Source organism: Massilia sp. MP_M2 (assembly GCF_039123635.1).
Classification (GTDB): Bacteria; Pseudomonadota; Gammaproteobacteria; order Burkholderiales; family Burkholderiaceae_D; genus Telluria.
This window is the reverse complement of the sequence record NZ_JBCHJF010000007.1, coordinates 171,348-229,018: the sequence shown is the minus strand read 5'-3', so window position 1 is coordinate 229,018 and position 57,671 is coordinate 171,348. Positions and strand designations below refer to the sequence as shown.

Sequence of the window (57,671 nt, the reverse complement as noted above, 5' to 3'; positions counted from 1 at the left end):
ATCGTGTGGGTGCAGAACGAGGTCACGCGCGTGGTTTCTTGCAGATCGATGCCCACGCGCGACTTGAACCATTGGCGGTCGGTATCGACCAGGGCGATCAATGAAATGGGTACGCCGAGCAGGCGACAGGCCAAACGCGTGATGCGGTCGAACCGTTCTTCGGGCGGGGTGTCGAGAAGGGCCAGTTCGTGCAACGCGCTGACACGTGCCTGGTCGGACTGGGGGATGCATTGCGGGGCAGGCGAGGTCGGCGCAACAAGGGGGTGTCGGTCCGTCTCGGAATGCATGGTGTGATCCTGTCAGTCGGACGCAGCCGCCGCGTCGATGTTGCTGAAAATGTGTTCGATCCGGGCACGTAGTTCAGCGAAGCGCACCGGTTTGGCAAATACCGGGATGTCATCGGGCAGACCCATCGACCGGATGGTTGCAGGATCGAGTCCACTGATAACGATGATTGCCATGTTGCCATAGCGCGGGTCGGCTCGCAGTGTACGCACCATGCGGAAACCATCCATGCCGGGCATGTTCAGGTCGCTGATCAAGAGGTCGGGCCGCTGTTCGCCGATCCGGATCAGCGCGTCGAAACCGTCGCGTGCCTTGATCAGATGGGCGCCGAGCCCCCAGCCGGAAAGTTCCAGTTCGTACAGGCGCAGCAGCGTCGCGTCATCGTCGGCCATCACGATGCGTCGGCCGGCCGGGGCCGCCCTGGCAATGGGCGATGGTGCAGGTTGACCGCCATTGATCGCGTGATTGCGCTGGGCGACCAGACGGTTCACCGAGGTCAGCAGAATCCGGCGGTGGCCTCCGGCGGTTTTCCAGGCTTGCAGCACGCCGCTTTCGACCCAGAGTTGCACGGTCCGGTGCGACACGCCAAGCAGGCTCGCGGCCTCCTTGGTCGAGCAGACTTCTGCGGAAGCGGGGTCGGTCGGCGCCAGCGCTGGGCTGCTCTTCGATATCATGTAATAGAGTTGTGCAGTTGGTTAAAAGCCTCCCGACCAGGGGGCTGATCATCCGCCCCGACCCGCGTTCTCGTCGTGAGAGCGCATCGGGAAAAGCGGGATGGAGCCACCTGGATGCGTAGCCAATACGCATAGGTAAGTCAGCAATCTATCAAAATATCACAAGTTACGATAGTGAAACGCGATAAGTAGTTTATTTATTGTAACTTGTGGTGGTGGTCGATAGTGCGTTATTGCATTTTTACCGTCACCCCCGGGCCCAGTGTCCCGGTGATCTCCCACTCGACCTTGCCGTTAACACCCACAGCGGGTTTGACGGCCACCATGCACGCCATGCTGGCTGTCAGCGTAGGTCGTGTAGCCCAGCCCCCAGCGCTAAAAACGGGATTACTCGGACGGAAGCGGCTCGACCGTTCGTCGGCCGTTGCGCGTGACTTCGCGACAGCCTGAGGACGGGCGGCCAAGGCGTTCGTGCCGGCGATGACCAGGGTCCAGAACGCCAGGGCCATCAGGATGCGCTCGGGCATTGAATTTACCGACCTACTCAAAGAAATTTATTGTTTTGAACGATTTGCCTGTTTCAAGGGAACATCGTTGAAGGGATTGAACGCCGTAGAACCGGATGGAACGCCAGTAGAGATAGGGAGACTACAGGTTGTTGTTAATGGGCAACGAAAAAGGGCAGTGTTCAAATACTCTGAATTTGCTGGATTCACTGTTTGCATGAAATGGCGCATTATTCAGTCATGCACCCATTGCGTCGTGGGGGTCCGCGATGCCCAATCCACCTACCTCAATGTGAATATATGGAAACGACCTATCTGGAATCGCCGGACGCACTGCATGATCTGCGTGCGATCTACTCGGCGCTCGACGGCGCCCAGGCCATCGTCGAGTTCGATTTGAACGGCAATATCCTGCGTGCCAATGACAACTTCCTGCGCGTGACGGGTTACAGCGAGGCCGAGCTGGTGGGGCGTCATCACTCGATGTTCTGCGAGCGCGAGTTGATCGATTCACCGGCGTATGCCCGTTTCTGGCAAGACCTGGGCCTCGGCAAGCCCGACCGCGCCGAGTACAAGCGCCTGGCCAAGGGCGGGCGCGAATTCTGGATCAACGCATCCTACAATCCGGTCAACGACGCCTCGGGGCGTGTGTCCAAGATCATCAAGTTCGCCACTGACATCACCGGCGAGAAAATCCGCGCCGCCGAGACCACCGGCCTGGTGTCGGCGATTGGCCGCGCCCAGGCCGTGGTCGAGTTCGACATGAGCGGCATCGTGATCGACGCCAACGCCAATTTCCTCGACCTGTTCGACTACGCGCTGGAAGACGTGCGTGGCGAACACCACCGCGTGTTCTGCGACGACGAATATGCCTTGAGCGCGGCCTATCGCCGCTTCTGGGGGAAGCTCAACCGCGGCGAATTCGACGCCGGCCGCTACAAGCGCCACGGCAACAACAACAAGACCGTCTGGATTCAGGCAACCTACAACCCGATCTTCGACGCCAACGGCAAGCCGGTCAAAGTCGTCAAGTTCGCCACCGACATCACCGCCCAGGTGATGCTCGAGGAAGCTGCCGTCCAGAGGGCCGAGAACGAGCGCCGCAAGGTGGGTCTGCTGCTCGAGCAGGTAGCGCGCGCCTCGGGCGGCGACCTGACCGGCACGATCGATACCAGTGGCACCGAGCCGCTCGACGAACTGGGCCGCGGCGTAATGAAGATGATCGGCGATTTGCGCAGCGTGATCGGCGACGCCGTCTCGGCCGCTGGCAAGCTCAATGCCTCGTCGCGCACGATCGCCGACCGCTCCAACACGGTGGCTGCCAGTGCCCAGGCGCTGGGCGCGACGGTCGAACAGATGAACGCCTCGGTCGATGGCCTGACCGCGTCGATCAACACGATCGCGCGCAGCACGCAGGAAGCCAACGGCCTGGCGCAGTCGACCCGCGACGAAGCCGAGATCGGCGCCAAGGCGATCGCGCGCTCGATTGAAGCGATGGCGATGATCAACCAGTCCTCCGAAGACATCGCCGAAATCGTCAAGGTCATCGGCGAGATCGCCGGCCAGACCAATATGCTTGCCTTCAACGCAGCCATCGAAGCAGCGCGCGCCGGAGAACACGGCCTGGGCTTCTCGGTCGTGGCCGACGAAGTGCGCAAACTGGCCGAGCGCTCGTCACAGGCGACCAAGGAAATCTCGAAGCTGATCAACGAGTCGGTGCGTCGCGTGGCGCAGGGCAGCGAAATTTCGCGTCAGGCCAGCGAAGCGTTCGATCGCATCACCAGCGGTGTCGGCAAGACTTCGCTGGCGATCGCCGAGATCTCCGACAGCGCCAGCGAGCAGTCGCTCACGGCCAAGGAAGTCTCGGCCGCGATCCTCTACATCGCCCAGGAAACCGAGCGCTCGGCAGGTTCGTGCGACAGCATTGCCCGTTCAACCGAGGGCCTGAACGAGCACGCCAGCCACCTGAACAACACCGTCGCTCGCTTCGTGGTCTGACGCCAGGGGAACCGCCATGGAACTGCGCGACGACCACATGACTGCGCTGATCGCCCTGGTGCGCCAGCACACGGGCATCGCCATGAACCAGCACAAGCGCGTGCTGTTGCAGGGCCGCCTGCTCCCGCGCCTGCGCGCGCTGGGCATCGCGTCGTGGGCCGGTTACATCGAGCGCCTGGCCAGCGACCGTGACGAAGTCACGTCGTTCATTGACTCGGTGACCACCAACGACACGGTGTTTTTTCGCACGCCGGCTGTGTGGGCCTGGTTGTCGCAGACGTTCCTGCCGGCCTTCGCGGCGCAGGGGCGCGCTGCGCCGCTACGCATCTGGTCGGCTGCTGCCGCCACCGGCGAAGAAGCCTATTCGCTGGCCATGAGCTGCCTCGAGTACCGGACGCAGGCCCCTGGCCTGCGCTTCGAGATCCTCGGCACCGACATCTCGCATGCGGCGCTGGCCACGGCGCGCGCCGGCGCCTACCGCGGCCGCAGCGTGGCGCGTTTCGAGGCCGATCGCCCGGCCCTGTTCCACAAGTACCTTGCGTCGCGCGGCGATGGCGTGCAGGTCGTCCCTGAGGTCGCGCAGCACGTGCGCTTCGAGCAGCACAACCTGCTGGGCCGCCCGCCACGGGCCGCTGCCTTCGACCTCGTCATGCTGCGCAATGTGCTGATCTATTTCGACGGCGAGCACCAGCAGCAGGTGCTTGCCGGCGCCCGCGCCGCGATGCGGCCCGACGCCCGCCTGGTCCTGGGTGAACAGGAATCCATCACCCGCCTGCAGACCGCGTTCACGTTCGAGCAAACCCATGTTTATCGTATTGGCGGAGAACCATCATGAGTATGCAAAGCCTGAGCCACATGTCGTACGTGTTGTCCGGCCAGATGCAGATCGGCCAGGGCGAACAGATCCTGACCGCGCTGCTCGGCTCCTGCGTCGGGATCGGGATGATCTGGCGTAAGCAGGGCCGCTGCGGCCTGGCGCACTGCTTCCTGCCCGAGGGCGTCGAGGCCGGCGAGGCATCGGCGCGCTACGTGAGCGCGGCCGTGCCGCGCCTGCTGGCGCTGATGGGCGTGCGGCGCGAGCAGTACGCCGAGGTCGATGTCGTCATCGCCGGCGGCGCCCGCATGCTGAACCTGCGTGCACTGGATGGCACGGTCGGCAGGCGCAATGTCGACGCGGCCCGCTCGCAACTGTCGCTGCGCGGTCTGCAGGTGAGGTTCCAGGACGTGGGTGGCTCGCAGGGCCGGCGTCTGTCGATCGATTGCGATCAACAGACGTTCAGCGTGGTGCGCATCGCGCGCGAAGCGCAGGCGGTGGCAGCATGAACCTGGATACTTCATTGATGACGGGAACGATGAACGACGTACACGCGGCCGTGACGGCCATCGAACGACAAACGGCGGCTGCCGCGCGCGTGCTGCGCGATGCCGCCGGCATGGAAGTGATCGGCACGTTCTTCCTGGCCGGCCAGGAGTTTGCGCTGCCGGCATCGAACGTGCGCGAGGTGGTGGGCATGCCGGCGCGGATCACGCCGATCCCGCTGTCGCCACGCTGCCTGGAGGGCATCTTCACGCTGCGCGGCGCGGCGATCCCGCTACTGAACCTGGCCCGCATCTTCGACCCGGCCGCACCTGGTGTGACGGGCGAGCAGCGCGTAGCGATCATCGACGTGGACGACATCCAGGTCGGTCTCGTGTTCGACGCCACTGGCGAAGTGCTGCGCGTGCGGCCCGAGCAGCGCGCTGGTCTGCACTGGCAGGACGGCGCGTCGCACGGCGTCATCGCCGGCACGATCACGCTGGCCGATGGCGCGCGCGTGGTGCAGTTGCTCGACGCCGATGCGCTGGTGCGGATCGATAATGTGCCCCAGGTGCGCGCCCATGCCAGCGTGGCGCGCGACGCCTGGCGCATGCGCTTCCTGCGCCAGGCGCAGGGCCGCAAGTGCATCTCGTTTACCGTCGGCGGCCTGCGCTTTGCACTGGCGATGGAAGCGATCCAGGAAATCATGCGCGTGCCGGAACTGCTGCCGTCGGTGATGGTGGGCCGCCTGTGCAAGGGCTGGCTGAACCTGCGCGGCGTGCCGGTCGGCGTGGTCGACTTCGGCGCTCTGCTCGGCTGCGGCCCCTCGCAGTCCGATCCTTCTGATGCTCGCGTGTTAGTGGTGCGCATCGGCGACGAGCAACTGGGACTGCTGGTCGATGCGGCCGACGATATCCGCCCGTACTTCGACACCGACATTCTGCCCATACCGCTGCTGGGCACTGCGCGCGGCGCCATGTACCGCGGCTGTCTGCCCAACGCCGAACTGGGCGACAGCCTGTTCCTGGACCATGACCATCTCTTCTCGGAGTCCGAAGTGAGCGACATCTGCGCCGGCCATCGCCGCCTGTATGCACAAGAAGCCAGCACCGCCTGCGCTGCCCGCAAGATCACCGGCGCGCGCCACGTGTACCTGGCGTTTTCGCTCGATACCGGCTGGGCGGCCGACATCAGCCAGGTGCGCGAGATCGTGGACTTCGACGGCGCCGTCACGCGCCCACCAGGGATGCCGGCCTGCGTGTACGGCATGATGCAGGTACGCCAGCAGATGGTGTGCGTGATCGACCTGCGCCTGTTATATGGCATGACGCCTTTGGCCACAGCGCCGGCAACCGATGCGGCGCGCCGCATCCTGGTGCTCGAGCACGACGGCGAGCGTTTCGGCCTGATCGTCGACCGCGTCGACACCATCCTGTCGCTACCGGACAGCCAGCGCCGCCCGTCGCCGCAACTGCTGCGCGCGAACGGCCCGCAAGACATGCGCCAGGACAGCGCCGAAGTGCTCGAAGTGCCCGGCATCGACGGCCACGACGACGTGCTGACGCTGTTCGACAAGGAGAAGTTCATCGTCACCTTGCGCCAGCAACTGGGCGTGCTGCATTGAGCTGTCATCGCTCCAACCGCATGGCGTGGACGGCGACGTCGGGCGCGCGGTGAGCATTGACTGCAACATCATCCGGCACGCGACCGGCACGGTGTCAGGCCAGCCGCTCCAGTACCGCCTCGAGCTGCTGCGCATCGTACGGCTTGGCCAGAATCGCGTCGGCGACGTTTGATGCGTGACTTGCCCCGCTGGCAAACGCGATGCGCGTCTGCGGCAGGTGCGCCTTGATCTTCATGGCCAGTTCGTCGCCCTGCATGCGCGGCAGGTGCAGGTCGGTCAGCACGATGTCCGGTACCCGGCCCAGCAACGCCAGCGCCGCTTCGGCGTCGGCCGCTTCCAGCACCTCGTATCCCATGAATCGCATGAGTTCGGCCGTGTTCTCGCGGATGGCGTCGTCGTCTTCCACCAGCAATACGCGCGCCTTTGCTGTCACTGGCGCCGCCACAGTGGCCGGCGCCGGCAGACTGGCCGCCAGCAGCGCATTCTTCTGCTGCTGGTTCGACAGAACATGCCGTACCTTGCGCGCCAGGTTGTCGCGCGTGTACGGCTTGCCCAGCAACTCGACGCCGGCGTCGAGCCGACCGCCGTGCACGATCGCGTTCTCGGTATAGCCCGACGTGAACAGCACCGCCACGTTCGGCAAGCGCTCGCGCGTCTTTTTGGCCAGCTCGGGACTGCGCAGCGGCCCGGGCATCACGACGTCGGTAAGCAACAGATCGATGTGGATGCCGCTGTCGACCACCGTCAGCGCGGCGCTGGCGTCGTTGGCGCGCAGCACGCGGTAACCGAGGTCGGTGAGCATGTCGACCACCGTCAGGCGGACCTGCTCGTCGTCCTCGACCACCAGCACCGTCTCGTGCCCGCCCGTGACCGGCTGCAGCAGCGGCTCGCCCGCATGGTCTTCCATCTGCAGGGTGCGGGGCAGGTAGATCTTGATCGTGGTGCCTTCAGCGACTTCGCTGTAGATCTTGACGTGGCCGCCCGATTGTTTGACCAGGCCATACACCATCGACAGGCCCAGACCCGTGCCTTTTCCTTCGGGCTTGGTCGAGAAGAACGGCTCGAACGCCTGATCGATGACGTCCTGCGGCATGCCGCTGCCGGTGTCGCTCACGGCCAGCATCACGTACTGGCCGGGCGCTACCTCGGGGTGCCCCACGCAGTAGGTGTCGTCGAGCGCCGCATTGGCCACTTCGAGCGTCAGGCGTCCGGCGCCCTCCATCGCGTCGCGCGCATTGATCGCCAGGTTCAGGATCGCGTTCTCGAGTTGCGCCGGGTCGACCTCGGTGGTCCAGAGGCCGCCCGAGATCACCATCTCGATGTCGATCTCTTCGCCCAGCGCGCGGCGCATCATGTCTTCCATATTGGCCAGCAGGCGCCCGATTTTGACCGCCTTCGGTTCGAGCGGCTGGCGCCGCGCAAACGACAGCAGGGAGCTGGCCAGCTTGGCGCCCCGTTCGACGCCGCTCATTGCGTTCTGGACGCGCTTCTGGATCTCGGGCAGGCCGTCGGCGCGGCGCGCGATCAGTTGCAGGTTGCCGCCGATGACCTGCAGCAGGTTGTTGAAGTCGTGCGCCACGCCGCCGGTCAGTTTGCCGATCGTTTCCATCTTCTGCGACTGCTGCAACGCCGCCTCAGTGCGGCGCATGACGTCCAGTTGCGCCAGGTCGGCGCTGATGTCGCGGCCCACGGCGTGCACGTACTGCAGGTCCGGCGAGGCGGTCCACGCTAGATTGCACCACGTGCCGTTCTTGCGCTGCCAGCGGTTCTCGAAGCGGTACACCTGGCCGCCCAGGCGCAGCGCCTCGATCTGCTGCGCCGTCACGGCGCGGTCGTCTGGATGCACGAGCGCGAGCATCGGCGTGCCCAGCACCTCGGCCTCGGTCCAGCCGAGGATGGTCGTGAAAGCCGGATTGACGGCGAACAGCGTGGCCTGCAGGTCGGCCACCAGCATGATGTCCTTCGACAGGCGCCACATGCGGTCGCGTTCTGCCGTGCGGCGTTCGACCCGTTCTTCCAGGCTGGCATTCGACAAGGCCAGCGCGTCTGCCGCGCGCTTCTGGTCTTCGATGTCGATGCTGCTGCCGATCCAAAGCGATGCCTCGCCCGCCTCGCCTGGTGAGCGGTGCGCGCGCACCAGGTGCCAGCGGTACTGGCCGTCGTGGCGGCGCAGGCGGATCTCGGTATCGATCGATGCGCCCGTTGCCACGCTCGACTCCCACACGGCGCGGTAGCGCGACAGGTCGTCGGGATGCACGATCGCCGTCCAGCCCTGGCCGAGCACTGCGTCGGGCGAGCCGCTGCAGCCGGCGTAGTCGCGCACCCGGTCGTTGATCCACTCGACGCTGACGTCATCATGCGCAGCCCACACGTGGTTCGGCATGGCCTGGGCGAAGGTGCGAAAGCGCGCCTCGCTCGCGCGCAGCGCGCGCTCGGCGTGCACCCGCTCGGTCACGTCGTTGCCAAGCACGAAGGTGGCAAACACGGCGCCGTTGGCATCGCGCAGCGGTTGCAGCACGAAGTCGACGAAGGTGCGGATCAGCCCATCCTGGCCAGGGTTGTTCAGCACGAGTTCGATGCTTTCGGCGCGAAACACCGTGCCATCGGCAAAGCTGCGATCGAGCTGCTCGACGATGCCGTGCGCGGCCAGCTCGGGCACAGCCTGCGCGACCGGCATGCCCAGCAGCGGGCGGTCGCCGGTCAGGATGCGGTAGGCGTCATTGGCCAGCGCGTAGCGGTGCTCGGGGCCATCGAGCAGGCAGATGAAGCCCGGCGCCTGCTCGAACATCGTGTGCAGGCGCGCGCGCTCGGCCTGGATGTGGCGTTCGGCCTTGACCTTGCTCGAGGTCTCGACCACGATCGCCATGACGCCGGCAATCACGCCGTCCCCGTCGCGGATCGGCGAATAGTCGAGGTTCATCCAGACCTGCTCGGGCGCGCTGCTCCGGTGCAGCGTGAGTTCCTGGTCGCGGTAACTCAGCGTGCCGCCGGCCAGCCCGACCCGCATTACGTGGTCGTTGAACGCCGCCACCTCGGGCCAGCCTTCGCGCACTTTTGAGCCGAGCAGCGCTGGGTGGCGTCCGCCCGCGACCACCCGGTAGGCGTCGTTGTAGATCATGTAGCCGTCCGTCCCCCACAACGTGGCGATCGGCGTCGGCGTGGCCATGATCAGGGCGACGGTCGTCTTGAGCACGGTTGGCCAGGCGTCGATCGGGCCCAGATCGGTGCTCTGCCAGGGATAAGCCAGAATCAGACGCGAGGTTTCGTCGATTTCGGGCAGGAAGGGCAGGCTGGCTGGCATCGTCGGTAAAATGCTAAAAAAGGAACGCTGGTATTTTACACTTGGACCGATGCGCAGTTCGGCATTGTTATTCGATAGCAAGATTCTGGAGCAGTTATGTGTGTGAATTACCACCCCCCGACGCCCGAGATGTTCAATGGCCGCATTGGCGCATTCAGCCAGTTGCCGCGCGACTGGCAGTGGCCTGAAGAAACGTGGAAGGATTACGACGCCCCGATCCTGTGCGCTGCACCCGGGCTGGCGCCACAGGCTCGTGTGGCGAGCTATGGCATGGTCCCGCGCCGCCACATCCCGCCTGACGTGAAACCGTTCGATACGATGAATGCGCGCGCCGAATCGCTGGTCGCGCGCCGTTCGTTCGCGTCGGCCTGGCGCCGCCTGCAACTGTGCGCGGTGCCGATGCTGTGGTTTTACGAGCCCTGCTACGAAAGCGGCCGCGCCGAACGCACGGCGATCGGCATGCGCGACAAATCATTGTTCTGGGTGGCGGGGCTGTGGCGCGAATGGCAGGAAGCCGACGGCAGCATGACCAGTGCCTTTACGCAGATCACGATCAACGCCGACACGCACCCCTTGATGCGCCGGATGCACCGGCCGGGCGACGAAAAGCGCTCGCTGGTGCTGCTGGGAGACGACGAGGTGGGCGACTGGCTGGGCAGCCGCGACCTCGATGTGGCACACAGCTTCCTGCGCCATTTTCCAGCCGAGGCGATGACGGCGTGGCCGGCGCCGCTGGCCCCCAGGCGGCCGGCTGCGCCAGCTGCGCCAGTTGCGGCGCCGGTGCCAGTCAATGGCGAGCTGTTCTGATCAGCGCAGCAGGCAGGGGCGCTTGTTGTCGAACTTCCAGTCGCGGATCAGGTACTGCATCGCCACCGCATCGTCACGTGCGCCCAGGCCCAGGTTCTTGTAGGCCCCGTGCGCGGCTTCGAGCTTGCCGGGATCGAGTTCGATGCCCAGGCCCGGGCGCGCCGGTACCTGCACCATGCCGCCCTCGATGCGTGGCGGCTCCTTGGTCAGGTGCTGGCCATCCTGCCAGATCCAGTGGGTGTCGATGGCCGTGACGCGCCCGGGCGCGGCGGCGCCCACGTGCGTGAACATCGCCAGCGAAATGTCGAAGTGGTTGTTCGAGTGCGAGCCCCAGGTCAGGCCGAACATCTCGCATAACTGCGCCACCCGCACCGAGCCCTGCATGGTCCAGAAATGCGGGTCGGCCAGCGGGATGTCGATCGACTGCAACTGGATCGCATGGGCCATCTGGCGCCAGTCGGTCGCGATCATGTTGGTGGCCGTGCGCAGGCCCGTGGCGCGGCGGAACTCGGCCATCACTTCGCGGCCCGAGTACCCGTTCTCTGCGCCGCACGGGTCTTCGGCGTAGGCCAGGATGTCGTGCTTGTCGCGGCACACGCGGATGGCGTCGGCCAGCAGCCAGCCGCCATTCGGGTCGAGCGTCACGCGCGCCTGCGGGAAGCGCTCGTGCAGCGCGATGATCGCTTCCATTTCTTCATCGGCCCCCAGCACGCCGCCCTTGAGCTTGAAGTCATTGAAGCCGTAGCGCGCGCGCGCCGCTTCGGCCAGGCGCACGATGGCCTGCGGTGTGAGCGCCTGTTCGTTGCGCAGGCGCAGCCAGGGATCGACCGCATCGGCCTCGCTGCGGTAACCCAGCGGCGTCTTGCCGCTGTCGCCCACGTAGAACAGGTAGCCCAGCATTTCGACCGCCGTGCGCTGCTGGCCTTCGCCCAGCAGCGCCGCCACCGGCACGCCCATGAACTGGCCGAGCAGGTCGAGCATCGCCGATTCGACGGCCGTGACGGCGTGAATGGTCGTGCGCAGGTCGAACGTCTGCAGGCCGCGGCCGCCAAGATCGCGGTCCGCAAACGCGCTGCGCATCGCGTTCAGCACCTTGTTGTAGTCGCCCAGCGTGGCGCCGATGACGAACGGGCCGGCATCCTCGATGGTCTGGCGGATCTTTTCGCCGCCGGGCACTTCGCCCAGGCCGGTATTGCCGGCGCTGTCGGTCAGGATCACGATGTTGCGGGTGAACCAGGGACCGTGCGCGCCGCTCAGGTTCAGGAGCATGCTGTCCTGGCCCGCGACGGGGACGACGCGCAGGCTGGTGATGACGGGGGCATTCGCCGAAGTAGTGGACATGATGGGGCTGCTCGAAAAATGGGTTGATCGGGTCTTGCGTCAGTCCAGCGTGATCTTGCCGTTGATGATCACTTCGCGCCAGCGGGCCAGTTCCTGCGCCTGGAAGGTGGCGAACTGTTCGGGCGACGAAGCCACGACCTCGAAACCCTGTTCGGTCAGTTTGGCCGCAAGCTGCGGATCGTGCAGCGCGCCCGTGATCGTCGCGTGCAGCGTAGCCTTCACATCTTTCGGTAAACCCTTCGGCGCCGCGATGCCCTGCCACGAATAGACGTCGACTTCCTTGACGCCGGCTTCGCCCAGCGTCGGCACGTTCGGCAGCACCGCCGAGCGCTTGCTGCCCGTGACCGCCAGGGCCTTGAGTTTACCGGCCTTGATGTGGCTGAGCACGACGTTGATGTTCTGGAAGGACGCGTTGGCGTGGCCACCCAGCAGGTCGGTGATCGCCGGTGCGCCGCCCTTGTACGGCACGTGCAGGCCCGAGGTGCCGGTCTTTTGCCAGAACAGCGCCGTCGTCAGGTGGTCGGAGCTGCCGGCGCCGGACGTGGCGAACGTGATCTTGTCGGGATTTTTCTTCAGGTAGGCGACGAAGTCCGCGACCGTGGTGGCTGGCACGGTGGCATTTGTCACCAGCACGTTCGGCGCCTGCACGGCCACGGTCAGCAGGTCGAAGTCCTTCGACGGATCGTAGGGCAGCGTCTTTTGCAGCAGCGGGTTGACCGAATACACGCCGATCGACGCGACCATCAGCGTGTAGCCATCGGGCGCCGCGCGCTTGACGTAGCCGCCGCCCAGCGCGCCGGTGGCGCCGGGGCGGTTGTCGACGACCCACGGCTGACCGAGTTTGGCGCTGACCTTCGGGCCGATCGCGCGCGCGATGGCATCGGTGGAGCCGCCCGCCGGGAACGGCACGACGACATTGATTGCCTTGTCAGGAAAACCTGCTGCCTGCGCGCCACCTAGCATTGCCAGTCCCATGAGCAGGGATGAAGCCTTGGTACGGATCGTCATTGTGTCTCCTCGTTGTTATCGTGTTTGACTCAGAAGCTGTGGCGCAGGCCCAGGTTGTAGGCGGTGTCGCCGCTGCCCGATTCGGTATTGTTCGCCACCGTGTAGCCGGCGCCGTTGCGGTTGTCGACGTGGCCGTAGGCCGCGTACAGGCCGCTGCGCTTGGACAGCGCGTACAGGTAGCCGATGCCCCAGGCATTGGCATCCTGATTGAAACGGGTGCGGTCGTCCTTGTGCAGGACCGATGCCAGCAGCGTGCCCCCCATGACCGGCGCCGAGATGCCGAGCAGGTAGCTGCGCCCATCAAGCGATGGTGTCGGCCGTACGCCGCCGTACGGATTGTTGGCGTTGATCAAGGGCGCGGCGTTGTCGCCCCTGTCGCTGCTGATCCCCGAATGCAGCTTGATCCAGCCGGCGTTGTACGACGCTGCGAGCAGGATGTTGCGGCCGATCGACCGATCCACTCCAGGTGCCGCGCCATTGGCGGCGACATCGGTATTCTTGTTGTTGTAGACGAGGCGCACGGCCAGCGGGCCGGCCGCGTAGCCAATCGCGCCGCCGAACTGGCGGCCTGCGGCCGCGCGGCTTTGCTCGCCCACGCTGTAGGCCAGTTCGCCATCGAAGCCATTTTTCTTTGGCGTGGCGTAGGTGATCGTGTTGCTGGTGCGGATATTGGTACCGCTGTGGGGAAACAGGCTCTTGGCGCTGCCCGCATAGCCGGTGTTGAACGGGTCGACGATCGAGACCATCGCCGTGTGATACGGCGTGTACTGGCGCCCGAGCGCCAGCGCGCCGAACTTGCCGCGCAAGCCAACGTAGGCCTGGCGATTGAAGATGGTGCCGGCAGCATCGATTTCGCCGGTGTCGATCTTGGTGCCGCCTTCCAGCGTGAAGAAGGCGGCCATGCCGTCGCCCAGTTCTTCCACGCCGCGCAGGCCGAAGCGCGATGCGGCGGCGGCGCCGCTGGTGACCTTGGTGACGCGGCCGGCCGACCCGCCATCCTCGACAACGATGGCGGCGTCCACCAGGCCATAGAACGCGACGGACGTTTGGGCATGGGCCGTGCCGGCACCCAGTAACAGGACAAGCGCTGCTGCTGTTTTCAAGACTGTCTCCTTTTTTATGTGGTCGGACCTTATGTGATCCGTACGCAGCCTTTGGCGTTGCACGCCTCGGGCTGGGGCCATCATAAAGCGGAGATCAATGCCGAATCAATCCAAAGGGTGACGCCGGCAATTCAGGAATTGAATCAATGCTGCCATCACGATGAATGGAACGATGACAGCACCCGGTCCTTGAGCAGTGCAAGGACAGGATTGTCGTTGTCGCGCCGGTAGGTGGCGACGAGGTGCACCGGGTCAGTGATCACCTTGCGCAGGACGATGCCTTCGAACTTCAGGCGCGCCGCGCCTTCCGCGATCAGGGCCGCGCCCATGCCGGCGCCGACCAGGGCCAGCATCGTGTGCACTTGGCCAATATGCTCGACGATGTCCGGTACCACGCCGGCCCTGGCGAACCGTTCGCTCAGCATCTGGTAGAACGGCCGCGCCTCGTACGGCGAGTACATGACGAACGGCTTGCCATGAACGCAGGCCAGCGTCGGGGCCTCGGGCCACAGGTGTGCGTCGCTTTCCTGGATGGCCAGCATCAGCGACTCGGTCACCATCAGGATGCTTTCCAGTTCGCTGTTGATGGTGTGGGGCCGCATCAGGCCAAGGTCAATTTCACCTGCATTCAGGGCTTCGACCTGCGCCGTGCTGACCAGCTCCTTGAGATTGAGGGCGACCTCGGGACAGGCCAGGCGGATACCGCGCACGACGGCCGGCAGCAGGCTGTAGCCCGACGCGGCGCTAAAGCCGATGGTCAGCGAACCCTGTTCGCCGCTGGCGGTGCGGCGCGCCTTGACTGCGGCTTCCTGCGCCAGGCGCAGGATGCGCGTCGCTTCGGGCAGGAAGGCTTTGCCGGCCGCGGTCAAGGTGACGGAGCGACTGGTACGCTCGAGCAGGGCCACGCCCACGCTGTGTTCGAGCAGCCGCACCTGGCGGCTCAGTGGCGGCTGCGTCATGTTCAGGCGCTCGGCCGCGCGGCTGAAGTGCAGTTCCTCGGCGACCGCGACGAAGCAGCGCAGCTGGCTGATTTCAAACAAGGGTTACCTCTTCACCAGAATACGGCGGGTCGCCGGGCGATTAGTGTAACCGGTGAAGGATGGATCAAGCCCCCGGGTTACAAGCCGATGTACTGGCGGTAAAAACGGCTGCCCAGGCGCGTGAGCACTTCGTAGCCGATCGTCCCGGCCTGCGCCGCCACGTCGTCCACCGTCTGCTGCGCGCACAGCAGGTCGACGCTCTGGCCCGGCGCAATGCGCTCTTCCTGCACGCCGGTCACGTCGAGCGTGATGCTGTCCATCGACACGGTGCCGACAAACGGCACGGCAACGCCGTCGACATAGGCGTATGAGCGGCCGCTCAGCGCGCGCAGCCAGCCGTCGGCGTAACCGATGGCGATGGTCGCGATGCGGCGCGGGCCGGGCGCCACGTAGCGTGCGCCGTAGCCGACGATGTCGCCCGCGTCGATGCTGCGCAGCTGCACCACGCGCGCAGCGAGCGACACCGCCTGCGCCAGCGGATTGACGCCCCCCGGCTGCGGGTGGATGCCGTACAGCGCCGCGCCCGGGCGCAGCAGCTCGTGATGGAAGGCCGGGCCGAGGAACACGCCCGATGAATTGGCCAGGCTGGCCGGCACGCCAGGAAACAGTGCGCGCACGGCATCGAAACGCTGGCACTGGCGCGCATTGAGCGGATGCTGCGCTTCGTCGGCGCAGGCCAGGTGGCTCATGATCAGTTGCGGGCGCACGCCGTCCAGCCAGGCAGGGTCCTGGCGCAGGCGCTCGACATCCGCGCCCGCCAGGCCCATGCGCGCCATGCCCGTATCGAACTGCAGCGCGGCCGGCAGCACGCGGCCAGTTTCCCGCGCCAGCGCGCGCCACTCGTCGAGCTGGCCCGGATCGTTCAGCACCGGCACCAGGTCGTGCGCCAGGCAGTCACGCGCGGCGCCCGGCATCACGCCGTGCATCACATAGATGGTGGCCTCAGGCGGGACCATCGTCCGCAGGCGCATGCCTTCGTCCAGGTGCGCGGTGAAGAACGTGCGGCAGCCCTCGGCCACCAGTGCGGCGGCCACCGGCGCCATGCCCAGGCCATACGCATCGGCCTTGAGCACGGCGCCGCATTCAGCGCTTCGTTGAACGCCGGCGCCGAGGGTGCGCAGATGGCGGTAATTGGCCCGCACCGCGTGCAGGTCGACGGTCAGGTACGCGCCGGCGCGCGCTGCGGACGGCATCGCTTACGTCCGCGCCAGTTCGGCACCAGCGGAGACGTCGCGTGCACCGGCGTAGCGGAATACGGCCAGGTCGTCGGCGCGGATCGCCGGCGTCTTGCCGCCAACCAGGTCGGCGATGACGGTCGCCGAACCGGCCGCCATCGTCCAGCCCAGCGTGCCGTGGCCGGTGTTGAGAAACAGGTTGCGAAGCCGCGTGGCGCCGACGATCGGCGTGCTGTCCGGGGTCATCGGGCGCAGGCCGGTCCAGAAACTGGCCTGGGCGGTGTCGCCCGCGCCGGGGAACAGGTCGTTGACCACCAGTTCGAGCGTTTCGCGGCGGCGCGGATTGAGCTCGAGGTTAAATCCCGATAGCTCGGCCATGCCGCCCACGCGGATGCGGTCGTCAAAGCGCGTCACGGCGATCTTGTAGGTTTCGTCGAGGATCGTCGAGACGGGCGCGCGTGCCGCGTCGACGATCGGCACCGTCAGCGAGTATCCCTTCATCGGATACACCGGGACCGGGAACCAGCGCTGCAACAGGGCGCGCGTGTGGCTGCCGGTGGCCAGCACGTACTGCTCGGCGGTAAACACGCCCTTGTCGGTGACGATGCCGGCGATCTCGCCACCGGCTTCTTCCAGGCGACGCACCGTGGTGTCGAATTCGAAGCGCACACCCAGGTCGCGCGCCATGGCGGTCAGGCGGGTCGTAAACAGCTGGCAGTCGCCCGTTTCGTCGTTCGGCAGGCGCAGGCCGCCCACCAGCTTGTGGGCCACATTGGCCAGCGCCGGTTCGGCCGTGGCCAGCTGCGCACCTTGCAGTACTTCGTACGCCACGCCGGCGTCGCGCAGCACCTCGATGTCCTTGGCGGCGCTGTCGAACTGCTGCTGCGTGCGAAACAGCTGCACGGTACCTTGCTGGCGGCCTTCGTAGGCAATGCCGGTGTCGCGCCGCAGCTGGCGCATGCAATCGCGGCTGTATTCGGCCAGGCGCACCATGCGCTCCTTGTTGACGGCGTAGCGCGCCGGGTCGCAGTTGCGGTACATTTCCCACATCCACTGCAGCTGGAACAGCGAGCCGTCGGGCTTGATCGACAGCGGCGCGTGGCGCTGGAACAGCCACTTGGCGGCCTTGAGCGGAATCCCGGGCGCGGCCCACGGCGAAGCGTAGCCGGGCGAGATCTGGCCGGCATTGGCGAAACTGGTTTCGAGGGCGGGACCCGGCTGGCGATCGATCACGGTGACCTCATGCCCGGCCAGGGCCAGGTAATACGCGGTGGTGACGCCGACCACGCCGCTGCCCAATACGATGACACGCATAATTTCCTCGAAAAGAATCAGGATTTGGTAAAGCTTGCCATCGTAACGCTAGAAGCCTGATAATTGTTTCTGTTAATACGGCAGTTTTCAGCAAAAATTACGGAGTTTGCCCATGCGCGTACAAAAGGCCTCGAATCGCATCCTCGACCGCATCGACCTGCACATCCTGGCGGTGCTGCAGCAGGATGCGCGGATCGTCATGAAAGACCTGGCCGAGCAGGTAGGACTGTCGCTCACGCCCTGCATCGAGCGCGTCAAGCGCATGGAGCGCGACGGCGTGATCATGGGCTACTACGCGCGCGTCAATCCGCAGGCCCTGGGCATGCAGATCCTGGTATTTGTCGAGATCAACCTGCACCAGAAGTCGGACACGGCCTTCGAGCGCTTCCGGCGCGCGATGCTGGCCATTCCCGAGGTGCTCGAATGCCACCTGGTGTCGGGCGACTTCGACTATTTGATCAAGGCGCGCATCCCCGAGATGTCCGAATACCGGCGCCTCTTGGGCGAGATCCTGCACGTGGCCGATGCGGGCCAGTCCAAGAGCTATGTGGTGATGGAAGAACTGAAAGAAACGCTGGCGCTGTCGATTCCGCGCTAGCGCGCTCCCCTGTGCTACCCAACAGGCGACGCACTATACTGGTCGGACCATCCAACCACCCATGGAGTGCCCGTGAACACCCTGACGACTTTGCTCGGCATCCGCCATCCGATCATCCAGGCGCCGATGGCCGGCTTCGGTACGCCGCAGTTGGCGGCAGCCGTGACCGGCGCTGGTGGTCTGGGCTCGCTCGCGCTGGGCGCCGGTACGGCGGCGCAGGCCGAGAGCGCGATCACGGCGCTGCAGGCACTCACGAGCGGTCCGTTCAACGTCAATCTGTTCACGCACGCGCCGGCGCAGCCCGACGCCGCGCGCGAGGCGCGCTGGCTCGATCACCTGGCGCCGCACTTCGCGCGCACGGGCCAGGCGCCGCCGGGCACGCTGCGCGAAATCTACCGCAGCTTCCTGGCCGACCCCGACATGCTCGACGTGCTGGTGCGCACGCGCCCGGCCGTGGTCAGCTTTCATTTCGGCGTGCCGACAGCGCAGCAGATCGCCGCGCTGCACGGCGCCGGCTGCGTGCTGATGGCAACCGCCACCAACCCGGCCGAGGCGCGCGCCATCGAGGCAGCCGGCATCGACATCGTTGTCGCGCAAGGCTACGAGGCGGGCGGGCATCGGGGCGTCTTCGATCCGGCGCTGCCCGACCCGGCCCTCGGCACGTTCGCGCTGGTGCGCCGGCTGGCAAAGGCGGTGCGTATCCCCGTGGTCGCGGCCGGTGGCATCATGGACGGGCAGGGGATCGGCGCCAGCCTGCGCCTGGGCGCGAGTGGCGTGCAGATGGGGACGGCCTTCCTGGCCTGTCCGGAAGCGCAGACGTCAAAGCATTATCGCGCGCTGTTGACGCAACCCGACCTTGGCACGGCGGTCACCGCGACGATTTCGGGCCGACCGGCGCGCGGCATCATCAATCCATTCTTCAGCACGATCGGTGCGCCCGGGCATCCGCCGGTTCCCGACTATCCGATCGCCTACGACGCCGCCAAGGCGCTGCATGCCGCTGCCAGCAGCCAGGGCATCGACGACTATTCGGTCAACTGGGCCGGGCAGGCGTATGCGCTGGCGCGCCCGATGCCGGCAGCGCAGCTCGTGGCGCTGCTGGTCGAAGAAATGGGCGCTGCGCACGAAGCATAAGATGGCGCGCAAGCCCGACCTGCCGCTGCACGAGGTGCGCCGCTTCATGGAGCCGGGACCGGTAGTGCTGGTCACGTCGGCCCATGCGGGCGAGCTCGACGTGATGGTGATGGGCTGGCACACGTTGATGGAATTTTCGCCGTCGCTGATCGGCTGCGTGATCTCGTCCGCGAACCACAGTCATGGCCTGAAGTGATAGCGGCGCGCGCGGCGGCGCGGCCGCGGCATCCTGAGACGCTGCATTACAAGGGCGATGGCACGTTCATGGTGGCGGGCAATGTGATCCGGCGTCAGCGTGACGGTTTGACGTAGTTGCGGCGCTTCAACGCCCCCGCGAGGTGACTGCCCTGGCGACCCGCAGGCAGGCTGGGGATCGTTGCCAGCGCGAGGTCGGTGCAGAGGCGATGCAGTGACAGCAGGTCAAGCAGCGCCGCGACCAGCCGCCGGCCAATTGTGATGTCGCCGTCTTCGACCAGTGGCAAGGCACGGTGCAGCGCTGCCAGGATGACGGCGTTGTCAGCCAGATGCTCGTGCAGGCGCTGATAGCCGAGCAATTCCATCATCGCTTCTTCATGCCGGAATCCCGCTTCGACAAGGGCTACCAGCACGGGAAATTCGCGCACGAAGCTGGCGTTCGGCATGCCGGACGGATCAAGCGCGCCCGCCAGGCGCGCGCACAGGCGGCGCCGCGCATGGCGCAAGGCGGCGCCGATGGCACCCGCCGCACCGCCCGGAAAATGGCGAAAGGCCATGGTGTGAGCAGTGTGAGCTCAGCAAGCGCTCAGTGAGCGCTCAGTGAGCAATCAGCAGCGGCACCGGCGCGCTGCCGAGCAGGTCGCGCGTCACGCCACCCAGGAACCATTCGCGGTAGCGGCTGTGGCCAAAGGCGCCGGTAACCAGCAGGCCTGCGTGGACCTCGCGCGCCATGCCGATCAGCGCGTCGCTTTCCCGTGCACGGGTATGGGCGACGGCCACATTGACCGTCACGCCGTGACGCGCGAGGTACAGCGCCATATCCGCACCCGGTTCTTCGCCGTGCAGGTCGGACTGGTGTTCTGGGTTGATCAACCCGAGCGTGACGTTGGCGGCGCGCGTGAGCAGGGGCAGGGCAGCGCTGATGGCGCGCTGGGCCGGCATCGAGCCATCCCACCCAACCAGCACGTTGCCGGGAATTGGCGCGCCGGCGTAAGCGGGGGGCACCACCAGGACCGGGCGTGTGCCACCCAGCGCCAGGGACTGCGGCAAGCCGTGCTCGGTGCCAAAACGGTCGTTGGCGTCGGCCTGGCTGACGACGATCAGGTCGGCATAGCGCGACTGCAGCAGCAGACCGTCGAGCGTGCTGCCTTCGAACAGGCGCGCTTCGGTGCCAACGATGCCGAGGCGCTGCGCCTGTTCGATAAACGCGTCAAGGCGGGTGCGGACGTCGTCGCGCAGCGCCTCGAACGCGCGGTCGGACAACGGCGCGGCCATGCCGCCATTGAGCACCGCGTAGCTGGCCAGCGAGATGCCGGTAGCGCCGGCGCCGACCAGATGGGCGCCGTGCATCTCGGCCAGCACGGCCGCCGCGCGTAACCGGTTGGCCTGACCCGCACTGCCGTCGATCTGCACGAGGATGGTCTTGAACATGGTTGACTCCGTTCGTATGGGACGTGCAACGAGGCACGACGAGAAAATCATACGCCCGGCGCGCGCCCATGTCAGGCGCGCGTTTGATGCACGTCAAGCAGTCAGCACAGCGGCCAGCACCATGATCAGGCCGGCCAGTGACACGAGCCACACCAGCGAGCGCAGGTACGGAATCCCGGCCGCATACAGCGGGATGTAGACGATGCGCGCGATCAGATACATCCAGCAGCCCCACAGCGTGAGATCGCCTTCGCTGCCCGACACGTGCGCGATCAGGACCGCGCCAATGAACAGCGGCAGTGTCTCGAACAGGTTGGCCTGCGCCCGTTGCAGGCGCGCCGTGACGGGGCGCGGTGGCGGCGCTTCACCGTCGCGGGCGCTGGCGTTGTACTGAATGCCGGTCTCGGCGGTGCGCAGGTTGGCCACCAGCATGATCTGGACCAGCGCCAGCACGAGCGTCCAGGCCAGCAGGGTCAGTTCGGTCGTCATGGTTTCCTTATTGTGTGAGCGTGTGGGAGCAGTGTCGCGCCTTTCATGCGTCGGGGCGCGCACTGCTGACCGGCCCGGCTGTCTCCAGTCGGCCATTCGGGCCGGAAGGTCACGGGCGAACCTGCTGCTCGCCGAGAAGATCGCCCCGTGGCCGGCCCCACTGGGGCACGGGGGCCGGGCACGGCTGGCCGGCCATCTCTGCGTAGGGCAGCGTCGAGAAATTGTCCTCGCCGGGCTGTGAGAAACGGATATCGGTGGCCTGGCCTCCCATCAGCGACGGCACGCGCGCAAAGCGCAGCCACGCGTCGAACTGGCAATTGTCACGCTGCAGGGCGCGCAAGCCGGCCAGGGTGCCGCTTTCACGGTGCTTCCATGCAAGCTCGGCGGGCGCGCTGCCCGGCATCCCGCCAAAGCGCACGGGGCAGGCTTCCACCCCGGTCACGCCCGGCGCCAGGCTCAACACGCCCAGCCGGATCGCGTAACTGCCGGCGCCGCCATTGTCGGTCACGGTCGCGAACGACCAGCACAGCGGGTTGGACGGGAACGCTGACAGCGGCATGTCGAGCACGCGGCTGCCCGGTTCTACCGCCGCCAGTGCGCTGCGGATCTGTTCGCGCGCCAGATGCCCGCCCACACCCTGGATGGCAATGAAACCGATGCAGGCGACGATGGCCGTGACGAGGCCAGTGACGCCGGCCCGGCGTGAGGCCAGCGCGACGCTGCCCGCCAGCAGCAATAGTCCCGCCAGCGAACCCCATTGCAGGAAGCCCATCGTGAAAAACAGCACCGGCGCGGCGAGCATCATGCCGGTGAACAGCCAGCGCAGCACGCGCCCCGGCACCCGCAGCGCCAGCGCCACGCCCAAGGCGGTCCAGAACACGGGTTCGACGATGAACACGACGTCGCCGTACAGCCAGCGCGCATCGAGCGGATAGAACGGGTGCACCCCGTACACGTTCAGGAAGTCGAACGACAGGTGCAGGACCATCCCGAGCGCGGCAGTGGCAAGGATCGCGTTGCGCGCCGTCCGATCGCCCTGCATGAGACGGCGCGCCCCCGGCCACAGCAGCCACATCAGGGCCAGCAGCAGGGCGATCTGCGGCAGGGCGAACAGCAGCGTGTGCGTGTGCCCCCGGTGATGCAGCAGATAGCCCAGGGGTGGGGCCAGCAGTGGCGTGAGCACCAGGTCGAGGTCGGGGAAGTTGCTGGCCAGCGCGCCGGTGGCCAGCAGGACGCGGCGCCGGGTGCGCCCGCGTTGCGGATCGGGGTGGGCGGGCAGGGCGCGGTCGACGAGTTCGCCGAGGGCCAGGCCGACCAGGGAGTGGGTCAGATTATCCATGCCCAAAGTTTATCCTGAAAAGCAACATCTTGACCCCGGCCAAGGTCTACACCGTCACCTCAGGGGAGTCAGCCGGCCATTTTTGATCCACATCAAATTTTTTTGTGAAAGTTGTCCGTACAATTTAAACATTGCATCAAAGAAACTTCAAGGAGAGCGCAGTGCGTCACAACCAGCCCGTCACCACGACCGAATACCGGTTGCAACCGGGGCAGTCCATCGTCTCGAAGACCGATACCAAGGGCCGCATCACCTATGTGAATCCGAGCTTTGTCGAGGTCAGCGGTTTTTCCGAAGCCGAGCTATTGGGCAAGGCCCACAATATGGTGCGCCATCCGGGCATGCCGCCCGAGGCGTTCGCCGACATGTGGCGCACGCTGCAGGATGGCGAGCCATGGACCGGGCTGGTCAAGAACCGCCGCAAGAACGGCGACTTTTACTGGGTGGTGGCCAATGTGGCGCCGATCCGCGAACACGGCCAGATAACGGGTTATATGTCGGTGCGCACCGCGCCCACGCGTGAACAGGTCGAGACGGCAGGCGCGCTGTATCGCAAGTTCATCGACCAGGACGCACGCGGCCTGGCCATCGTGCGCGGGCGTGTGGTGCGTAGCGGCCTGGGACTGGATCGCTTGCTGCGCCTGCTGCGCGATGCGCCGCTCGGCCAGCGGCTCGGCTGGCTGATGGGTAGCCAGACCTTGCTACTGGCGGCGCTGGGCCTGGCGGCCGGGGGGGGCGCCTGGCGCGCCGCTGCCGGCGCGGGTGCGCTGGCCACGCTGGCGGCCTGGTATGGCCTGCAACGCGGCATCGTGCGGCCACTGCACGACGCGATCGCCACCGTCCACGCGCTGGCGGGTGGCGATCTGGCGCACCCGGCGCCCACGTCGGCAGCCGTCACCGGCGAGATGGGCCGGCTGCAACTGGCGCTGCGCCAGTTGACGGTCAACCTGACCGCGGTCATCGGCGACGTGCGCGACAACGTCAGCTCGATCGAGCACGCTACCCGGGCGATCGCCGCCGGCAATGCCGACCTGGCCAGCCGCACCGAAGCGCAGGCAGCGAGCCTGGAGCAGACCGCGGGCAGCCTGGGCACGATCGCCGAGGCGGCGAGCCGCAACACGGACAGCGCGGTACGCGCCGATGGCATGGTGCTGGCCGCGACCACCGTCGCCGGGCACGGCGGCCAGGCGGTCGAGCGGGTCGGCGCGACGATGGAGGAAATCAGCGCCTCGTCGAGCCGGATCGGCGACATCATCGGCCTGATCGATGGCATCGCGTTCCAGACCAATCTGCTGGCCCTGAATGCCGCCGTAGAAGCGGCCCGCGCCGGCGAACAGGGGCGGGGCTTCGCGGTCGTGGCTGGCGAAGTACGCAGCCTGGCCCAGCGCACGGCTGGCGCTGCCCGCGAAATCACCGGCCTGATCCAGGTCTCGCGCGCCCACGTCGGCCAGGGCGGCCAACTGGTGGGCGCTGCCGGCCAGACGATGCGCGACGTGGTGGGCAAGGTGGCCGATGCGGCTGCGATCATGAGTGCGATCACGGCCGCGAGCCGCGAGCAGGCGCGGGAAATCGACGGCGTGAATGCCGCCATGGTGCAACTCGACGCGATCACGCGGCGCAACGCGGCCCAGGTCGAGGAGTCGGCCGCGGCCTCGGGCAGCGTGGCCGATGAGGCGGCGCGCCTGTCGCTGGCGCTGTCGGTCTTCAAATTCCGCAGCACGACGAGGGCGGCGACGGCGGACGTGGCCGCGTTTGATGCACCGCATGGATTCATCCGGCAGGGCTCAATAAGCTGACCGCTGTTGGCGCCGCGTTGCCTTCTGCAACGCGGTGATTGCCGCAGTTAGTTTTCTTTTTGCTGGAGCTGTTCATCATGCCGGGTCACGCTGCACTCCCTTTTGCCGTCCGTTCCGCGATGGTCTTTCCTGCCGCCCAGTTCGATGGTGCATTGCTGGCCAGGCTGGGCAGGTCCGGTCCGCGCTACACCTCGTATCCCACCGCCGATCGCTTCGGCGCTGATTTCGGCGCCGACGACTATCTGGCCGCCGTGGCGGCACGGCGCCAGCGCGGCGGGCACCCGCTGTCGCTGTACGTGCACATTCCGTTCTGCGACACCGTCTGCTACTACTGCGCCTGCAACAAGATCGTGACGCGCCAGCGCGAGCGGGCGGCCACCTATCTCGATTACCTCAAGCGCGAAATCACGATGCAAAGCCGGCTGTTTGCCGGCATGAACGCGGTGGAGCAACTGCACTTTGGTGGCGGCACGCCGACCTATCTGCTCGACGCGCAGATGGGCGACCTGATGGCGCATCTGCAGGCCAGCTTCCGCTTTGCGCCGGATGCAATCGGCGAATATGGGATCGAGGTCGATCCGCGCACCGTGTCGGCCGCGCGCGTGCACAGCCTGCGTCAGCAGGGTTTCAATCGCATCAGCCTGGGCGTGCAGGATTTTGATCCGGATGTGCAGCGCGCCGTCAACCGCGTCCAGCCCGAAGCCGAGACCGTGGCCATCATCGATGCCGCGCGCGCTGCAGGCTTTCGCTCGGTCAGCATCGACCTGATCTACGGCTTGCCGAAGCAGACGCTGGCCAGCATGGCGCAGACGCTCGAGAAGGTCATCAAGGCCAGCCCGGATCGCATCTCGGTCTACCACTATGCCCACATGCCGCATCTGTTCAAGCCGCAGCGGCGCATCCTGGAGGCCGATATGCCGGCCGCCGACATCAAGCTCGGCATGCTCCAGCTGTGCATCGAGCGCCTGGGCGCGGCCGGCTATGTGTATATCGGCATGGACCATTTCGCCAAGCCGGGCGACGACCTTGCCGTGGCCCAGAGTCAGGGCCGGCTGCACCGCAACTTCCAGGGCTACTCGACCCATGCCGATGCCGACCTGGTCGCATGCGGCGTGTCGAGCATTGGCGCCGTGGGCGCGACCTACAGCCAGAATGCCAAGACGCTCGACGACTACTATGCGCTGCTCGACGCCGGGACGCTGCCGCTCCAGCGCGGCATCCGTCTGGGCATGGACGATCTGCTGCGCCGTGCGATCATCCAGACACTGATGTGCCAGTTCGAGTTGTCGATCACGGCCATCGAACAGGCGTTTCCGATCGTGTTCGGCGACTACTTCGCAGCCGAACTGGCGGCCCTGCGCACGCTGCAGGCCGATGGCCTGGTGCAGGTGGGCGACGCGTGGATCAGTGTCACGCCCAAGGGGCGCCTGCTGATTCGCAACCTGTGCATGGTGTTCGATCGCTATCTTGGCCGGCAGGCTGACGCGCCACGCTTTTCGCGCACCATCTAGGGCGCGGCGTCAGCCCCGCACGACCCGCACCACGGCCGCCACCATCACGACCAGCACTGCCAGCATGGCCAGCGCCGCCAGAATCACACCGCGCCACGGGCGGCGCGTGTAGGCGCCGCCCGTGATGACGGCGACATAGCGTTCCTGCCCGCGGCCGCCCCAGACATGCCAGCCTGCTAGCAGGCCAATCGTCGCCGAGAAAGGCGGCGTCAGGTTGCGCCCGACGATGTCGCTCACGCCGAGCAGGACGCCGAACGTGACGAAATAACCGAGCAACATGCAGCACCAGGCCCGGGCTTCGAGCGACTGGTCGTCTTCGCCCAGCGTATCCCAGTTGCACATGTGGATGTAGGCGCTGAAGACGGGCGAAAGCAGCAGCCCCAGGCAGGTCGCCGCGCGCGGATTCCACAGAGGCAGGCTTGCGTCGAGCGTGCAGGCCTTGCTCGGGGTCGTGGAGGGCGCGTCGGGCGCGACCTCGATAAGGGTTTCCACGGCAGTCTCCATTGATTTCCAATTGGAAACATCATGGTCGTGCGCGGCTGGTGCATCCTTGATGTCCGGCAGGTCGGGCCAAGACGCCATAGCGGCGTCTGCGCTGCGCCAAGCGTCAGTTGCCGTCGCCGGCGCCCAGGCGCGCGATCGTGCGCACGTAGACCAGTTCGGCGACCAGCTCGACCAGCGTTTGCGTCACGACGATCGCCGGCAGCAGTGGCAGCGCGCCCGGTACGGCCAGCGCCAGCGGCAGGATCACGAGCGAGTTGCGGGTGGCGCCGCTGAAGGCGACGGCGCGCCCGGCGGGGGCCGCCAGCCGGCACAGCCGCGCGACAAACCAGCCGGCCAGCGGCGCCAGCAGCGCGAAGGCGATGTACACCGGGATGACTGCCAGCGCCGCAGCGCGTGACTGGCCCAGCTGCGGCAGTACGGCGGCCACCACGACGAACAGCACCAGCCCCGTGGCCGGCACTGGCAACACGCCAAGCACCGTGGCTGCCTGCGCGCCGGTGCGCGTGCGCGCCGCCCACAACTGCACGGCGGCCGCCAGCGCCAGCGGCGCCGCGATCAGCCAGACGAAGGCATCGATGAACGGCGCCGGCTGGATCAGGGCGGCGGCATCCTCACCCAGCAGGATGCGCAGATAGACCGGCAGCAGCAGCATCTGCGCCACCAGCAGCACCGGTGTTGCGGCCAGCAGCGCGCGCGCATCGGCGCGGCCCAGGTGCGAGAACGTCACCACGTAGTCAATGCAGGGCGCAAGGAGCACCAGCAGCACGCCGAGCCGGGTCAAAGGATCGGCCGGCGCCAGCGGAAGCAGGCACGCCACCAGCAGGGGAATGACGAGAAAGTTGGTCATCAGGAGCGCGGCCAGGAAGCGCAGGTGCGTGAAGGCACAGCCAAGTTGCGCCAGCGGCACCTGCAAAAAAGTCACGAACAGCATGAAGGCCAACGCCGGATTGATGACGGGGCCCAAGCTGGCCGTTGCCGGTATCCAGCTTGCCACGATGAGCGCCAGCGCGACAGCGCTGAAGTAGATGGCGATCTGCCGGTGTTCCAGCTTGTCGCGCAATGCCTGCATGGGTGTGTCGCCTCGTCGGATGAATCGTGTCCGTATTGTAAGATGCCGCTGTCGACCGATCAGGAGATCATGTGCAGTACCGGAACCTCATGTTGTACTGGCTGGCCCTTGGCCTTGGCGCGCTGCTGGCTTTTCGCGTGCCCGGTGTCGGCTTCGCGCTGGGCATCGGCGCGCTGCTGTACTTCGTCTACGCGATTTTCTACTGGCTGATGTTCGTCGTGTTCCTGCACACACGCCCGCGCAGCCGCCTCGTGTTCGGCATGACCCGGCGCAGGTTCGCGATCCGGCTGGCCATCGGCGCGGCAGTCGTGGGCATCGGCAGCCTGCTGCTGGGCTGGAAGGTGCTGGCCTGCATCGCGGCCGCACTGCTGTGCTACTGCGGCGAGAGCGTCATCAAGGACGGGATGATCACGGCGGCGCGCGGCGACGCCGATTGACGGATGCCCGGTTCCGGTAGCGCAGTACTTACGCAGCACCGCAACACCCATGTTGTCGATCTGTTTACTTCCATGTTAGATTCTTGACGGCAAAAAGCAGCCACCGCCGACGCTAGATCATCACAAGGAAGCCCACGACATGCCATTGACCCGCCAGCGCAGCACGCGCGCCCTCATCGCCGCCCTGTGCGTTCCCGCCATGCTTGCCGGGGTGGCCTTGCCGGCAGCAGCCGCGCCAGCGCCCGTGGCCCAGGCCAGCGCGAGTAAACCAGACGCCGCGTTCAACGTCTGGGCCGACCGCTTCGCCGAAGACTGGGTGCGCCTGTCGCCGCAGTCGGCGACATCGACCCAGTACTTCAGCGGCGCCGAGCAGGCGCGCCTCGATCGCGAACTGACGCCACTGACCGCCGCGCATCGCCAAAAGGCCGTGGCGCTGGCGCGCGAGGGCCTCAAGCGCCTCGACGGCTTCAAGACTGCGCCGTTGGACGCGACCCAGACGATCTCGGCATCCGTGATGCGCTGGTCGCTGGAGAACGTGATCGCGAACGAGCCGTTCGAAGACTACAACTTCGTGTTCTCGCAATTTAGCGGCGTGCAAAATGGCCTGGTCAACTTCATGACCAATACGCATCCGATGCGCAACAAGCAGGACGTCGACAGCTACCTGGCGCGCCTGGATCAGGTGGGCATGCGCATGGATGAAGCGTTGGCGCGCGCCCGCGGCGCGGCGGCCAAAAAGCTGATCCCGCCACGCTTCATCCTCGAGCGCGCGCAGTTCCAGGTCGACCATTTTTTGAAGCCGTCGGCAGCCGGGAACGTGTTCGTGACGTCGCTGACCGAACGCAGTGCCGGGCTGAAAGACCTGACACCGCAAGCGCGTAGCGCTGCCATCGCCCGCGCCACGGGCATCGTCGAAACGAAGGTGCGCCCGGCCTATGCGCGCGTGCAGGCCTTCATGGCCGAGATCCATCCGGCGACCACCGAGGTGGCCGGCATCTCGCGCCTGCCGAACGGCGCCGCCGCCTATGCGCGCGCGCTGGAAAACTTCACCAGCACCAAGCTCACTGCCGACCAGATCCACACGATCGGCTTGCGCGAAGTGGCGCGCATCGAAGCCGAGATGGACAAGCATTTGAAGTCGCTGGGCTTGAGCGAAGGCGGGATCGAAGCGCGCATGAAGCAGCTCGACGCGCGCTTCCAGCCAAAAGGCGAGGGCGATCCGCGCCCGGGCATCATCGCCAGCTACAACGAGATGGTGCGCGACGCCGAACGTCGTAGCGCGCCGCTGTTCAACCTCAAGCCGCGCGCACCGGTGGACGTGCGCCGCGTGCCGCCGATGACGGAGCCGTCGGCCGCCGCGCACTACAGCATGCCGGCGCCGGATGGCACGCGTCCTGGCATCTTCTGGGTGCCCCTGGTCGGACCGACATTCCCGATGATCCGCATGCGCAGCCTGTCGTACCACGAGGCCGTGCCGGGCCACCACTTCCAGCTCGCGATCCAGCAAGAGATGAAGGATCTGCCGAAATTCCGCAGCCAGCGCATCTTCAGCGGCGGCAGCGCGCACTCGGAAGGCTGGGCGCTGTACACCGAGCGTCTGGCGGTCGAGCAGGGCTGGTATGAGGGCGACGTGCCGGGGCTGCTTGGCGCGCTGGGTTCGGAACTGTTCCGCGCGCGCCGCCTCGTGGTCGACACGGGCCTGCACACCAAGAACTGGACGCGCCAGCAAGCGATCGACTACGGCATGGGCGTGCAGGAAACCGAGCGCTATATCGTCTGGCCTGGCCAGGCCAATGCCTACATGATCGGCATGCTGCGCATCCTGGAACTGCGCCAGAAGGCGCAGACCGAACTGGGCGACAAGTTCTCGCTGCCAGCGTTCCATGACCTGGTGCTGGGCGCCGGTTCGGTGCCGCTGGATGTGCTGGGCAATCTGGTCGATCACTGGATTGCGGGGCAGAAGAAGGCGTGAGGTAGAGCCCCGGTTCTTCAGCCGGCATTCTTGATCGCGGCATGACGGTCACAACATCCCCGCGCAGGTCCGGCCTGTGTGGGGATGTTTTTTTTCGGCGCTGTAGCGTGAGATCGAGGGGCGCATTGGAACCCCATGGCTTGGCGGTGTTGACACAGCTTCAATCCATTCGACGTCAACACAGCGCTCGACAGTCACTGAAAGTACGTCCATAACGGCCCCTCGAAGTCAGTGCGCAAGGCCGACACACTATCTCTGTGCTTGCTGTCCACTGCGAAGCAAGGTAGCGCCCAACACATAGGTGCCTACCTTTGCTCCCAGCGCCTCACCGACTTCATTGCTGTTACGAAAGTGCACACCTCCCCAGATACGGGCCATGGCGATGTCGTTTTGCATTTGCTGGATACGCGTGCAGGTGCGTTCAACACCGGGCATGGCGGCGAACGTGACTGTGAAGGGGACTGCCCCGGCGCCGTGAATCGATCGAAGAACGATGCCGGCTGCGCCATCGGCCGCGCAGTGCGCGCAAGGGTATTCCGGATGCGGCGGGGTGTCGATCAAGGCCTTCCAGCTAGCGTCGCGTTCCGTCAACGGGTTATCGTCAAGGTCGCCATTGCGGATCGCCGTGATGGGACGCCAGAAACGGTAGTGATACTTGGCATCGACCACTGCCACATAGCTGTCGAACATGGCCAGGTTCAGCAGCGCGAATGCGCGTGCTCTCTCTGCCAGCGGCAGGGGCCTGGTTGTCGAAAGAACGCGTGTGACCTGGCTCCACGCTGGCGGTCCAAGCTGTTCCCAGAACCGCGCGGTTTCGGTCTGTAGCGCATCGCAGCGCGCGCTGTTTGCCGCGCCCCATTCGTGGGTCTCGTGGAAATCCCGCGCCCAGAGTGCGCTGCGCAGTAATGGCGGTGGTCCAGGCCGGAACTGCGAATAGTCGCGCATCAAAAATGGTTTGCGGGAAGCCACATTGCTGGCGACTGGCAGGCTGGTCGGGACATACATACCGGGCGACGTCGCCGGCTGGTAGGTATCCGTACTGCCAAAGATGCCATCGTCTTCGCGTCGGGCAAGCATCCTGCGGGCAATCTGCATGCCGATCTGGACACCTGAGACCTTGGCCACATCATCGGGGAGCGCTGCCAGGCCAGCCAGATACAGTGGATCGATATCGCCAACCTGTCGTGGGTAAAGCGCGACGAGTACCGTCCTGGCCGCGGCGTGCGCCGCTGCCAGGCTGGAAGCGTCTGGCGGTTTCGGCAGGTCTGCCAGATAGGTTGTCACCGTCGGATCGCATGCATTGATCGCGTCGGACATCGCGATATGCATGATGGCGAGCGTGCGCGACATGGCAAATGGATTGCCGACCACCTTCGGCCCTTCGGCAACCATTGTCGCGTTCGCGCGTACGTTCCAATCCACGATGACATCGGCGCGCACTGCTGGACACGTGATGAGCGCGGCGATCGCCAGAATCCGGTGCATGAACATGATGTCTCCGTCTGTTTTCCCATTTTCAGATGGCGGTAGGGGCAGGCATTGTGGGCTTTCTCGATACGTGGAACGACAATCCAATAATCACCAGAAGAATGCCGACGGTATGTTGAAGAGACGCTTATTCGTTAAAGGCGGCGATACCAATAGTAGTCGTAAGGTCGATACCAGTGGCGGCCCAAATCGCACAGGTGAATCCAATTACAAATAGGGCATGGCAGTAACCATCAGCCAGAGCGCAACGACATAAGCAAGCCCAATAGCCAAAGCACCTACGAAATTAATGAACAATCAACTTATATTTCAATGGTTAATTTTTTGCAATTTTAAATTGCACCACGTAAATACAAGTTGCATTTGAGCAAGGACTAAATCATACTTTTGTCTAAGACATTTAGATAAAAACCGAGGTTTCCATGACGGATGTTTGCACAATTGCAGCAATCTCCTTGGACAGTGGCATTTCGAAGGAAGTGCTGCGCAAGTGGGAGGAACGCTATGGTTTTCCCGGGCCAGAACGAGACGCCAGCGGCCATCGGGTCTACGCGGTGCACCAAACGGCGCGCCTCAAGCTGATCAAGCGTCTGATCGACAACGGCATGCGTCCCTCCCAGCTGGTTCCTTTGAGCGAGGAGGCATTGCAATCGCTGCTGGATGAACAGAGCATCATCAACTCAGTGCCCGCTATGGAATCCCAAGTAGTGGACGAGTTGATGGCCTTGCTTCAGTTGCATGACCGCAGCGCTCTGGACGACCGCCTCAAGCAGGAAGTCAAACGCCTTGGTGTGGAAAAATTTGTCATGGAAGTGATGTGTCCGCTAAACGGCGCTGTGGGAACAGCCTGGGTGCAAGGAAAAATTGGGATTCGAGATGAGCATGTGTATTCAGAAATGATACAAAGCTTGATCCGAGAGGAAATATCGCAGGTGTCTAAACCCGACGGCTGGCCCCGGATGCTGATCACGACGCCATCCGGCGAACTGCATACTCTGGGCATCCTGATGGTGAATGTGTTGGCGTCGCTACACAGCGCGTGCTGCATTTCTCTGGGCCCCCAGACGCCCATTCAAGAAATACCCATTGCCGCCGCCGACTATCGCGCAGATATCGTCTGCTTATGCTTTAGCGCAGCTTTTCCAAAGCGCAAGATTTTGCCCTATTTAAAAGAACTGCGCAGTGTCGTACCGCAGAACGTGGAAATTTGGATCGGCGGCGCAGGTGCGGTAGGACTGGACCGTTCGCCGAGAGGCATCAGGTTACTGCTGACCTTGCACGAAGTGACTGATGCAGTGCGTAACTATGGCCGGGCAAAATATTCGCAGCGGCAGAGGCGGCCAGCAAATGGGCTGCGGTCCAACACCGAAAGCTGATGCTGGTCGATATCGACAAGCTGATATTCAGTACTGAAATAGCGTGATCGAAAACTTCCCGAACAAATTTCGTCTCGCTGTTCACCGAGACGCCGCGCTCGATTAACGGTGCTGCACCGGCGCAAAAACCACGTCGTTGAAAATCGAATGAAACACGAGTGAATTACAACGCACTATCCAGGGAGACAGCCATGCGAACCAATATGCCAGTAACAAATTCCGAGTACATCTTGAAGGAGACGGAAACGGTCGTTTCCAAGACGGATTTGAATGGAAACATTACCTACGTCAACCATGATTTCTGCAAAATCAGCGGCTTCTCGGAAGAAGAACTCATTGGTTCTCCGCAAAACATCGTGCGGCACCCGGATATGCCGGCTGAAGCGTTCAAGGACTTCTGGAGCACGATCAAGGCCGGAAAAGCATGGACTGGCATGGTAAAAAATCGCTGCAAGAACGGCGACTACTATTGGGTCGAGGCCAACGCCGCGCCCATGCTGGAAAACGGCAAAATGGTCGGCTACACATCGGTTCGCGTCAAGCCGAGCCGGGAGCAGGTAGCTGCCGCCGAGAAGGCCTATCGCACGATCAAAAGTGGCAGCAACGAACTCCAGGTGCAAGGCGGCTCGATCGTCGCGCGCTCATTCTTCCGGCGCTTCGACTTGCTGGCGACCTTGTCGATCAGATCGAAAATCATGCTGTCGACCGGTCTGCTGACGCTATTGTTCGTTGCAAACCTGCTCTTCTCGGCTTCGGGAAACAAGCAATTCGACGCATGGTCGATCGCTGCGTCCATCCTCGGCATCATCCTGGGCCTGGTGTCTGGATTTTTGCTGTACCGCGCCGTCGTCGTGCCGCTGCAAAGCGTCAAGCAGGATATCGAACGGATGAGCGCTGGCGATCTGAGCGCCAGAATCGACGCCAATGGCGACGATGAGATTGCGCAGATGATGCAAACGCTACGCGTGCTGCAAACGAATGTGAAGCTATTGGTTGGCCAGATCAAGGAAGCGACCGATGTCGTCAATATCGGCGCCGCGGAAATCGCCACTGGCAATGCAGACCTGTCGTCGCGCACCGAATCGCAGGCGAGCTCACTGGAGGAGACCGCTTCCTCGATGGAAGAACTGACCAGCACCGTAAAACAGAACGCTGACAGCGCACGCGAGGCGAACCGACTGGTTGCGTCTGCATCCGAAACGGCGATAAAAGGCGGCAAGGCGGTCGGCCAAGTGGTCGGCACGATGGGTTCAATCAAGGAAAGCTCGCGCAAGATCGTCGATATCATCGGCGTCATCGACAGCATCGCATTCCAGACGAACATCCTGGCCTTGAACGCAGCAGTCGAGGCCGCGCGCGCCGGTGAACAGGGCCGCGGCTTCGCTGTGGTAGCCGCCGAAGTACGCAATCTTGCGCAGCGCTCCGCAGGCGCCGCCAAAGAGATCAAGTCCCTGATCGGCGACTCGGTCGAGAAAGTCGAGGCTGGCAGCAAGCTGGTTGACGATGCGGGCAAGACGATGGATGAGATTGTTACGCAGGTGCAGCAGGTAGCCGGCTACATGAGCGACATCACCTCGGCCAGCCAGGAGCAAAGCGATGGAATCGAACAAGTCAACCAAGCGATCACGCAAATGGATGAGGTGACGCAGCAAAATGCGGCGCTGGTCGAACAAGCATCAGCCGCTGCCGAGAACATGCAACGCCAGGCAGGAGAATTGACCAAGCTGGTCGACAGTTTCAAACTGGTCTCCGGTGCACAGATAGCGCGAGGCGGCAACGTGCAGCCTGTTGCGAGTGCATCGACCACCCCGGTTGCACGCGAGCCTGTTGCCGCAATCCGGAAGGCAATCCCGAAAAAACCTGTTCTCACCGGCAGAGGGGCGGGAATGCAGGTGCCTGGCTAATCGATGTGTCAGGTCTGGCATTCGGACGCAAGCTCAACACAAACACGTATTCCAGTCCGACGAATACGGTTGATGTGATGCAGAGCCAGTGTCTGATTGTCAGACCTGAGGTGACCCCAATTCTCTGAACCCAAACCTCGCCATGTTCGGTTGTCATGGTAAAAGTGACGGAATGTCGCGAAGTACCGGACTCGATCCGTACAAGACCTTTCCTTTATGACTTACTTTTCTGGCGGCGCCATCGAATACAACTCGTCGTCCTCCGTGGTGTATTGCTCCCACAAGTCCATGACGAAATTCTCCAGCCACCAGAAGAGGCTGCAGAGCGCGAAGATGATGTACACCCAAAACCATACCTTGTCCGGATACGGGGTGCTGTAGGCCAAAAAATACTTTTCGACCGCAAATGAGATGCCATAGGCGGAGACCACCCCGCCCAGGCGGAAGTTGCGCTTTTCGTCAGAACTGAATTTGTGGCGCTTGAAGTACGCCAAAGCTTTCTTATAGCGGATCATATTCCTGCTCCAGCAGATCAGTAGCTGATGCTAATCGCGTTCAGCATGCCCACGGCAATCGACAGCGACGCCAGCAGGATTGCAGGTGCGACCTTGCGTTGACGAATGCAATTACCGCAGCCATTGAGCTTGTGGAGGACCTGCAAGAGAATCATCTGCACCACGCCCGTGATCGTCGCCCATTTCGCCATCTCGACGAGGCTATGGGTGTAGAAGATCGCGGCCATCAGCGGGAAAATAAAGCCGAGGATCGCGCCGGAGAAGGCGACTGCAGCGGCGACATTACCGTCCTGGACCTCACGAAACTCATTGTATGGGGTTGTGACCGAATAGATGACCATGAAGGTTGCGAGCAGGGCTACTGAAGTAAGCAGATAGCTGATGAAATTGATGAAACCTGGATCGATGGTGTAGCCGGACATGCTGTATTCCTTTTATTCGAAGAAGTGTGGAACGAAGTTGCTCATATTGGTCGTGATGCGATTAACGTCTTCACGGATACACATGCCCGCGGCCGCATCCCCCACTACCCAGGCACCGATGACGGGAAAGAACCCATCGTGTTCTTTCAGATCGATCAGTTCCTGGAGGACGTAACCTTCTGCGCCGTAGTCCTGCTCATGACCCGTGGCGATCTCCATGCCGTCCCGCAGCAGGGTGATGTTGGCGCCTTCACGCGAGAAGAGCGGCTTGCGCGCGTAGGACGTGAAGCAAGCGGGAAGAACGTCATGCTCGAAGTAGGCTGGGAGCAGCAACCGGTGGTCCGGATACAGTTTCCAGAGAATGGGAAGAATTGCTTTGGTCGAGAACATCGCTTTCCACAAGGGCTCGACCAACTGCGTGCTGGAGTTCAGAAGGTGAACGCCGAAGTCTTCCCGCATCATCCACTCCAGGGGATAGAGCTTGAACAGGATGTCGATCTGCTCATCATCCTGGTCCACGAAGTAACCCGTTTCGTGGTTGAAGCCCAGGCCCTCGGTGAAGACATGCTTCACCTCGAAACCTGCTTGCACTGCTGTGTCCATGAGGTAGTGCACGCAGATCCAGTCTTCTTCGTTATCCGAGACAGACGCAAAGTGGATGCGCCGAGGATGCGGGCCGGTTGGACGGCGCTTCGTTACGATGGTGTTCCACTGCGCCACCAGTTTTTCGTGCAGGCAGTTGTACTGGTCGCTGTTGGGCTTGACGTCTTCCAGCCAGTCCCATTGCGACACGGCGCTCTCGAGCAGCGAAGTCGGCGTATCGGCGTTGAACTCCAGCATTTTCGGCCAGCCTTCGCCGTTGTAAGCGAAGTCGAAGCGGCCGTACAGTGTCGGGTCCTCGTTGCGCCACGACGCAGCGACAACTTCGTGGAACTCGGGCGGGATACCGAGCTGGCCGAGGAGGTGATTGTTCACGATATGTTCACCTGCCTCTTCCAGCATGTGCAGCAGCTCGTTGCTTGCTGCTTCGATGCGGTCCACCTGCAGGGTTGTGAACTTGTATGCGGCTGTCTCTTTCCAGTAGTTGTCCCATGCATGGAAGGACAGGCCACGGGATTCAAGCCGCAGTGCCTTGTTCTTGCGCTCGTCTAGACTGATCCGTTGCATGCTTAGCCTCCGAAGGAGCCACGGCTACCGCCGCCGCCGAAGCCGCCGCGCGAAACGGACCGCGCACCGTTTGACCACGCGGCGTTGCGGGTGACGATAGTGCTGCGCCCCGGCACGATTACCGGCGCGCCGGAAGCGCCGGCCTTGTGAAGGTTGTAAGCGCCGTAGTGGCCTGGCATGGGGCGGGCGCGGCCTTCGCGGTCGATGACGTAAGGCATGCCGCTGCCATGGCTATAAAAATAGCGGGGACCCAAATAGACACTGCCGGTTCGCTTGCACCCGTCGTCATCCCAGTCACGGTCGCACTCTCCCTTCGTCCGGTATGCGTCCTGACGCGTTTCTGCGGCTTGTTGCTGAAGCTGTTGATCAGCGTCGTCGGGCGCGCAACCGGTCAGGAGCGTTGTCGACCCGAGCAGAAGGAGCGGTACAAGGTTCGATTTTTTCATGTTTGATTGAGTAAAAAGTCCTGAAACTGTGGTTGTTCCACATCAGCGGGTCGCCAGCCACTTTCGACACCGCGTACGTGGCCAAGGTAGGCCAACGATTCATTGAGAATAAAACGGTGATCGACATCTTCCGGCTCGATCACACCCTCATACGGATGCAGCAACATCCACTTGATCGACGCGACGATCGTCGCGACGACCTGCATCGATGTTGCGTTGTTATGCGGCGCCAGCAATTTGGCCTGCTCAACAGTGAGGGTCGAGCCATACCAATAGGCGCCGCCATCGTGGATCAGCAGCGCGCCAAGTTCGTCCTGCCCAGTAACAGGATTTTGCATGACGGCTTTTTCGACCTGGGCCAGACTGTTGGCCCTGTTGTGGAGGCGACCGATCATCTCCATGGCTTTCTCGCACGGCCGGTATGCGTAATAGACCGTGGGACTGTAGGTAGCGCCGCCGTGTTTGCGTAGCATCAGCATGTCTGCGATGGAGTGCACCTCGTGGTGCGTCACGAGATGCGCCTCCTGCTCTCCATACGATGGGACCCAGGAACGAACCCTCGTATTCAACGCAGTCCTGCCCGGCATATACACGCTGCAGGCACCATCGAAGTTCAACACGTCACTTCGAGGCGCCTCATGGGACCCCCATCCCATTTCTACCGGCTGGTGACAAAGCTCTGAGATGAAACCATCCACCGACCAGGTATTCACAAAGGTATTGCGCGGGTAGCACCGCCGGTCATCTTGCGTATCGCATTCGGCAATCTGTACAGTGCTGACGCCCAGCTCCAGCGCCAGCTTCGCGTAGTTGCCGCAGAACTCGATGCCCTTGATGAGCGCAAGCTCCTCCAGACCCTGTTTCACAAAATGGGTGATCAGGCCGGGATTTGCACCGTTGGCCACCAGGGCCGTGACGTGTCCCTTGCCGCGCAAGCCCATTGCTTGCTGGCGGAGCGCATAGTTGGTCAGTTGCTCAGCTTCATACCCGCCTTCCCAGGGTTCGAGACAGGTATCCAGGTACATGACCCGGTTTTCCCGGCACCATGTCATCAGAGCAAGCGATGAAACATTGACTGAAACGTTGATCAGCAGATCACCAGAGGAAAGTACCGGTGCGAGAAGACGCTGGAAATTATCGGCCTTCAATGGATGCAGTGTGAACAAGACGCCGTACCGCTGCGCCACGTCGATACCACGATTGTCGGCAGCGAATGCGCGAATCGACGCCAGTTCCGGGAAGTGACGACGCAGCATTGGGGTCAGCGCCTGGCCGATGCTCCCGTATCCAACCAGGACGATTCTCAATTTCGATGACCAATTAATTGCGACAACACCAGATCCTGTCTTTTTGGAGCGTATGGCGCGTGCATCATCGAGTACGACGATGCGCAGCTGATTTCACTGACTGCCGGATGTTATCAGCTGCTTGGGCCGGCAAAATGCTCGCTTTATCACGAGCTGTGCCGGAAGTATGGCTTTCTCTGACCCGGGCTATGTGAGACGTCAAGGCTCATGAGTTGAAAGGGAAGGCGACACGGTACGCGCGCACCGGTCTGTTACGCGGGATGCGCTGGGCAGCATATTCGCGGAGTCGTCGAAGCAGTGGACGTCGGGTGGACAGCCAAGCCGTCCCCCGCGCTCTACTTGATTTCGACCTGACTCCCGCAGTAGGTGCACATGTAGTCCAAGCGACCTTCGGTCTCTCTTTATTGACCTGATGACAAAGGCTGACCGTATGCAGCGTTCAGATCCAGAATACTTTGATCAGGAAAACGACCAGAAACGTAATGAACACCGTGCCAACCACATTGAGGAAGAGTCCGGCGCGGATCATGGACTGGATTTTCATATGCCCGGTTGCAAATACAATGGCGTTGGGCGGAGTTGCCACCGGCATCATGAAGGCGCAACTAGCTGCAATGGCGGCAGGAACAGTGATTAGAAGCGGGTCGAGGCTGAGGGAAACCGCAAGGGCACCCAGCAAGGGCAGAAAAGCCGCTGCGGTTGCGGTGTTGGACGTGATCTCGGTCAGGAAGATAATCACCAGCACGATGATCCCGACCAGCAGTAGAAGCGGAAGTACGTCGAACACGGACAGCTGCATCGCAATCCACTCGGCCAGGCCGGAACTCTTGACTACGCCTGCCAGCGCCAGACCGCCGCCAAAAAGAAGCAATATTCCCCATGGCAGCTTTTGCGCTGCCTCCCAGTCCAGCAAGCGCGTGTTGCCACCGGTGCCGCTTGGTACGAGAAATAACGCGATGCCGGCAATCAGCGCAACCGCTGTGTCAGACAGCCATGCAACGCCGGCGTCATTGAGCATAGGGCGTACTATCCAGGCTGCGGCAGCGGCCGCAAAGACGATGCCCACGCGACGCTCCGCGGGACCGAGTGGTCCCAGCCGCGCCAACTCGCCGCGCAGCACACCGGTACTGTCAGCGCTTGTCTGGAACTTGAAGCCACCGCGCGTAAGCCACCACCAGGTAATGGCCATCATTACGATGCTGACCGGCAAGCCAATCACCATCCACTGCGCGAAACCAATGTCGATACCATGATTTTTCGCCAGATAGCCTGTCAGCAATGCATTTGGCGGGGTGCCAATTAACGTCGCGATGCCGCCAATGCTTGCGGAGTAGGCGATTGCCAACAGCAGCGCGGTGGCGTAGCGCTCTGTCTCCGCCTCATCGTTATCCGCCGCCAGAAGGCTGACGACCGACAGCCCGATCGGCAGCATCATGATGGTGGTCGCGGTATTGGAAACCCACATGCTGAGAAATCCGGTGGCGATCATGAAACCGCCAATCTGGTTTTTCGGTTCCGATCCCACCAGCAATAGCACGCGAAGCGCAATGCGGCGGTGCAGGTTCCATCGCTGCATGGCAATGCCCAGCAAGAAGCCGCCAAGAAAAAGAAAAATAATCGGGTCACCGTAAGTGGCTGTTGTCTCGCCAAGCTTCGCAATGCCAAGCATGGGGACAAGCACGATGGGGAGCAGTGAGGTAACGGGGATAGGGATGGCTTCGGTTGCCCACCAGGTCGCCATCAGCAGTGCAAGGCCGACACAGTGCCAAGCAGCAACGGGCATTTCTACAGGGGCGGGCGTGAGCAGAACCATTAACAGCCAAGCCGGGCCAAGCCACAAGCCGATACTCGCAGCCCGCGACGACGGGATATTTTCCGCAGTACGTACATCGCTCATCATCTCTCCTTTGATCCAGTATGCCTGGCATGCTAACAGGGCGAAGGCACATGCACGGTCGTCTGCAGTGTCACCGGCTGGCGCCTGGCATCACTTCACTGGCGCTGACAGCGCTTTTTTCCGCGCTTGTACTGACAATGGCGGACCTGGCCATCCGGGCGACCTGGCAAGCCTGTGCAGTGTTTCGTCTGGCACGCATCCCCGATCCGATGCCTGGTGTGCGCGCAGCAACGATAATCTCTCAGAGAAACGAATAAGCGTCGCATCCGGTCTTATCAAGCAACCATTCTGAATGCACACTTTTGGCATGGGTCCTTCGTGATAAGCCGCTGTTTCGGTGTGTCTTGAACCATCTCACACGCTGTGGTACGAATGCAAATGATAATGATTATCGTTTACAAGTTCTTACATTCTCGGTAGAATCATTGTTTTTCAAGCAGTGTTTCCACTCACTCACCTCCAGAGAGATCGTCTCGCCATGAAAGCAATAACAAGCCGCAAGCATTCGTCCACCCGCAACCAGGTCATGCGCACCGCACTGGCCGCAGTCCTGCTGCCGCTCGGCGCGCAGGCTGCCGGCATCGATGCAGCGGCCCCCATCGACGTCGTTCCCGAAACGAAGGTCGAAATCGTCGGCAAATACGAAAACGCGTTCCGCGCCGAACAGGCGTCGTCGCCCAAGTACACCGAGCGCCTCGTCGATACCGCGCAGACGCTCCAGGTCATCAAGAAAGAATTGTTCGAGCAGCAGGGCGCATTGACGCTCACCGAAGCGCTGCGCAACACCCCGGGCGTGGGCGCGTTCTTCCTGGGCGAAAACGGCAACACCACCACCGGTGACGCGATCTTCATGCGCGGCTTCGACACCTCGAGCTCCATTTTTGTTGACGGTGTACGCGACGTCGGCTCGATCTCGCGCGATGTCTTCAACCTCGAGCAGATCGAAGTGCTCAAGGGCCCGGCGGGCACCGACAACGGGCGCGGCTCGCCAACCGGCTCGGTCAACCTGGTGTCGAAGAAGGCCAGCATGACCAACGCGATGTCGACTGCGCTCACCGGCGGCAGCGGCTCGCAAAAGCGCGTCACGGCCGACGTCAACCAGGTGCTTGACGAAGAGCGCGGCATTGCCGTGCGCCTGAACGTGCTGGCACAGGATGCGGGCAGCGCGTCGCGCGACGTGGTCGAGAACAAGCGCTGGGCGATCGCGCCAAGCATCGGCTTTGGCCTGAACGGTGCGACGCGCGTGCACCTGGACTACCTGCACGTCGACCAGAACAACATCCCTGATGGCGGCGTGTTCGTGATCGGCCTGCCCGGCTACACGAGCCCTGACCGTACCCGGCCCTTCGTCACCGATGGCAAGAAGGTCGACCCGAAGAATTTCTACGGTTCGACAGGCGACTACGACGACGTGAAAGCCGACATGGCCACCGTGCGCATCGAGCATGACTTCTCGCCGACGATGAAGCTGCAGAACACGAGCCGCTACGGCAAGACGTCGCAGGATTACCTGCTGAGCGCGTTCCTGACCAGCGCCGCCAACCTGGGTACCCCGAACCCGGCCGACCCGAACAGCTGGACCCTGGCGCGCAGCATCCGCACCGGCAAGGACCAGGAAAATAAAATCCTGACCAACGTGACGACGCTGACGTCGCAGTTCGACACCGCCGCGGTCAAGCACACGCTGGTGGCAGGCCTGGAATTGACCAGCGAACGCCAGACCACCTGGGGCTTGACGGGCCTGGGCACGCTGCCGGCCGCGAACATCTACAACCCGAACCCGAACGATGCCCCGACCACGCCCGTGAACGTGCGCCGCACCGGCGCCTACAACGAAGGCGAGGTCGATACCCAGAGCCTGTACCTGTTTGATACGGCCAAGATCGGCGAGCGCTGGATCATCAATGGCGGCGTGCGGCTCGACCATTACCGCGCCGATTATTCGACCGTGGCACTGACCAACAACGTGCTCGTCGCGAACCGCTTCAAGGTGGGCGACAACCTGGTCAACGGCAAGCTGTCGGCGCTGTACAAGCCGACCGCCAACAGCAGCGTGTATGCGATGGTGGCCAGTTCGAAGCAGCCGCCGGGCGGCAACTTCACGGTGTCTGGCAATGCCAACAGCGCCCAGAACCCGATCTACGATCCGCAAGAGTCGACCACCACCGAATTTGGCGGCAAGCTCGATCTGCTCAAGTCCAAGCTGTCGCTGTCGGGCGCGCTGTTCCGCACCGATGTTAAGAACGAGGTCGAGCAGGATCCGGTCGATCTGCAGTACTACCAGACGGGCGAAAAACGCGTGCAGGGCATCGAGCTGGGTGCGACCGGCGAACTGGCACCGCATTGGCTCGTCAGCGCTGGCTACGTGTACATGGACACCAGCGTGGAAGCGGGCCGCAACGTCACCGCCTCGGGCGAAAACAGCCTGACCTACACGCCGAAGCAATCGTTTACCGCCTGGACCTCGTACGACCTGCCATGGGGCCTGCGCATCGGCGGCGGCGCGCGCTTCTCGGACAAGCTCAAACGCGGCACCGACGGCGCCATCGGCACCCCGGCCTACACCGATTCGTACTGGGTGGTCGATGCCATGCTGGGTTACCGTCTGACGAAGAACATCGACCTGCGCCTGAACGTGTACAACCTGACCGATGAAAAATACGTCGTCGCGATCAACAAGAGCGGCTACCGCTACACGCCGGGCGTGGCGCGTTCGGCCAGCCTGACGGCCAATATCGGGTTCTAAAACCCGTGCATTGCGGGCCGGCGGGTGGCGCTTGCGCTATACTCGCCGGCCATGCGCATACAGCTTTTCTCCGACCTCCACCTCGAACGGTACCCCGACTTCCAGCCGCAGATCCTTCCCGGCACGGGCGTCGTGGTGCTGGCCGGCGACATCGGCTCGTACCAGTCCGGCTCGCGCCTGCTCACGCAGGACTTCGGGCTGGAACGCTTTTCACCGCTCCTGGTGCCCGCCCTGGCGCAGGCGCAGGTGCTGTTCATCCCCGGTAACCACGAATTCGATGCGCTCGACTACGACGTCACCTACGAGCGCTTGCGAGAAACCTGCGCGCGCCTTGGCATCACTTGGCTCGACCGCGAAATCGTCACGATCGATGGCGTGCGCTTCATCGGCACCACGCTGTGGAGCGACTTCGACGCGCTGGTGGAAGAGGGCGCGCCGCTGACGAAACAGCTGCAGCAGCGCACCAAGGCCTTCCGCGCCGCGAACTACTACCTGAGCAAGAACACAACCAGCAAGGATGGCGAGCCGGTACTGGCCGAAGGCATCCGCGCGCTGGCGCTCGATTGCCAGGCCTGGCTGCGCGCAGCGCTCTCCACGCCGTTCGACGGCAAGACGGTCGTCGTCACGCATTTCGCACCGAGCCTTGAGAGCGCCGATCCGCGCTATGGCAAGACGCCCGGCACCGCCGGCTTCTGCAATTCGCTGGACGAGTTGTTCAAGCTCGCGCAGGTATGGCTGCACGGCCACCTGCACTGCGCAAACGACTACGTGGTCGAGGGCCGCGACGGCCCGCTGTCGTGGGGCTGCCGCGTCGTGGCCAATCCGCTCGGGTATCTGAGCAAGGGCGAGCAGGAAGGGTATCGCCCGACGCTCGTGATCGAGCTGTAATCACTCGCGCGGTGAGCGTTCCTGCAACAGGTTCTCCATCAGCGCGTCAATGCTGTCCACCGGCGGCGGCGGCGGCGGCGGCGGCGGCGGTTCCTGTTGCTGCTGCTCCGGCTGGCGATCTGCATACTCCGCATACACCCAGTCGCCAGCGACGTTCACGACGCCATCGGGCACCAGCGGCGCGCGCTGCGGCGCTTTGGCCAGCGCCACGCGCATATAGTCGACCCAGATCGGCAGCGCGAGCGTCGAGCCGAACTCGCGCCCGCCCAGCGAGCGCGGTTCGTCGTAGCCCATCCACGCCACCGCCACCACCGGGCCGCTGTAGCCGGCGAACCAGCCGTCGATCGCATTGCTCGTCGTGCCGGTCTTGCCGGCCAGGTCACTCCGCCCCAATTGGCGCGACGCTGCCGCCGCCGTGCCCACGCGCGTCACGTCGCGCAGCATGCTGTCGGTGATGAAGGCGTTGCGCGCATCGAGCACGCGCGTGGGTTCCTTGCGGGCGTGCTCGTAGACGACCTTGCCGTCGCCATCCTGGATGCGGGCGATCAGCCAGGGGTCGACCCGGTAGCCGCCGTTGGCAAGCACCGCGTAGGCACCCGCCATCTGCAGCGGCGTGACCGCGCCGGTGCCAAGGGCCATGGTCAGGTTGCGCGGGTGGCGCGCGGCGTCGAAGCCAAATTGCGCCAGGTGCGCGCGCGCGTCGTCGACGCCAATCGCCTGCAGCATGCGCACGGTGGGTACGTTCCTCGAGCGCGACAGTGCGTGGCGCACCGTCACCGGGCCCTCGAACAGGTTGTCGTCATTGCGCGGCGACCAGCCGGCAGCGCCGTTCTCGCCACCGAGCTCGAGCGGCGCGTCGAGGATCGGCGTGGCGGGAAAGAACCCGCGCTCCATTCCCGCCGAATACACGAACGGCTTGATGCTCGATCCGGGCTGGCGCCAGGCTTGCGTCACGTGGTTGAACTTGTGCAGCCCGAAGTCGAAGCCGCCGACCAGCGCGCGGTAGGCGCCCGTCCCGGCATCGACCGCGACGAATGCGGCCGCCACTTCGGGCAGTTGCGTGATGGCCCAGTCGCCTTGCGCTTTGCTCAAGCGGATGACGGCGCCAGGCGAGAGCTTGAGGCCGGCCTTCGCGGCAGGCGCCAGCGCACCTGCAGCAAAACGCAGGCCAGCGCCGGTGATCTCGATCGTCTCGCCGCCCGTCGTGGCAGCCCGTACGCGCCTGGCCGAAGCGCTCACGACGACGGCGGGCACGAAGCCGTCCACGGCCGGGCGTTTCTGCAGCGCGGCGGCCACCGCATCGTCACGCGCGTCGCCTGCCGCGGGCAGCGTGATGCGCGTCTCGGGGCCGCGGTAGCCGTGGCGCCGGTCGTACGCCACGACGTTGCGGCGCACCGAATCCCAGGCTGCCTCCTGCTCGGCGGCGATGACGGTCGTCGTCACCGTGATCCCCCGTTCATAGGCCGCGGCGCCAAAGCGGGTATGCACGGCTTGGCGCGTGATCTCGGCGACCCAGGCGGCGCGCCCGCCGTAGCCGGCGCCGTCACGCTTGAGCGTCAATGGTTCGGCCAGCGCGCGCCGGTACTGTGGCTCGGTGATCGCTTTCAGCTCGAACATGCGGCGCAGGACCGTGTGCTGGCGCTTCTTTGCCGCCGCCGGGTTCGTGACCGGATTGCTGCTCGACGGATTCTGCGGCAGGCCGGCGAGCATCGCTGTTTGCGCCAGCGTCAGTTCGTTCAGCGATTTGCCGAAGTAGGTGCGCGCCGCGCTGGAAAAGCCGTAGGAACGCTGGCCCAGATAGATCTGGTTCAGGTAGACCTCGAGAATCTGGTCCTTGGTCAGCGCCTTTTCGATCTTGTAGGCCAGCGCGATTTCAGTGAGCTTGCGCGGCAGGGTCTTGTCGCGCGACAGAAAGAAGTTGCGCGCCACCTGCATCGTGATGGTCGACGCGCCCTGGCTGCCGAAGTCGGTGATATTGGCCTTGGCCGCGCCCAGGGCGCGGATCCAGTCGATGCCACCATGCTCGTAGAAGCGCGTGTCTTCGATGGCCAGCACGGCGGTCTTCATCAGCGCGGGCACCTTCGCGATCTGCACAAAGTCGCGCCGCTCGGCGCCGAATTCGCCGATCAGCACCTGGTCGGCGCTGTAGACGCGCAGCGGAATCTTCGGGCGGTAGTCGGTGACGGCGCTGATGTCCGGCACGTCCGGCAGGATCGATGCCGCCACCGGAAGCGGGGCAGCGAAAAACAGCGCAAACAACGGCGCAGACAACAGGGAGGGCAGAAACGGGCGGGCAGGGATCATGGCAACTGGTCAGGTAGGTAGTCAGGGCATCGTCGACGAATTGTCACGACGATTCGATGCCGATCTTACGTCCGCCTGGCTGCGCCTGCTGGCTTTGAAACCGGGTACTGCTGCTTGCGCCACCAGGGTGCGCCGGGCGCTACCTGCTGCGATCGCCCGCATTACGCCATCGGACTGCACACATCCGTCCCCGCCGCCAGCGCCTTGAGCTTGGCCGGATCGAGCAGCGTCAGCTCGCGCTTGTCGACCCCGAGCCAACCCTGTTTCTTGAAGCGCGACAGCAGCCGGCTGATGCTCTCGATGGTCAGGCCCAGGTAGTTGCCGATGTCTTCGCGCGACATGCGCAGCTGGAACTGGGTGCTTGAATAACCGCGCGCCGCGTAGCGCGCCGACAGGTTGACGAGGAAGACGGCGAAGCGCTGCTCGGCGCGCATATTGCCGAGCAAGAGCATGACGTTCTGCTCGCGCGTGATTTCCTGGCTCATGATGCGGTGAAAATGGCGCAGCAGCGCCGGCACTTCGCCGAACAGTTCTTCGAGCCGCACGAACGGGATCTCGCACACTTCACTGTCTTCGAGCGCGACGGCGTCGCAATGGTGGGTGCCGCTGATCGCGTCCATGCCCAGCAATTCGCCGGCCATCTGGAAGCCGGTGATCTGGGCTTCGCCGGCGGCGTTGACCTGGAAGGTCTTGAAGTGGCCGAAGCGCACCGCATACAGATTGCGAAACGGCTCGCCCACCCCGTACAGGCGCTCGTCGCGCGCCAGCCGCCGGCGCCGGCCGATGATCTGGTCGAGGCGGACGATATCGGCGTCTTCCAGGCCCATCGGAAGACACAGCTGGTGCATGCTGCACGCGGCGCAGGACTTGAGCGCCTGGATGTTGACGAGCGGTGCAGACGGGGCGGGTGGGGCGGGGATCATCGGATAGGCCGGCAGAGGTTCAACCCCGATTATAGTCCTGCTGTCAGCTTTCCCCGTCAGTATCGCTGTGGCTTTTTGGCGCGGCCGGTTTCATGCCGCGCCGGGCCAGGCCTTCGCGCAGCAGGAATTCGATCTCCGCGTTCACGCTGCGCAGGTCGCGCGCGGCCAGACGCTGCAGTTCATCCCACAGCGCCGGGTCGATCCGTAGCGCGAACGCTTTTTTTCCTGGACTTGCCATACTGGTCGGCCGCTAGTTGTACAGCGTGCCCGTGTTGATGATCGGTTGCGTTTCCTTGTCGGAGCACAGTACCACGAGCAGATTGCTGACCATCGCCGCCTTGCGCTCGTCGTCCAGCTCGACGATGCCGCGCTCCGACAAGCCTTTGAGGGCCGCTTCGACCATGCTCACGGCGCCATGCACGATCTTGCTGCGGGCGCTGATGATGGCTTCGGCCTGCTGGCGCCGCAGCATGACCTGGGCGATCTCGGCGGCGTAGGCCAGGTGGGTCAGCTTGGCGTCGAGCACCTCGACGCCGGCCGCTTCAAAGCGCGCCTGCAGCTCGGTCTTGAGGGCGTCGGCAACGACGTCCATGCCGGCGCGCAGCGTGGTTTCGCCTTGCGGCAGATCCTCGCCTTCGTCGTAGGCGTATTGCGAGGCCAGGTGTCGCAGCGCCGCTTCGGCCTGGATCGACACGTAGCGCTCGAAATCGTCGACTTCGAACACGGCCTGCGCAGTGTCGCGCACGCGCCAGACGACGGCCGCGCTGATTTCCACCGGGTTGCCGCGCTTGTCGTTGACCTTCAGCGTGGGGGCAGTGAAGTTGCGGGCGCGCAGCGACAGGCGCCGTTTGACGTACAACGGGAAGGCCCAGCGCAGACCTTCGCTGCGGTCGGTGCCGATGTACTTGCCGAACAGGGTCAGGATCGCGCTCTCGTTCGGCTGCAGCATGAACAGGCCGGTCAGGCACAGCAGACCGGCCAGTCCCAGCGCGACTGCGCCCAGCAGAAACAAGCCGTCGGGCGTCTCGACCCCGGTCTTGAACAGGTACGCCGCACCCAGCAGGAAAACGATGCCGGCGCAAGCGGCCAGGTAGCCATTCGCGGACGAAAACGCCTTTTCACGGCGGGTGTGCGATGCGTTCATGCTTGGACCTCTTCTGGGTGGCTGTGACATCAAAGTGATATCACTTTAGGATTGCCAGAAAGTATTGTCAAGCGATTTGGTGAACGCCCCGATACGGCGGATCAGGCTTGGTCGGCCAGGCCCTTTTGCAGCAGCTGGGCCACCAGCGCATTGAGCTCGCTGTCGCGCTCTTTGCTCAGCGTTTGCAGCTGCGCCACCAGATCGCTGTTGAGTTTGACGGCGAACGGCACCAGTCCCAGCGCGCGGTCACGTTCGCGCTGTTCGCGGCGATCCGGCGCCGCATCCTTGGCGGGCGCGCCGATGACAGCGCCCCGGGCAGCCATCTGGCCTTGAATTTTTTTGGCGTCGCCTTTTGCCATGTCAGTCTTTTTCATCACGTGCCTTTAGTTTGTTGGAGCCGAATTCTACTCTCGAAACGGGCCGCCATCGCGAATTGGCAAGCGGCGCGCATTTGGTGGCATGATGGGCGTCGCAGCACGACAGCAGGCGCGCCGCCGCGCAGCCTGCCCCTGCAACCTGAACAGGAGACCACCATGACGCCCAACCAGCGCTTTGTGCAGGCGCGCGACTTCCTCCAGCAGCACCGGCTCGACTACGACACCGCCTATCGCGACTACCAGCCGCCGCAGCTGTCCACCTTCAACTGGGCGCTCGACTTCTTCGACCACCAGGCCCGGGATAACCACCGTATTGCGCTCTGGGTCGTCGATGAAGACGGCGCCGAGCACAAGATCACGTTCGCCGACATGGCCGCCCGTTCGAGCCAGGTGGCCGAATACCTGCGCAACTGCGGCGTGCGGCGCGGCGACCGGGTGCTGTTGATGCTGCCGAATCGGGTCGAGCTGTGGGAAGTCATGCTGGCCGGGATCAAGCTGGGCGCCGTGCTGGTGCCCACGACGATGCTGCTCGCCGGCGACGACCTGGCTGACCGGATCACGCGCGGCGCCGTCAGGCACGTGATCGTGCAGGCGTCCGAGACGCACAAGTTCGCCGCGCTGCCCGGCAGCTTCACCCGCATCGCGGTGGGCGGCGCGCACCAAGGCAGTACTGATGGCTGGCATGACTACGCCGCCAGCCACGCCGTCGTGAGCGTGTTCGTGCCCGAGGGCGAGACGCTGGCCACCGATCCGCTGCTGCTGTACTTCACGTCCGGGACCACGGCGCGGCCGAAACTCGTGCTGCATACGCACCAGAGCTACCCCGTCGGCCACTTGTCGACGATGTACTGGATCGGCCTGCAGGCGGGCGACATCCACTGGAATATCAGTTCGCCCGGCTGGGCCAAGCATGCCTGGAGCTGTTTCTTCGCGCCGTGGAATGCCGGCGCCACCGTATTCGTCTACAACTACGAACGCTTCGCCGGCACCGCGGTGCTGAACGTGATCGAGCGCTGCGGCGTGACGTCGCTGTGCGCGCCGCCGACGGTCTGGCGCATGCTGATCAAGGAAGACCTGGCGGCCTGCAAGCCGGCCTTGCGCGAACTGGTGGGCGCGGGCGAGCCGCTCAACCCCGAAGTCATCGAGCAGGTCGAGCGCGCCTGGGGCATCCGCATCCGCGACGGCTTCGGCCAGTCCGAGACCACTTGCCAGATCGGGAACTCCCCTGGCCAGCGGCTCAAGCCCGGCTCGATGGGCCGCGCGCTGCCGGGCTACCGCATCGCGCTGCTCGACATCGATGACGCACCGGCCACCGAAGGCGAGATCGCGGTGGCACTGGCCGCCAATCCGGTCGGCCTGATGGCGGGGTACGAGGGCGACGCCGACAAGACGCGCGACGTCATGCGCGCCGGCCACTACCACACGGGCGACACGGCGGCGATCGACAGCGACGGCTACTACTTTTACGTGGGCCGCAACGACGACGTGTTCAAGTCGGCCGATTACCGCATCAGCCCCTTCGAGCTCGAGAGCGTCCTGATCGAACACGAGAGCGTGCTCGAAGCGGCGATCGTGCCCAGTCCCGACCCGCTGCGGCTGTCGGTGCCGAAGGCCTTCGTCACGCTGCGCGCCGGCGTCGCCCCGAGCCGCGAGATGGCGGCCGCCTTGTTCGCTTTCAGCCGCGCGCGGCTGGCGCCGTACAAGCGGATCCGGCGCATCACGTTTCGCGAACTGCCCAAGACCATCTCGGGCAAGATCCGGCGCGTCGAGTTGCGGCGCGAAGAAGCAGGGCGGACCGGCGACGCGGGTGATGCGCCCGAATACCGCGAGGAGGATTTTCCCGTGTAGCGCAAGTGCGTGGCGTTTCGGGCGAAAGCGGCCATAATGAGCGCTCTCTTTTTTCTCGTCCATTCGCCACCTTGATGACCACCCAGCGAACCCCAACCACGCCGACTGACACCGCCACCGCCACCGCCGACACCGGCCCGTCGTACGAAGTGCGCCAGTCGCCGATCCACGGTAACGGCGTCTTCGCCAAGAAGCCCATCGCGGCGGGCGAGCGCATCATCGAGTACCGCGGTGAACGCATCAGCTGGGACCTCGCAACCGAGCGCGCCGAGAAAGCCGGCGGCCCGGTCAACCACACGTTCTATTTCAGCCTGGCCGACGGCCGCGTGATTGACGGCGGCCGGCGCGGCAACGAGGCGCGCTGGATCAACCATGCCTGTTCGCCCAACTGCGAAGCGTACGAAGATGAAGGCAAGGTCTATATCCACGCGCTGCACGACATCGACGCCGGTGAAGAGCTCAACTACAATTACGCCCTGATCTACGATGAGCGCCACACGCCCAAGCTCAAGAAAGTGTTCGCCTGCCGCTGCGGTACGCCCGGCTGCACGGGCACGATGCTTGCGCCAAAGCGCCGCGCCCGCACGTCGGCCGCCGGCAAATAAACCACGCCCCCATCATCGACCTGGAGCAACGATGAAACCAGTAGTTCGTAGTCTGCTTGAGACTGACCTGTACAAATTCACGATGTGGCAGGCTTTGCTTCACAGCCACCCGGGCGCGACGGGCGAGTACGAATTCCGCTGCCGTAACGAGCCGGCCTATCCGCTGGCAGAGCTCAAGGAAGACATCGAACGCGAGCTCGATCACCTGTGCTCGATGATGTTTACCGAGCACGAAGTTGCCTACCTGCGCGCACTGCGCTTCATCAAGGGCGACTTCGCCGACTTCCTCACGCTGTTTCGCTTCCAGCGCAAGTTCATCGAGGTCACGACCGACGGTCCGCACCTGCGCATCCGCGCCAGTGGCCCTTTGGTGCACGTGATGGGGTACGAGATCTTCGTGCTCTACATCGTCAACGAGCTGTATTTCCGCCGCTTCGACCAGGCCGAGGCCATGGCCGAAGCACGCCTGCGCCTGCGCCAGAAGATCGACGAGCTGCGCGCCTTCGGTGAAGAAGCCCCACGCGCCAACCCGTTCGAGTTCTTCGATTTCGGCGTGCGCCGCCGCTTCTCGGGCGGATGGCACGACGAAGTGGTCCAGACGCTGGCGCGCGAGCTGCCGGTGTATTTCAAGGGCACCTCAAACGTTTATTTGGCCTACAAATTCAACCTGGTCCCGATTGGCACGATGGCGCATGAATACCTGCAGGCGCACCAGGCCTTCGGCACGCGCCTGGTCGACTTTCAGAGCGCGGCGCTCGAGAACTGGGTGCAGGAATACCGTGGCGACCTGGGCACGGCGCTGACCGATGTCGTCGGCATGGATGCGTTTTTGGCCGACTTCGACCTGTACTTCGCCAAGCTGTTCGACGGCTTGCGCCACGACTCGGGCGACCCGTTCGTGTGGGGCGAAAAGGCGCTGGCCCATTACGCGCGCCTGCGCATCAATGCACGCACCAAACGCCTCGTGTTCTCGGATGCGCTGACCATTCCCAAGGCCTTGAGCCTGTACCGGCATTTTGCCGACCGCGTGATGACGGGCTTCGGCATCGGCACCAAGCTGACCAACGACACGCCTTTCCCGTCGATCAACATCGTCATGAAGCTCGTGCGCTGCAATGGCCAGCCGGTGGCCAAGCTGTCGGACGAGCCGGGCAAGTCGCAGTGCACCGACGTCACGTACATCGCCTACCTGCGCCAGGTGTTCAACCACCCGTTATAGGCGGGCTCTGGCCGGGCTGCGCTACGCTGCTGCCGGCGCGGGACGTCGTGACTTTGGCGTAGCGCGCTTGGCCGCCGTCTTCTTCTTCGTCGTCGCCCGTGTCTTTGCAGCAGTCTTTGTAGCAGCCTTTGCAGGCGCTTTCTTGCGCGGCGCCGCAGGCGGCTTTTCTTCTTCGTACTTTAGCCGCTGCTGCAGCATCGCCAGCACGGCCGCTTCTTCGGGCTGCAGCGCGTGCAGGTCTTCAGCCAGTTTCTTTTCGGTTTGTTCGCGCATGACGTGCAGCGGCGCCCCTTCGAGGTAGGCGTCCAGCACGGCCGGGTGCACATAGCATTTGCGGCAGATCGTCGGCGTGTTGCCGAGCTTTTCTGCCACCGACTCGATCGCGCGCACGATGTTCTTCTTGGCCTGCGTCTCGGAGTCGAATTTTTCAAACTCCTGCAGGGCGAGCGCCGCCAGCACGGTGCCCGACCAGGTGCGGAAATCCTTGGCCGTGTATTCTTCGCCGGTGATCGCGCGCAGGTAGTCGTTGACGTCGCTGGAGTCGACGCTGTGCGTCTCGCCATCCTCGTCGATGTACTGGAACAGTTCCTGGCCCGGCAGATCGCGCGTGCGCTTGACGATGCCAGCCAGGCGCCGGTCGTGCACCTTGACCTTGTGGTAAACGCCGCTCTTGCCACGGAAGCTGAATTGCACGTCGCTGCCATCGACCTTCACGTGGCGGTTGCGCAGCGTCGTCAGGCCAAACGATTTGTTGGTGCGCGCGTATTCCTCGTTCCCGACCCGCATCATCGTCGCTTCGAGCAGGTAGACGATCGTGGCCAGCACTTTCTCGCGCGGCAAGCCCTGCAGCTTGAGGGCGCGGTCGACTTCGTGGCGGATCGCCGGCAGCGCGTCGCCGAACTTGAGCATGCGTTCGTACTTCACTTCATCGCGCGCGGTGCGCCATTTCGGGTGGTAGCGGTATTGTTTGCGGCCGCGCGCATCGCGCCCCGTCGCCTGCAGGTGACCGTTGGCCTGCGCGCAGATCCAGACGTCCTGCCAGGCGGGTGGAATCACCAGGCTCTTGATGCGCGCCAGCGTCGTCTCTTCCTCTACTTGATCGCCGTGAGCATCAAGGTAGCGAAAGCCGTCCTTGAGCGCCTCGCGGCGGATGCCGGCGCGGCCATCGTGCACGTAGCGCAGTCCGGCCGCGCGCGCGGCGCTGGTGGAATCCTGAGTGTCGAGTGCGTCGACTGTTTCGGTTGTCTGGCTGGGCATGGCGGTTCCGCAAATGATGAAAATTGCGTCGATGCTACGCCCGGGCCAGGGCCCGCACTGTACGCAAGATAACGGAGTGCGGGACAGCGCGCAGCAGGCCCGGTTCAGCGGTAACGCGCTTCGACCAGGTCGATCTCGCGCAGCAGCTTGCGCGCGACTTCGTCGGACAAGGTGTTGTTGCGCGCCATGCGCAGCAACACGGCGCGTTCGTGCTCGAGCGCGGCCAGGCGGTAGTGGCGTTCGGCGCTTTCGGCGGCGCGCGCATGCGCCGGATCGACATCGTTGCCGTTGCCGCCATCGAGCCGGTACTGGTACAGGCTGCGCACCTGGTCGACTGCGCTCGCGTGCATTTCGACCGCGCCTTGCGCATCGCAGCCCGAGGTGGGCGGTGGCGGTGGTGCGTTGGCGATGGCTTCGAGCGCTGCCAGCGCCGCCGCATGGCGCGCACGCGCCTCTTCGCTTTCATGCGCCGAATCGTGTGGCAGTTCGAGTCCGCGCAGCACGCGCGGCAGGCCGACGCTGGCCAGCACGAGCGAGACGACGATCACGGCGCTGGCCAGGAAGATCACCAGGTCGCGTCCCGGGAACGGCGCGCCGCCCGGCATCGCCAGCGGCAGCGTGAGCACGCCGGCCAGCGTGATCGCACCGCGCACGCCGGCTAGCGACGTGGCCAGGATCAGCCGTGGGTTGGGGCGGTATTCCGGCAGTTTCTGGCGCCGGGCGTTTAGCAGCGTCAGGCGCAGCGAGACCCAAACCCAGACGAAGCGCAGCAGGATCAGGCCGAAGCTGATGGCCAGCGCGTTCTTGGCCAGCCACCACACATCGTTCGCGCGCGGCAGCTCGGGCGCGACCAGGGCTGCATTGAGAATATCAGGCAGCTGCTCGCCCAGCAGCACGAACATAATGCCGTTGAGCGTGAACTGCACCGTGTCCCACACCACGGCGCGCCGCACGCGCGTCGTGGCCGCGGCGCGTCCGCTCAATTCGACATAGCTCATCGTTACGCCGGCCGCCACCGCGGCCAGGATGCCCGAGGCGGCCAGGTGCTCGGCCGCCAGATAGGCGCCGAACGGCAGCAGCAGGTTGATCAGGATCGGCGAGCCGCTTTCCTCGCCAATGCGCGCAGCCAGCTGGCGCTGGGCCCAGCTCACGCCCACCGTGATGCCCACGCCGATGGCCACGCCCGCCAGCGCGACCCACAGGAACGTGAGCGTGGCCTCGCCCAGCGAAAAGGTGCCGGTCAGGGCGGCGGCCACGGCGAAGCGGAAGCACACCAGGCCACTGGCATCGTTCAGCAGCGATTCGCCCTCGAGGATGTGCATCAGGCGCGGCGGGATCGGCACGCGCGCGGCGATCGACGAGACCGCGACCGGATCCGTGGGGGCCAGGATCGCGGCCAGCGCAAAGCACACCGCCAGCGGCAGCGAGGGAATCAGCCAGTGGATCAGAAAGCCCGCGCCCAGCACCGTAAACAGCACCAGGCCCAGGGCCAGTTCGAGGATGGTGGAGCGGTCGCGAAACAGCCCGACCTTGGGAATGCGCCAGCCGTCGAGAAACAGCAGCGGCGGCAGGAACACGAGGAAAAAGATATGCGGTTCGAGCCGTACCCCATGGCCGGTGCTGCCGGCAATGGCCGCGCCGAGCGCAATCTGCATCAGCGGCAGCGGCACCGCGAAGGGCAGCATGCGCACCAGGTAGCCGCTGGCCACCACCGCCAGCAGCATGGCCAGCACGATTCCCACTTCATCCATCAAGATCTCCCTGTTCGAGGCAGGATGATAAGGGATCGGAGCCGCCGGTGGCGACGCTATCGATCAGGCGGTGGATAAACTGGCTTGGGGCGCAGCCTGGAGTTCGGCCAGCAGCGCCTCGAGCGGCATTGGCCGGTGGAACAGGTAGCCTTGCATGCAGGCGTTGCCATGCGCGGCCAGGTATTCGGCCTGGGCCGACGTCTCGACGCCTTCGGCCACGACGCGCAGGCCCAGGTGGCCCGCCATTGCCATGATCGACTGCACGATGGCGGTGCCGTTCTTGTCGTGTGGGGTGTCGCGGATGAAGCTCTTGTCGATCTTCAGTTCGTACAGCGGCATCCGGGTCAGGTACGACAGGCTCGAATAGCCGGTGCCGAAATCGTCGATCGAGATGCGGATCCCGAGTGCGGCCAGCGCGTGCATCCGCTCGATGGTCTGGTCGAGGCGATCGACCAGCAAGCCTTCGGTGATCTCGAAGATCAGCTGGCCGGGCGGCACGCCCGTCTCGTGCAGGATCGCTTCGACCCGCGTGACGAAATCGTGCTGGCGGAACTGCATCGGGCTGACGTTGACCGACAGCGGGAAGCGGTGGCCGGCACGGTCCAGCACGTGCCAGGCCAGGCACGCTTCGCGCAGCGCCCAGTCGCCCAGCGCCACGATCAGGCCGCTCGACTCGGCCACCGGGATGAACACATCGGGCGGCACGCTGCTGCCATCCTTGCGGCGCCAGCGCATCAGCAGTTCGGCACCGCTCGGCACCCGTGCACCGTCGACCTGCAGTTGCAGGTGCAGCGAGAGTTCGCCGTTGTCGAGCGCCTGGTCCAGGTCGCGCTCGAGCGTCAGGCGGCCTTCGGCATCGGACAGCATGCCCGGTTCGAACAGCGCCACGCCATTGCGCCCGCGCGACTTCGCGTGGTACATCGCGGTATCGGCTTCGCGCAGCAGATCGTGTACCGTCTGGTGCGGCGCGTGGCCGGATGCCGTGAGCGCCACGCCGATGCTGCTGGTGGCGTAGTAGCGCTGGGCATCGATGACGATCTTGTCGGCCAGTGCAGCCCGGATCCGCTCGGCCACGGCCAGTGCGCGGTCGGTGGCCCGGTCCGCACTCTGCCCGAGCGTGTCGAGCAGGACGACGAATTCGTCCCCGCCCAGGCGCGCCACGCTGCCCTCGTCGCCGGTCATTGCCACAAGGCGATTGGCCACGTTCTTGAGCAGCTGGTCGCCAGTCGCATGGCCGCGGGCGTCGTTGACGGTCTTGAAGTTGTCGATGTCGACGTACAGCACCGCAGCCATCGACCCGCCCGTACGGGCGCCAGCCACCGCCAGGTCGAGCCGCTCCATCAGCAACCGCCGGTTCGGCAGCCCGGTCAGCACGTCGTAGAAGGCCAGCCGGTGAATCGCAGCGGCGGCGTTGCGCCGTTCAGTCACGTCGCGGCTGACGATGACCCAGTGCGTGATCGCGCCGCTGTCGCCCGAGAACGGCACCATCTCGGCCTCGACCCAGTAGGGCGTGCCGTGCTTCGTGTACAGGACCATCTCAGCGCTGGCGGCATCCTTGTGCATCACGGCCGTGATCACGCGCCTGACCGTCTCCTGGTCGGTGTCGGGCCCTTCGAGCATGCGCACGCTGCGCCCGATGACTTCTTCGCGCGCGTAGCCGGTGTGGCGCAGCAGCGCGTCGTTGGCAAAGATGATCGGCTGCTCGGCGCCAGGCGTGTCGACCATGCGCGCGATCATGACCATGTCGTTCAGGCGCGCGACCGCGGCCGCCGTCAGGCGCAGTTCGTCGTTGACGGCGTGCAGGCGTAACTGGCCCGCTTCCAGCCCGGTGGCAGCAGTGCGCGCTTCGAGAAGCGATTGCGCCAGTCCCTTGAGCAGGGTGCCGCTGGTGATCGTGATCAGCGCGCCAATGCAGCAGAAGTTGATGACGACGACGAGCGCCGATGCCAGGCAATTCTGTTCCAGGCCGGGCACGTACAGGTGGACCTGGTCGTTCACGCCCAGCAGCAGGACAGAGGCAGCGCACAGGGCCAGTGCGGCGAGCGCGTGGCGCATGCCGAGCAGGATGACTGCCATCGCTGGCAGGGCCATCAGGTAGACCAGCCCGATCGGTCCCACTGCGACCAGCAGACCGATGGA

50 protein-coding genes (2 of these 50 cut by a window edge) are annotated in these 57,671 nt (G+C 64.4%); 19 read left to right on the top strand and 31 right to left on the bottom strand.

Annotated features, from left to right (window positions below; translation table 11 throughout):
- From RCH14_RS16375 to RCH14_RS16365, 3 genes are all read right to left on the bottom strand, one after another.
- Positions 1–287, bottom strand: the start of a protein-coding gene (locus RCH14_RS16375; protein WP_343027161.1) for an ATP-binding protein. The gene continues 1,336 nt to the left of window position 1, outside the view; the window shows 287 of its 1,623 coding nt (coding positions 1–287); its start codon is at positions 285–287; its stop codon lies off the left edge, out of view.
- A gap of 12 nt (positions 288–299) precedes the next feature.
- Complete coding sequence (locus tag RCH14_RS16370; RefSeq protein WP_343027160.1) at positions 300–959, bottom strand: response regulator; 660 nt, start codon at positions 957–959, stop codon at positions 300–302.
- 230 nt (positions 960–1,189) lie between these two features.
- Complete coding sequence (locus RCH14_RS16365; RefSeq protein ID WP_343027159.1) at positions 1,190–1,486, bottom strand: hypothetical protein; 297 nt, start codon at positions 1,484–1,486, stop codon at positions 1,190–1,192.
- Positions 1,487–1,765: 279 nt separating this feature from the next.
- On the opposite strand from RCH14_RS16365, the gene RCH14_RS16360 reads away from it, so the two are divergent.
- The 4 genes from RCH14_RS16360 to RCH14_RS16345 are packed head-to-tail and all read left to right on the top strand — an operon-like array spanning position 1,766 to position 6,384.
- Positions 1,766–3,463: a PAS domain-containing methyl-accepting chemotaxis protein gene (locus RCH14_RS16360; RefSeq protein ID WP_343027158.1), complete on the top strand. Its 1,698-nt coding sequence runs from the start codon at positions 1,766–1,768 to the stop codon at positions 3,461–3,463.
- Between the two features lie 16 nt (positions 3,464–3,479).
- On the top strand, positions 3,480–4,298 hold the full coding sequence (locus tag RCH14_RS16355; protein WP_343027157.1) for a protein-glutamate O-methyltransferase CheR: 819 nt from the start codon (positions 3,480–3,482) through the stop codon (positions 4,296–4,298).
- Positions 4,295–4,786, top strand: a complete 492-nt coding sequence (locus tag RCH14_RS16350) for a chemotaxis protein CheD (protein WP_343027156.1) — start codon at positions 4,295–4,297, stop codon at positions 4,784–4,786. The genes RCH14_RS16355 and RCH14_RS16350 overlap by 4 nt, the downstream gene beginning before the upstream one ends.
- 29 nt (positions 4,787–4,815) lie before the next feature.
- Positions 4,816–6,384, top strand: coding sequence for a chemotaxis protein CheW (locus RCH14_RS16345; protein ID WP_343027155.1), 1,569 nt, complete (start codon positions 4,816–4,818; stop codon positions 6,382–6,384).
- 94 nt (positions 6,385–6,478) lie between these two features.
- Here RCH14_RS16345 and RCH14_RS16340 read toward each other — a convergent pair whose 3' ends face one another.
- On the bottom strand, positions 6,479–9,685 hold the full coding sequence (locus RCH14_RS16340; RefSeq protein ID WP_343027154.1) for a PAS domain S-box protein: 3,207 nt from the start codon (positions 9,683–9,685) through the stop codon (positions 6,479–6,481).
- Positions 9,686–9,781: 96 nt separating this feature from the next.
- Between RCH14_RS16340 and RCH14_RS16335 the strand changes: the two genes are divergently transcribed.
- The gene (locus RCH14_RS16335) at positions 9,782–10,492 is read left to right on the top strand and encodes an SOS response-associated peptidase family protein (RefSeq protein ID WP_343027153.1); all 711 of its coding nucleotides are present in this window, start codon (positions 9,782–9,784) and stop codon (positions 10,490–10,492) included.
- Here the strand turns inward: RCH14_RS16335 and RCH14_RS16330 are convergent, their stop codons facing one another.
- The 6 genes from RCH14_RS16330 to RCH14_RS16305 form a co-directional block, all read right to left on the bottom strand.
- Positions 10,493–11,833, bottom strand: coding sequence for an enolase C-terminal domain-like protein (locus tag RCH14_RS16330; RefSeq protein ID WP_343027152.1), 1,341 nt, complete (start codon positions 11,831–11,833; stop codon positions 10,493–10,495).
- A gap of 39 nt (positions 11,834–11,872) precedes the next feature.
- Positions 11,873–12,841: a Bug family tripartite tricarboxylate transporter substrate binding protein gene (locus RCH14_RS16325; RefSeq protein WP_407070086.1), complete on the bottom strand. Its 969-nt coding sequence runs from the start codon at positions 12,839–12,841 to the stop codon at positions 11,873–11,875.
- A 29-nt stretch (positions 12,842–12,870) separates the two neighbouring features.
- Complete coding sequence (locus RCH14_RS16320; protein ID WP_343027151.1) at positions 12,871–13,944, bottom strand: porin; 1,074 nt, start codon at positions 13,942–13,944, stop codon at positions 12,871–12,873.
- Between the two features lie 155 nt (positions 13,945–14,099).
- The gene (locus RCH14_RS16315) at positions 14,100–14,984 is read right to left on the bottom strand and encodes a LysR family transcriptional regulator (protein WP_343027150.1); all 885 of its coding nucleotides are present in this window, start codon (positions 14,982–14,984) and stop codon (positions 14,100–14,102) included.
- 77 nt (positions 14,985–15,061) lie between these two features.
- Positions 15,062–16,177, bottom strand: a complete 1,116-nt coding sequence (gene alr, locus RCH14_RS16310) for an alanine racemase (protein ID WP_343027149.1) — start codon at positions 16,175–16,177, stop codon at positions 15,062–15,064.
- Positions 16,178–16,180: 3 nt separating this feature from the next.
- On the bottom strand, positions 16,181–17,473 hold the full coding sequence (locus tag RCH14_RS16305) for a D-amino acid dehydrogenase (RefSeq protein ID WP_343027148.1): 1,293 nt from the start codon (positions 17,471–17,473) through the stop codon (positions 16,181–16,183).
- A 112-nt stretch (positions 17,474–17,585) separates the two neighbouring features.
- On the opposite strand from RCH14_RS16305, the gene RCH14_RS16300 reads away from it, so the two are divergent.
- The 3 genes from RCH14_RS16300 to RCH14_RS16290 all read left to right on the top strand — a co-directional run bounded on the left by RCH14_RS16300 (position 17,586) and on the right by RCH14_RS16290 (position 19,401).
- Complete coding sequence (locus tag RCH14_RS16300; RefSeq protein ID WP_343027147.1) at positions 17,586–18,071, top strand: Lrp/AsnC ligand binding domain-containing protein; 486 nt, start codon at positions 17,586–17,588, stop codon at positions 18,069–18,071.
- A gap of 72 nt (positions 18,072–18,143) precedes the next feature.
- Complete coding sequence (locus RCH14_RS16295) at positions 18,144–19,205, top strand: nitronate monooxygenase (protein ID WP_343027146.1); 1,062 nt, start codon at positions 18,144–18,146, stop codon at positions 19,203–19,205.
- Position 19,206: 1 nt separating this feature from the next.
- Positions 19,207–19,401: a hypothetical protein gene (locus tag RCH14_RS16290; RefSeq protein WP_343027145.1), complete on the top strand. Its 195-nt coding sequence runs from the start codon at positions 19,207–19,209 to the stop codon at positions 19,399–19,401.
- A gap of 94 nt (positions 19,402–19,495) precedes the next feature.
- Here the strand turns inward: RCH14_RS16290 and RCH14_RS16285 are convergent, their stop codons facing one another.
- The 4 genes from RCH14_RS16285 to RCH14_RS16270 form a co-directional block, all read right to left on the bottom strand.
- A complete protein-coding gene (locus RCH14_RS16285) occupies positions 19,496–19,957 on the bottom strand; it encodes a hypothetical protein (RefSeq protein ID WP_343027144.1) in 462 nt (153 codons plus the stop codon).
- Between the two features lie 40 nt (positions 19,958–19,997).
- Complete coding sequence (locus RCH14_RS16280) at positions 19,998–20,831, bottom strand: universal stress protein (protein WP_343027143.1); 834 nt, start codon at positions 20,829–20,831, stop codon at positions 19,998–20,000.
- Between the two features lie 93 nt (positions 20,832–20,924).
- Positions 20,925–21,320: an MAPEG family protein gene (locus RCH14_RS16275; RefSeq protein ID WP_343027142.1), complete on the bottom strand. Its 396-nt coding sequence runs from the start codon at positions 21,318–21,320 to the stop codon at positions 20,925–20,927.
- A gap of 109 nt (positions 21,321–21,429) precedes the next feature.
- Entirely contained in the window at positions 21,430–22,659 is a 1,230-nt protein-coding gene (locus tag RCH14_RS16270; protein ID WP_343027141.1) for a metal-dependent hydrolase, read from the bottom strand.
- A gap of 161 nt (positions 22,660–22,820) precedes the next feature.
- Here RCH14_RS16270 and RCH14_RS16265 point away from each other — a divergent pair, with 161 nt between their 5' ends.
- Both RCH14_RS16265 and hemN read left to right on the top strand, forming a co-directional pair.
- Entirely contained in the window at positions 22,821–24,455 is a 1,635-nt protein-coding gene (locus RCH14_RS16265; RefSeq protein WP_343027140.1) for a methyl-accepting chemotaxis protein, read from the top strand.
- A 119-nt stretch (positions 24,456–24,574) separates the two neighbouring features.
- The gene (gene hemN / locus RCH14_RS16260; protein WP_343027139.1) at positions 24,575–25,966 is read left to right on the top strand and encodes an oxygen-independent coproporphyrinogen III oxidase; all 1,392 of its coding nucleotides are present in this window, start codon (positions 24,575–24,577) and stop codon (positions 25,964–25,966) included.
- Positions 25,967–25,975: 9 nt separating this feature from the next.
- On the opposite strand, the gene RCH14_RS16255 is transcribed toward hemN, so the two are convergent.
- Entirely contained in the window at positions 25,976–26,458 is a 483-nt protein-coding gene (locus RCH14_RS16255) for a hypothetical protein (protein ID WP_343027138.1), read from the bottom strand.
- A gap of 115 nt (positions 26,459–26,573) precedes the next feature.
- On the bottom strand, positions 26,574–27,539 hold the full coding sequence (locus RCH14_RS16250) for an arsenic resistance protein (protein ID WP_343027137.1): 966 nt from the start codon (positions 27,537–27,539) through the stop codon (positions 26,574–26,576).
- Between the two features lie 89 nt (positions 27,540–27,628).
- On the opposite strand from RCH14_RS16250, the gene RCH14_RS16245 reads away from it, so the two are divergent.
- Together RCH14_RS16245 and RCH14_RS16240 are read left to right on the top strand one after the other, a co-directional pair.
- Positions 27,629–27,976 carry a hypothetical protein gene (locus RCH14_RS16245; protein ID WP_343027136.1) on the top strand — a complete coding sequence of 116 codons (348 nt, stop codon included), beginning with the start codon at positions 27,629–27,631 and terminating at the stop codon, positions 27,974–27,976.
- 139 nt (positions 27,977–28,115) lie between these two features.
- Positions 28,116–29,948 (top strand): DUF885 domain-containing protein, encoded by a 1,833-nt coding sequence (locus tag RCH14_RS16240; RefSeq protein ID WP_343027135.1) that lies wholly within the window; start codon positions 28,116–28,118, stop codon positions 29,946–29,948.
- Positions 29,949–30,197: 249 nt separating this feature from the next.
- On the opposite strand, the gene RCH14_RS16235 is transcribed toward RCH14_RS16240, so the two are convergent.
- Positions 30,198–31,439: a vanadium-dependent haloperoxidase gene (locus RCH14_RS16235; protein ID WP_343027134.1), complete on the bottom strand. Its 1,242-nt coding sequence runs from the start codon at positions 31,437–31,439 to the stop codon at positions 30,198–30,200.
- Between the two features lie 419 nt (positions 31,440–31,858).
- Here RCH14_RS16235 and RCH14_RS16230 point away from each other — a divergent pair, with 419 nt between their 5' ends.
- Positions 31,859–32,812, top strand: coding sequence for a MerR family transcriptional regulator (locus RCH14_RS16230; protein ID WP_343027133.1), 954 nt, complete (start codon positions 31,859–31,861; stop codon positions 32,810–32,812).
- Positions 32,813–33,003: 191 nt separating this feature from the next.
- Positions 33,004–34,716, top strand: a complete 1,713-nt coding sequence (locus tag RCH14_RS16225; protein WP_343027132.1) for a methyl-accepting chemotaxis protein — start codon at positions 33,004–33,006, stop codon at positions 34,714–34,716.
- A 221-nt stretch (positions 34,717–34,937) separates the two neighbouring features.
- Here the strand turns inward: RCH14_RS16225 and RCH14_RS16220 are convergent, their stop codons facing one another.
- The 6 genes from RCH14_RS16220 to RCH14_RS16195 form a co-directional block, all read right to left on the bottom strand.
- A complete protein-coding gene (locus RCH14_RS16220; protein ID WP_343027131.1) occupies positions 34,938–35,231 on the bottom strand; it encodes a hypothetical protein in 294 nt (97 codons plus the stop codon).
- Between the two features lie 17 nt (positions 35,232–35,248).
- Positions 35,249–35,653 (bottom strand): DUF350 domain-containing protein, encoded by a 405-nt coding sequence (locus RCH14_RS16215; RefSeq protein WP_343027130.1) that lies wholly within the window; start codon positions 35,651–35,653, stop codon positions 35,249–35,251.
- Between the two features lie 12 nt (positions 35,654–35,665).
- Positions 35,666–36,820 (bottom strand): glutathionylspermidine synthase family protein, encoded by a 1,155-nt coding sequence (locus RCH14_RS16210; RefSeq protein WP_343027129.1) that lies wholly within the window; start codon positions 36,818–36,820, stop codon positions 35,666–35,668.
- Between the two features lie 2 nt (positions 36,821–36,822).
- On the bottom strand, positions 36,823–37,266 hold the full coding sequence (locus tag RCH14_RS16205; RefSeq protein WP_343027128.1) for a hypothetical protein: 444 nt from the start codon (positions 37,264–37,266) through the stop codon (positions 36,823–36,825).
- Positions 37,263–38,573: a saccharopine dehydrogenase NADP-binding domain-containing protein gene (locus RCH14_RS16200; RefSeq protein ID WP_343027127.1), complete on the bottom strand. Its 1,311-nt coding sequence runs from the start codon at positions 38,571–38,573 to the stop codon at positions 37,263–37,265. Before RCH14_RS16200 ends, RCH14_RS16205 begins: the two co-directional genes overlap by 4 nt.
- Positions 38,574–39,012: 439 nt before the next feature.
- The gene (locus RCH14_RS16195; RefSeq protein WP_343027126.1) at positions 39,013–40,473 is read right to left on the bottom strand and encodes an SLC13 family permease; all 1,461 of its coding nucleotides are present in this window, start codon (positions 40,471–40,473) and stop codon (positions 39,013–39,015) included.
- Between the two features lie 475 nt (positions 40,474–40,948).
- On the opposite strand from RCH14_RS16195, the gene RCH14_RS16190 reads away from it, so the two are divergent.
- Both RCH14_RS16190 and RCH14_RS16185 read left to right on the top strand, forming a co-directional pair.
- Entirely contained in the window at positions 40,949–43,216 is a 2,268-nt protein-coding gene (locus RCH14_RS16190) for a catecholate siderophore receptor Fiu (RefSeq protein ID WP_343027125.1), read from the top strand.
- Positions 43,217–43,267: 51 nt separating this feature from the next.
- The gene (locus RCH14_RS16185; protein WP_343027124.1) at positions 43,268–44,104 is read left to right on the top strand and encodes a metallophosphoesterase; all 837 of its coding nucleotides are present in this window, start codon (positions 43,268–43,270) and stop codon (positions 44,102–44,104) included.
- On the opposite strand, the gene RCH14_RS16180 is transcribed toward RCH14_RS16185, so the two are convergent.
- The 5 genes from RCH14_RS16180 to RCH14_RS16160 all read right to left on the bottom strand — a co-directional run bounded on the left by RCH14_RS16180 (position 44,105) and on the right by RCH14_RS16160 (position 48,849).
- A complete protein-coding gene (locus tag RCH14_RS16180) occupies positions 44,105–46,408 on the bottom strand; it encodes a PBP1A family penicillin-binding protein (RefSeq protein ID WP_343027123.1) in 2,304 nt (767 codons plus the stop codon).
- Positions 46,409–46,569: 161 nt separating this feature from the next.
- Positions 46,570–47,331: a fumarate/nitrate reduction transcriptional regulator Fnr gene (fnr, locus tag RCH14_RS16175; RefSeq protein ID WP_343027122.1), complete on the bottom strand. Its 762-nt coding sequence runs from the start codon at positions 47,329–47,331 to the stop codon at positions 46,570–46,572.
- A gap of 43 nt (positions 47,332–47,374) precedes the next feature.
- Entirely contained in the window at positions 47,375–47,569 is a 195-nt protein-coding gene (locus RCH14_RS16170) for a hypothetical protein (protein ID WP_343027121.1), read from the bottom strand.
- Between the two features lie 12 nt (positions 47,570–47,581).
- Complete coding sequence (locus RCH14_RS16165; protein WP_343027120.1) at positions 47,582–48,475, bottom strand: SPFH domain-containing protein; 894 nt, start codon at positions 48,473–48,475, stop codon at positions 47,582–47,584.
- A 101-nt stretch (positions 48,476–48,576) separates the two neighbouring features.
- Complete coding sequence (locus RCH14_RS16160) at positions 48,577–48,849, bottom strand: hypothetical protein (RefSeq protein ID WP_343027119.1); 273 nt, start codon at positions 48,847–48,849, stop codon at positions 48,577–48,579.
- 159 nt (positions 48,850–49,008) lie between these two features.
- Here RCH14_RS16160 and RCH14_RS16155 point away from each other — a divergent pair, with 159 nt between their 5' ends.
- The 3 genes from RCH14_RS16155 to pncB all read left to right on the top strand — a co-directional run bounded on the left by RCH14_RS16155 (position 49,009) and on the right by pncB (position 52,524).
- Positions 49,009–50,700 carry an AMP-binding protein gene (locus RCH14_RS16155; protein ID WP_343027118.1) on the top strand — a complete coding sequence of 564 codons (1,692 nt, stop codon included), beginning with the start codon at positions 49,009–49,011 and terminating at the stop codon, positions 50,698–50,700.
- Positions 50,701–50,774: 74 nt separating this feature from the next.
- Entirely contained in the window at positions 50,775–51,305 is a 531-nt protein-coding gene (locus tag RCH14_RS16150) for an SET domain-containing protein-lysine N-methyltransferase (protein WP_343027117.1), read from the top strand.
- A 31-nt stretch (positions 51,306–51,336) separates the two neighbouring features.
- Positions 51,337–52,524, top strand: coding sequence for a nicotinate phosphoribosyltransferase (gene pncB / locus RCH14_RS16145; protein WP_343027116.1), 1,188 nt, complete (start codon positions 51,337–51,339; stop codon positions 52,522–52,524).
- 21 nt (positions 52,525–52,545) lie between these two features.
- Here the strand turns inward: pncB and RCH14_RS16140 are convergent, their stop codons facing one another.
- From RCH14_RS16140 to RCH14_RS16130, 3 genes are all read right to left on the bottom strand, one after another.
- The gene (locus tag RCH14_RS16140; protein ID WP_343027115.1) at positions 52,546–53,781 is read right to left on the bottom strand and encodes a DNA topoisomerase IB; all 1,236 of its coding nucleotides are present in this window, start codon (positions 53,779–53,781) and stop codon (positions 52,546–52,548) included.
- A 104-nt stretch (positions 53,782–53,885) separates the two neighbouring features.
- Positions 53,886–55,532: a Na+/H+ antiporter gene (locus RCH14_RS16135; protein WP_343027114.1), complete on the bottom strand. Its 1,647-nt coding sequence runs from the start codon at positions 55,530–55,532 to the stop codon at positions 53,886–53,888.
- Positions 55,533–55,595: 63 nt separating this feature from the next.
- Positions 55,596–57,671, bottom strand: partial view of an EAL domain-containing protein gene (locus RCH14_RS16130; RefSeq protein ID WP_343027113.1) — the 3' portion only. The gene runs 246 nt beyond the window's last position; only the last 2,076 of its 2,322 coding nucleotides appear in the window; its start codon lies beyond the right edge, outside the window — the gene reads right to left on this strand; the stop codon is at positions 55,596–55,598.

Bases quoted from the DNA above. Each gene is read 5' to 3' on its own strand.
- RCH14_RS16370 (WP_343027160.1), bottom strand. From the start codon at position 959: ATGATATCGAAGAGCAGCCCAGCGCTGGCGCCGACCGACCCCGCTTCC.
- RCH14_RS16365 (WP_343027159.1), bottom strand. From the start codon at position 1,486: ATGCCCGAGCGCATCCTGATGGCCCTGGCGTTCTGGACCCTGGTCATC.
- RCH14_RS16360 (WP_343027158.1), top strand. From the start codon at position 1,766: ATGGAAACGACCTATCTGGAATCGCCGGACGCACTGCATGATCTGCGT.
- RCH14_RS16355 (WP_343027157.1), top strand. From the start codon at position 3,480: ATGGAACTGCGCGACGACCACATGACTGCGCTGATCGCCCTGGTGCGC.
- RCH14_RS16350 (WP_343027156.1), top strand. From the start codon at position 4,295: ATGAGTATGCAAAGCCTGAGCCACATGTCGTACGTGTTGTCCGGCCAG.
- RCH14_RS16345 (WP_343027155.1), top strand. From the start codon at position 4,816: ATGAACGACGTACACGCGGCCGTGACGGCCATCGAACGACAAACGGCG.
- RCH14_RS16340 (WP_343027154.1), bottom strand. From the start codon at position 9,685: ATGCCAGCCAGCCTGCCCTTCCTGCCCGAAATCGACGAAACCTCGCGT.
- RCH14_RS16335 (WP_343027153.1), top strand. From the start codon at position 9,782: ATGTGTGTGAATTACCACCCCCCGACGCCCGAGATGTTCAATGGCCGC.
- RCH14_RS16330 (WP_343027152.1), bottom strand. From the start codon at position 11,833: ATGTCCACTACTTCGGCGAATGCCCCCGTCATCACCAGCCTGCGCGTC.
- RCH14_RS16325 (WP_407070086.1), bottom strand. From the start codon at position 12,841: ATGACGATCCGTACCAAGGCTTCATCCCTGCTCATGGGACTGGCAATG.
- alr (WP_343027149.1), bottom strand. From the start codon at position 16,177: ATGCCGTCCGCAGCGCGCGCCGGCGCGTACCTGACCGTCGACCTGCAC.
- RCH14_RS16305 (WP_343027148.1), bottom strand. From the start codon at position 17,473: ATGCGTGTCATCGTATTGGGCAGCGGCGTGGTCGGCGTCACCACCGCG.
- RCH14_RS16300 (WP_343027147.1), top strand. From the start codon at position 17,586: ATGCGCGTACAAAAGGCCTCGAATCGCATCCTCGACCGCATCGACCTG.
- RCH14_RS16290 (WP_343027145.1), top strand. From the start codon at position 19,207: ATGGCGCGCAAGCCCGACCTGCCGCTGCACGAGGTGCGCCGCTTCATG.
- RCH14_RS16285 (WP_343027144.1), bottom strand. From the start codon at position 19,957: ATGGCCTTTCGCCATTTTCCGGGCGGTGCGGCGGGTGCCATCGGCGCC.
- RCH14_RS16280 (WP_343027143.1), bottom strand. From the start codon at position 20,831: ATGTTCAAGACCATCCTCGTGCAGATCGACGGCAGTGCGGGTCAGGCC.
- RCH14_RS16275 (WP_343027142.1), bottom strand. From the start codon at position 21,320: ATGACGACCGAACTGACCCTGCTGGCCTGGACGCTCGTGCTGGCGCTG.
- RCH14_RS16270 (WP_343027141.1), bottom strand. From the start codon at position 22,659: ATGGATAATCTGACCCACTCCCTGGTCGGCCTGGCCCTCGGCGAACTC.
- hemN (WP_343027139.1), top strand. From the start codon at position 24,575: ATGGTCTTTCCTGCCGCCCAGTTCGATGGTGCATTGCTGGCCAGGCTG.
- RCH14_RS16250 (WP_343027137.1), bottom strand. From the start codon at position 27,539: ATGCAGGCATTGCGCGACAAGCTGGAACACCGGCAGATCGCCATCTAC.
- RCH14_RS16245 (WP_343027136.1), top strand. From the start codon at position 27,629: ATGTTGTACTGGCTGGCCCTTGGCCTTGGCGCGCTGCTGGCTTTTCGC.
- RCH14_RS16240 (WP_343027135.1), top strand. From the start codon at position 28,116: ATGCCATTGACCCGCCAGCGCAGCACGCGCGCCCTCATCGCCGCCCTG.
- RCH14_RS16235 (WP_343027134.1), bottom strand. From the start codon at position 31,439: ATGTTCATGCACCGGATTCTGGCGATCGCCGCGCTCATCACGTGTCCA.
- RCH14_RS16230 (WP_343027133.1), top strand. From the start codon at position 31,859: ATGACGGATGTTTGCACAATTGCAGCAATCTCCTTGGACAGTGGCATT.
- RCH14_RS16225 (WP_343027132.1), top strand. From the start codon at position 33,004: ATGCGAACCAATATGCCAGTAACAAATTCCGAGTACATCTTGAAGGAG.
- RCH14_RS16220 (WP_343027131.1), bottom strand. From the start codon at position 35,231: ATGATCCGCTATAAGAAAGCTTTGGCGTACTTCAAGCGCCACAAATTC.
- RCH14_RS16215 (WP_343027130.1), bottom strand. From the start codon at position 35,653: ATGTCCGGCTACACCATCGATCCAGGTTTCATCAATTTCATCAGCTAT.
- RCH14_RS16210 (WP_343027129.1), bottom strand. From the start codon at position 36,820: ATGCAACGGATCAGTCTAGACGAGCGCAAGAACAAGGCACTGCGGCTT.
- RCH14_RS16205 (WP_343027128.1), bottom strand. From the start codon at position 37,266: ATGAAAAAATCGAACCTTGTACCGCTCCTTCTGCTCGGGTCGACAACG.
- RCH14_RS16195 (WP_343027126.1), bottom strand. From the start codon at position 40,473: ATGATGAGCGATGTACGTACTGCGGAAAATATCCCGTCGTCGCGGGCT.
- RCH14_RS16190 (WP_343027125.1), top strand. From the start codon at position 40,949: ATGAAAGCAATAACAAGCCGCAAGCATTCGTCCACCCGCAACCAGGTC.
- RCH14_RS16185 (WP_343027124.1), top strand. From the start codon at position 43,268: ATGCGCATACAGCTTTTCTCCGACCTCCACCTCGAACGGTACCCCGAC.
- RCH14_RS16180 (WP_343027123.1), bottom strand. From the start codon at position 46,408: ATGATCCCTGCCCGCCCGTTTCTGCCCTCCCTGTTGTCTGCGCCGTTG.
- fnr (WP_343027122.1), bottom strand. From the start codon at position 47,331: ATGATCCCCGCCCCACCCGCCCCGTCTGCACCGCTCGTCAACATCCAG.
- RCH14_RS16170 (WP_343027121.1), bottom strand. From the start codon at position 47,569: ATGGCAAGTCCAGGAAAAAAAGCGTTCGCGCTACGGATCGACCCGGCG.
- RCH14_RS16165 (WP_343027120.1), bottom strand. From the start codon at position 48,475: ATGAACGCATCGCACACCCGCCGTGAAAAGGCGTTTTCGTCCGCGAAT.
- RCH14_RS16160 (WP_343027119.1), bottom strand. From the start codon at position 48,849: ATGAAAAAGACTGACATGGCAAAAGGCGACGCCAAAAAAATTCAAGGC.
- RCH14_RS16155 (WP_343027118.1), top strand. From the start codon at position 49,009: ATGACGCCCAACCAGCGCTTTGTGCAGGCGCGCGACTTCCTCCAGCAG.
- RCH14_RS16150 (WP_343027117.1), top strand. From the start codon at position 50,775: ATGACCACCCAGCGAACCCCAACCACGCCGACTGACACCGCCACCGCC.
- pncB (WP_343027116.1), top strand. From the start codon at position 51,337: ATGAAACCAGTAGTTCGTAGTCTGCTTGAGACTGACCTGTACAAATTC.
- RCH14_RS16140 (WP_343027115.1), bottom strand. From the start codon at position 53,781: ATGCCCAGCCAGACAACCGAAACAGTCGACGCACTCGACACTCAGGAT.
- RCH14_RS16135 (WP_343027114.1), bottom strand. From the start codon at position 55,532: ATGGATGAAGTGGGAATCGTGCTGGCCATGCTGCTGGCGGTGGTGGCC.